This is a genomic window from Streptomyces sp. NPDC055966 (genome assembly GCF_042269865.1).
Taxonomy (GTDB): Bacteria; Actinomycetota; Actinomycetes; order Streptomycetales; family Streptomycetaceae; genus Streptomyces.
In genome coordinates this window covers 57,672-115,342 of record NZ_JBHJYK010000018.1, presented here as the reverse complement: position 1 = coordinate 115,342, position 57,671 = coordinate 57,672, and the positions used below count along the sequence as shown (strand labels likewise).

44 protein-coding genes and 6 pseudogenes (1 of these 50 only partly in view) are annotated in these 57,671 nt (G+C 72.6%); 23 read left to right on the top strand and 27 right to left on the bottom strand.

Going from position 1 to position 57,671, the window contains the following annotated elements; translation table 11 throughout:
• On the bottom strand, positions 1-375 hold the 5' portion of the coding sequence (fae, locus tag ACFC8N_RS32890) for a formaldehyde-activating enzyme (protein WP_376292177.1). It extends 189 nt beyond the left edge of the window; 375 of the gene's 564 nt are visible here — the first part of the coding sequence; it begins with the start codon at positions 373-375; its stop codon lies beyond the left edge, outside the window.
• A 236-nt stretch (positions 376-611) separates the two neighbouring features.
• Between fae and ACFC8N_RS32885 the strand changes: the two genes are divergently transcribed.
• The 3 genes from ACFC8N_RS32885 to ACFC8N_RS32875 all read left to right on the top strand — a co-directional run bounded on the left by ACFC8N_RS32885 (position 612) and on the right by ACFC8N_RS32875 (position 4,460).
• Complete coding sequence (locus ACFC8N_RS32885) at positions 612-1,400, top strand: IclR family transcriptional regulator (RefSeq protein WP_356034042.1); 789 nt, start codon at positions 612-614, stop codon at positions 1,398-1,400.
• A 129-nt stretch (positions 1,401-1,529) separates the two neighbouring features.
• Positions 1,530-3,008 carry an NAD-dependent succinate-semialdehyde dehydrogenase gene (locus tag ACFC8N_RS32880; protein ID WP_376292174.1) on the top strand — a complete coding sequence of 493 codons (1,479 nt, stop codon included), beginning with the start codon at positions 1,530-1,532 and terminating at the stop codon, positions 3,006-3,008.
• A gap of 48 nt (positions 3,009-3,056) precedes the next feature.
• Positions 3,057-4,460 carry an MFS transporter gene (locus ACFC8N_RS32875; RefSeq protein ID WP_362823007.1) on the top strand — a complete coding sequence of 468 codons (1,404 nt, stop codon included), beginning with the start codon at positions 3,057-3,059 and terminating at the stop codon, positions 4,458-4,460.
• Between the two features lie 46 nt (positions 4,461-4,506).
• Here ACFC8N_RS32875 and ACFC8N_RS32870 read toward each other — a convergent pair whose 3' ends face one another.
• The 4 genes and pseudogenes from ACFC8N_RS32870 to ACFC8N_RS32855 all read right to left on the bottom strand — a co-directional run bounded on the left by ACFC8N_RS32870 (position 4,507) and on the right by ACFC8N_RS32855 (position 6,597).
• Positions 4,507-5,496, bottom strand: coding sequence for an aldo/keto reductase (locus ACFC8N_RS32870; protein WP_376292172.1), 990 nt, complete (start codon positions 5,494-5,496; stop codon positions 4,507-4,509).
• Between the two features lie 150 nt (positions 5,497-5,646).
• Positions 5,647-5,868: pseudogene (locus ACFC8N_RS32865) on the bottom strand (cytochrome P450); the annotation flags it as partial.
• A 139-nt stretch (positions 5,869-6,007) separates the two neighbouring features.
• A pseudogene (locus tag ACFC8N_RS32860) lies at positions 6,008-6,232 on the bottom strand (cytochrome P450); the annotation flags it as partial.
• Positions 6,157-6,597, bottom strand: coding sequence for a hypothetical protein (locus ACFC8N_RS32855; RefSeq protein WP_376292359.1), 441 nt, complete (start codon positions 6,595-6,597; stop codon positions 6,157-6,159). The gene ACFC8N_RS32855 and the pseudogene ACFC8N_RS32860, both read right to left, overlap by 76 nt.
• 630 nt (positions 6,598-7,227) lie before the next feature.
• On the opposite strand from ACFC8N_RS32855, the gene ACFC8N_RS32850 reads away from it, so the two are divergent.
• Together ACFC8N_RS32850 and ACFC8N_RS32845 are read left to right on the top strand one after the other, a co-directional pair.
• Complete coding sequence (locus ACFC8N_RS32850; RefSeq protein ID WP_356034050.1) at positions 7,228-8,151, top strand: hypothetical protein; 924 nt, start codon at positions 7,228-7,230, stop codon at positions 8,149-8,151.
• 156 nt (positions 8,152-8,307) lie between these two features.
• Complete coding sequence (locus ACFC8N_RS32845) at positions 8,308-11,682, top strand: pyruvate carboxylase (RefSeq protein ID WP_376292170.1); 3,375 nt, start codon at positions 8,308-8,310, stop codon at positions 11,680-11,682.
• Between the two features lie 66 nt (positions 11,683-11,748).
• Here ACFC8N_RS32845 and ACFC8N_RS32840 read toward each other — a convergent pair whose 3' ends face one another.
• From ACFC8N_RS32840 to ACFC8N_RS32800, 9 genes and pseudogenes are all read right to left on the bottom strand, one after another.
• Positions 11,749-12,726: a hypothetical protein gene (locus ACFC8N_RS32840; RefSeq protein ID WP_356034054.1), complete on the bottom strand. Its 978-nt coding sequence runs from the start codon at positions 12,724-12,726 to the stop codon at positions 11,749-11,751.
• Positions 12,727-12,926: 200 nt separating this feature from the next.
• Complete coding sequence (locus tag ACFC8N_RS32835; RefSeq protein WP_376292168.1) at positions 12,927-13,388, bottom strand: hypothetical protein; 462 nt, start codon at positions 13,386-13,388, stop codon at positions 12,927-12,929.
• 103 nt (positions 13,389-13,491) lie between these two features.
• Positions 13,492-14,268: a polysaccharide lyase family 7 protein gene (locus ACFC8N_RS32830; RefSeq protein WP_356034058.1), complete on the bottom strand. Its 777-nt coding sequence runs from the start codon at positions 14,266-14,268 to the stop codon at positions 13,492-13,494.
• 116 nt (positions 14,269-14,384) lie between these two features.
• On the bottom strand, positions 14,385-15,593 hold the full coding sequence (locus tag ACFC8N_RS32825) for a carbohydrate-binding protein (RefSeq protein WP_376292166.1): 1,209 nt from the start codon (positions 15,591-15,593) through the stop codon (positions 14,385-14,387).
• Positions 15,594-15,722: 129 nt separating this feature from the next.
• A complete protein-coding gene (locus ACFC8N_RS32820) occupies positions 15,723-18,344 on the bottom strand; it encodes a TIM-barrel domain-containing protein (protein ID WP_376292164.1) in 2,622 nt (873 codons plus the stop codon).
• Positions 18,345-18,628: 284 nt separating this feature from the next.
• Entirely contained in the window at positions 18,629-19,045 is a 417-nt protein-coding gene (locus ACFC8N_RS32815) for a PaaI family thioesterase (protein WP_376292161.1), read from the bottom strand.
• A 41-nt stretch (positions 19,046-19,086) separates the two neighbouring features.
• Positions 19,087-19,302 carry a tautomerase family protein gene (locus ACFC8N_RS32810; RefSeq protein ID WP_356034064.1) on the bottom strand — a complete coding sequence of 72 codons (216 nt, stop codon included), beginning with the start codon at positions 19,300-19,302 and terminating at the stop codon, positions 19,087-19,089.
• 26 nt (positions 19,303-19,328) lie between these two features.
• Positions 19,329-20,236: pseudogene (locus ACFC8N_RS32805) on the bottom strand (SDR family oxidoreductase).
• Between the two features lie 72 nt (positions 20,237-20,308).
• Complete coding sequence (locus ACFC8N_RS32800) at positions 20,309-21,079, bottom strand: SDR family oxidoreductase (RefSeq protein ID WP_376292158.1); 771 nt, start codon at positions 21,077-21,079, stop codon at positions 20,309-20,311.
• A gap of 168 nt (positions 21,080-21,247) precedes the next feature.
• Here ACFC8N_RS32800 and ACFC8N_RS32795 point away from each other — a divergent pair, with 168 nt between their 5' ends.
• The 3 genes from ACFC8N_RS32795 to ACFC8N_RS32785 all read left to right on the top strand — a co-directional run bounded on the left by ACFC8N_RS32795 (position 21,248) and on the right by ACFC8N_RS32785 (position 26,130).
• Positions 21,248-22,102 carry a helix-turn-helix transcriptional regulator gene (locus ACFC8N_RS32795; protein ID WP_356034073.1) on the top strand — a complete coding sequence of 285 codons (855 nt, stop codon included), beginning with the start codon at positions 21,248-21,250 and terminating at the stop codon, positions 22,100-22,102.
• Between the two features lie 193 nt (positions 22,103-22,295).
• A complete protein-coding gene (locus ACFC8N_RS32790) occupies positions 22,296-23,387 on the top strand; it encodes a GNAT family N-acetyltransferase (RefSeq protein ID WP_376292339.1) in 1,092 nt (363 codons plus the stop codon).
• A 109-nt stretch (positions 23,388-23,496) separates the two neighbouring features.
• Positions 23,497-26,130, top strand: a complete 2,634-nt coding sequence (locus tag ACFC8N_RS32785) for a WD40/YVTN/BNR-like repeat-containing protein (protein ID WP_376292155.1) — start codon at positions 23,497-23,499, stop codon at positions 26,128-26,130.
• Between the two features lie 43 nt (positions 26,131-26,173).
• Here ACFC8N_RS32785 and ACFC8N_RS32780 read toward each other — a convergent pair whose 3' ends face one another.
• The 5 genes from ACFC8N_RS32780 to ACFC8N_RS32760 all read right to left on the bottom strand — a co-directional run bounded on the left by ACFC8N_RS32780 (position 26,174) and on the right by ACFC8N_RS32760 (position 32,192).
• A complete protein-coding gene (locus ACFC8N_RS32780) occupies positions 26,174-26,944 on the bottom strand; it encodes an ABC transporter ATP-binding protein (protein WP_376292153.1) in 771 nt (256 codons plus the stop codon).
• A gap of 4 nt (positions 26,945-26,948) precedes the next feature.
• Entirely contained in the window at positions 26,949-28,556 is a 1,608-nt protein-coding gene (gene mdlC / locus ACFC8N_RS32775) for a benzoylformate decarboxylase (protein ID WP_376292151.1), read from the bottom strand.
• A complete protein-coding gene (locus ACFC8N_RS32770) occupies positions 28,553-30,133 on the bottom strand; it encodes an ABC transporter permease (RefSeq protein ID WP_376292149.1) in 1,581 nt (526 codons plus the stop codon). The genes mdlC and ACFC8N_RS32770 overlap by 4 nt, the downstream gene beginning before the upstream one ends.
• Positions 30,130-31,098, bottom strand: a complete 969-nt coding sequence (locus ACFC8N_RS32765) for an ABC transporter substrate-binding protein (RefSeq protein ID WP_356034089.1) — start codon at positions 31,096-31,098, stop codon at positions 30,130-30,132. The genes ACFC8N_RS32770 and ACFC8N_RS32765 overlap by 4 nt, the downstream gene beginning before the upstream one ends.
• A gap of 86 nt (positions 31,099-31,184) precedes the next feature.
• Complete coding sequence (locus tag ACFC8N_RS32760; RefSeq protein WP_376292147.1) at positions 31,185-32,192, bottom strand: Ppx/GppA family phosphatase; 1,008 nt, start codon at positions 32,190-32,192, stop codon at positions 31,185-31,187.
• 264 nt (positions 32,193-32,456) lie between these two features.
• Here ACFC8N_RS32760 and ACFC8N_RS32755 point away from each other — a divergent pair, with 264 nt between their 5' ends.
• The 6 genes from ACFC8N_RS32755 (at position 32,457) to ACFC8N_RS32730 (ending at position 40,568) form a co-directional block, all read left to right on the top strand.
• A complete protein-coding gene (locus ACFC8N_RS32755) occupies positions 32,457-33,638 on the top strand; it encodes an FAD-dependent oxidoreductase (RefSeq protein WP_376292145.1) in 1,182 nt (393 codons plus the stop codon).
• A 122-nt stretch (positions 33,639-33,760) separates the two neighbouring features.
• On the top strand, positions 33,761-35,557 hold the full coding sequence (locus ACFC8N_RS32750) for an RICIN domain-containing protein (protein ID WP_376292142.1): 1,797 nt from the start codon (positions 33,761-33,763) through the stop codon (positions 35,555-35,557).
• Positions 35,558-35,613: 56 nt separating this feature from the next.
• The gene (locus ACFC8N_RS32745; protein ID WP_376292139.1) at positions 35,614-36,429 is read left to right on the top strand and encodes an inositol monophosphatase family protein; all 816 of its coding nucleotides are present in this window, start codon (positions 35,614-35,616) and stop codon (positions 36,427-36,429) included.
• Positions 36,430-36,473: 44 nt separating this feature from the next.
• Complete coding sequence (locus ACFC8N_RS32740) at positions 36,474-37,829, top strand: FAD-binding protein (protein ID WP_356034103.1); 1,356 nt, start codon at positions 36,474-36,476, stop codon at positions 37,827-37,829.
• A gap of 144 nt (positions 37,830-37,973) precedes the next feature.
• Positions 37,974-40,157: a discoidin domain-containing protein gene (locus ACFC8N_RS32735; protein WP_376292137.1), complete on the top strand. Its 2,184-nt coding sequence runs from the start codon at positions 37,974-37,976 to the stop codon at positions 40,155-40,157.
• A 108-nt stretch (positions 40,158-40,265) separates the two neighbouring features.
• Positions 40,266-40,568 carry a chaplin gene (locus ACFC8N_RS32730; protein ID WP_356034108.1) on the top strand — a complete coding sequence of 101 codons (303 nt, stop codon included), beginning with the start codon at positions 40,266-40,268 and terminating at the stop codon, positions 40,566-40,568.
• Positions 40,569-40,679: 111 nt separating this feature from the next.
• On the opposite strand, the gene ACFC8N_RS32725 is transcribed toward ACFC8N_RS32730, so the two are convergent.
• From ACFC8N_RS32725 to ACFC8N_RS32715, 3 genes and pseudogenes are all read right to left on the bottom strand, one after another.
• On the bottom strand, positions 40,680-41,846 hold the full coding sequence (locus ACFC8N_RS32725; RefSeq protein WP_356036988.1) for an acyltransferase: 1,167 nt from the start codon (positions 41,844-41,846) through the stop codon (positions 40,680-40,682).
• Between the two features lie 328 nt (positions 41,847-42,174).
• Positions 42,175-42,824 (bottom strand): annotated as a pseudogene (locus ACFC8N_RS32720) (sugar phosphate isomerase/epimerase family protein).
• 110 nt (positions 42,825-42,934) lie between these two features.
• Positions 42,935-43,540, bottom strand: a pseudogene (locus tag ACFC8N_RS32715) (Gfo/Idh/MocA family oxidoreductase); the annotation flags it as partial.
• 16 nt (positions 43,541-43,556) lie between these two features.
• On the opposite strand from ACFC8N_RS32715, the pseudogene ACFC8N_RS32710 reads away from it, so the two are divergent.
• From ACFC8N_RS32710 to katG, 4 genes and pseudogenes are all read left to right on the top strand, one after another.
• Positions 43,557-43,724, top strand: a pseudogene (locus ACFC8N_RS32710) (LacI family transcriptional regulator); the annotation flags it as partial.
• 161 nt (positions 43,725-43,885) lie between these two features.
• Positions 43,886-45,046, top strand: coding sequence for an abortive phage infection protein (locus tag ACFC8N_RS32705; RefSeq protein ID WP_376292134.1), 1,161 nt, complete (start codon positions 43,886-43,888; stop codon positions 45,044-45,046).
• A gap of 433 nt (positions 45,047-45,479) precedes the next feature.
• Entirely contained in the window at positions 45,480-45,917 is a 438-nt protein-coding gene (locus ACFC8N_RS32700) for a Fur family transcriptional regulator (protein WP_071371518.1), read from the top strand.
• A 33-nt stretch (positions 45,918-45,950) separates the two neighbouring features.
• Entirely contained in the window at positions 45,951-48,161 is a 2,211-nt protein-coding gene (gene katG / locus ACFC8N_RS32695; RefSeq protein ID WP_376292132.1) for a catalase/peroxidase HPI, read from the top strand.
• Between the two features lie 89 nt (positions 48,162-48,250).
• On the opposite strand, the gene ACFC8N_RS32690 is transcribed toward katG, so the two are convergent.
• Entirely contained in the window at positions 48,251-48,826 is a 576-nt protein-coding gene (locus tag ACFC8N_RS32690) for a heme-binding protein (protein WP_376292129.1), read from the bottom strand.
• A 285-nt stretch (positions 48,827-49,111) separates the two neighbouring features.
• Between ACFC8N_RS32690 and ACFC8N_RS32685 the strand changes: the two genes are divergently transcribed.
• Positions 49,112-50,254: a sensor histidine kinase gene (locus ACFC8N_RS32685; protein WP_376292336.1), complete on the top strand. Its 1,143-nt coding sequence runs from the start codon at positions 49,112-49,114 to the stop codon at positions 50,252-50,254.
• A complete protein-coding gene (locus tag ACFC8N_RS32680; RefSeq protein WP_356036999.1) occupies positions 50,251-50,904 on the top strand; it encodes a response regulator transcription factor in 654 nt (217 codons plus the stop codon). The genes ACFC8N_RS32685 and ACFC8N_RS32680 overlap by 4 nt, the downstream gene beginning before the upstream one ends.
• A gap of 60 nt (positions 50,905-50,964) precedes the next feature.
• Here the strand turns inward: ACFC8N_RS32680 and ACFC8N_RS32675 are convergent, their stop codons facing one another.
• Positions 50,965-51,888, bottom strand: coding sequence for a serine hydrolase (locus ACFC8N_RS32675; RefSeq protein WP_376292127.1), 924 nt, complete (start codon positions 51,886-51,888; stop codon positions 50,965-50,967).
• Entirely contained in the window at positions 51,885-52,865 is a 981-nt protein-coding gene (locus ACFC8N_RS32670; RefSeq protein WP_376292126.1) for a LysR family transcriptional regulator, read from the bottom strand. The genes ACFC8N_RS32675 and ACFC8N_RS32670 overlap by 4 nt, the downstream gene beginning before the upstream one ends.
• A gap of 130 nt (positions 52,866-52,995) precedes the next feature.
• On the opposite strand from ACFC8N_RS32670, the gene bla reads away from it, so the two are divergent.
• Both bla and ACFC8N_RS32660 read left to right on the top strand, forming a co-directional pair.
• The gene (bla, locus tag ACFC8N_RS32665; RefSeq protein ID WP_376292124.1) at positions 52,996-53,934 is read left to right on the top strand and encodes a class A beta-lactamase; all 939 of its coding nucleotides are present in this window, start codon (positions 52,996-52,998) and stop codon (positions 53,932-53,934) included.
• A gap of 219 nt (positions 53,935-54,153) precedes the next feature.
• Entirely contained in the window at positions 54,154-55,350 is a 1,197-nt protein-coding gene (locus ACFC8N_RS32660) for a right-handed parallel beta-helix repeat-containing protein (RefSeq protein ID WP_376292122.1), read from the top strand.
• Between the two features lie 5 nt (positions 55,351-55,355).
• On the opposite strand, the gene sigJ is transcribed toward ACFC8N_RS32660, so the two are convergent.
• Positions 55,356-56,324, bottom strand: a complete 969-nt coding sequence (sigJ, locus tag ACFC8N_RS32655; RefSeq protein WP_376292119.1) for an RNA polymerase sigma factor SigJ — start codon at positions 56,322-56,324, stop codon at positions 55,356-55,358.
• A gap of 195 nt (positions 56,325-56,519) precedes the next feature.
• Here sigJ and ACFC8N_RS32650 point away from each other — a divergent pair, with 195 nt between their 5' ends.
• Entirely contained in the window at positions 56,520-57,212 is a 693-nt protein-coding gene (locus ACFC8N_RS32650; RefSeq protein WP_356037014.1) for an SDR family oxidoreductase, read from the top strand.
• A 12-nt stretch (positions 57,213-57,224) separates the two neighbouring features.
• Here ACFC8N_RS32650 and ACFC8N_RS32645 read toward each other — a convergent pair whose 3' ends face one another.
• On the bottom strand, positions 57,225-57,617 hold the full coding sequence (locus ACFC8N_RS32645) for a VOC family protein (RefSeq protein ID WP_376292334.1): 393 nt from the start codon (positions 57,615-57,617) through the stop codon (positions 57,225-57,227).
• Positions 57,618-57,671 lie beyond the last annotated feature (54 nt).

The following is a 57,671-nucleotide window of genomic DNA, read 5'->3' as shown; positions in this document are numbered from 1 at the left end:
GATGACCAGCAGCTCTGCGGCCTCCTCGGCCGGGAGCAGGCCCTCGGTGACGGCGTCCAGCACACCCTGTGCCAGGCCCGCCTGGGCGCTGCCCCAGGTGGCCCGCTCGTGCAACTCGCCCACGGCAGCGGCCTTGGTGACGAACAGCGTCGCCGGCTTGACCGGGACCGAGGGCCGTACGACGGCCAGGAACGGCACATGCCCGGCGCTCGGCGTGGCCAGCGCGGTCGCCCACGCCGTCTCGACCGGGCCGCCCTTGCGGCCGATCACGACGTTGGTGTGCGCGGCGTTCACGCCGTCGCCGGTGAACGACTCGCCGATCAGCGCGGTCGCGGCGAAGGACTGCGTCGCGGCGGATGAATCCGGGGAAGGCATCGAGACTCCAGGACCTTCGGTGGCGGGGTTCGACGGGCGAACCAGGACGCGATGACGGCCGGAGAAGGATGAACCTCGCATTCAGGGCAAGTCCCTCCGGTCCGATGCGGTGAATCTAGGTCCGTCACCTGCCGTCGGCAAGACGGTCCCGGGAATCGAAATGCCGGTTGCTGTCCTGACAACTGCGTCCCTGACCTGGTGGTTCTCTCCGGGTTCGGCGTGCCTAGGATGACGCCGTGACGGACACCCCCTCCGCGGTGCGCGGGCACGGCCTGCGCCGGGACATCGATCTGCTGGAGGCCCTCGCCTCCGACGAGGCACAGCACGCCGGAGGCCTCGGCGTGGTCCGCCTCGCCCAGCTCGTCGGCCGCGAGAAGTCCCAGATCTCCCGCGCCCTGAAGGCGCTGGCCGCCGAGGGGATCGTCGAACGGGACCCGGACACCCTGGAGTACCGCCTCGGCTGGCGGCTGTTCTCGCTGGTCGCCCGCACCTCCGAGAGCCGTCTGGTGCGCGTCGCCGAACCGGTCATGCACGCCCTGTCGGCGGACCTGGAGGAGACCAGTCATCTGTGCGTCCTCAGCGACCGCGAGGTGCTCACCCTGCTGTCCGTCTCCGGCCACTCCTTCCGCGTGCACGGCTGGGAGGGCCGCGGCGTGGCCGCCTGGCGGCTCTCCGCCGGCCGGGTGCTGCTGGCCGACGCCACCCCGGACGAGCTGTACGTCCGCTTCGGCACCGCGAGCGAGATGCCCGTGCCCGAGCTGTGGTCGCTGATCCAGGAGGCCCGACGGCGCGGATACGCCCAGGTCAGCGAGGAGTTCGAGGAAGGCCTGGTCGGAGTGTCCGCGCCGGTGCGGGACTTCCGCGGCCGGGTCGTCGCCGCGCTCAACATCTCGGCGCCCGCGTCCCGCCTCGGCGAGCGGCTCGACGAGGCCGGACGGACCACCGCGCGGGCGGCGGCGCGGGTGTCCGTGCTGCTCGGCTGGGAGCCGCGTTCCGCACCGCCCGGCCGGAACATGCCCGTGTGATCGGCGAGTTGCCCTCACAGCAACCCCGATTGCGATCCGGCTGAGTGGCCTTGTCCGCCGTGTGACGCGCTCGTAAATTCACCGCGCATCGGACGGAACCCCGTCCGGGACGGAGGAAAAGAGCAGCTCATGAACCTCGCCGGCATCGACACCCTCGCGGTGGCCCCGCTCGCCGACGGTGATGTGTTCCTCGGCGGCCGCTGGCTCCCGGCCGCCGACGGCAGGACGTACCCCGTCTACGACCCGGCCACCGGAGAGCCGGTGCGCTGGGTGTCCGACGCCGGTGCACAGGACGCCCGCGCCGCTCTCGCCGCCGCCGAACAGGCCGCGGCCGGCTGGCGGGCCACCCCGGCCCGGCGCCGCTCGGAGATCCTGTACGACACCTTCCGGCTGATGACCGGACACCGCGACGCGTTCGCCGACCTGATCGTCCGGGAGAACGGCAAGGCCCGCCGGGACGCGCTCGCCGAGGTCGGCTACGCGGCCGAGTTCTTCCGCTGGTTCGCCGAGGAGGCCGTCCGCATCGGCTCCTCCTTCGCCGACGCGCCCGGCGGCGGCTTCCGCCACGTCGTACGCCGGCACCCGGTCGGCGTCACCGCGTTCGTCACCCCGTGGAACTTCCCGGCCGCCATGGCCACCCGCAAGATCGCCCCGGCCCTCGCCGCGGGCTGCCCGGTCCTGCTCAAGCCGGCCCCCGAGACCCCGCTCACCGCGCTCGCGGTCGCCGCCCTGCTGGCCCGGGCCGGACTCCCCGACGGCCTGCTGAACGTGCTGCCCACCGACCGCGCCCCCGAGGTCGTCTCCGCCTGGCTCGGCGACGAACGGGTCCGCAAGTTCTCGTTCACCGGCTCCACCGCCACCGGCAAGGTCCTGCTGGGCCAGGCCGCCGCGCACGTCGTCAACGTGACCATGGAACTCGGCGGCAACGCGCCCTTCGTCGTGTGCGCGGACGCCGACGTCGACGCGGCCGTGCGCGGGGCGATGGACGCCAAGATGCGCGGCGGCGGCGAGGTCTGCATCGCCGCCAACCGGTTCTACGTCCACGAGGCCGTCGCCGCGGAGTTCACGGCGAAGTTCGGCGCCGCCATGGCCGCCGTACGCACCGGACCGGGCGGGGAGGAGGGCGTCACCCTCGGCCCGCTGATCAACCGCGCCGCCGTCGACAAGGTCCGCTCCCTCGTCGACGACGCCCTCGGCCGCGGCGCCCGGATCGCCGCCCAGGGCACCGTCTCGCGCGGCCCTGGCTTCTACCACCCCGCGACCGTCCTCACCGACGTCCCCGACGACGCCCGCATCCTCCACGAGGAGGTCTTCGGGCCGGTCGCCCCGCTCACCACCTTCACCGACGAGGACGAGGTCGTGGCCCGGGCCAACGCCACCGTCCACGGCCTCGCCGCCTACGTCTACTCCCGCGACGTCGCCCGGGCCCTGCGGCTGGCCGAGCGCCTGGAGGCGGGCATGGTCGGCCTGAACCGGGGCCTGCTGTCCGACCCGGCCGCGCCCTTCGGCGGCGTCAAGCAGTCCGGCCTCGGCCGCGAAGGCGGCCGCGAGGGCATCGAGGCGTTCCTGGAGACGCAGTACATCGCGCTGGACTGGCCCGCCGACTGATCCCTCTCCGTCCCGCTGGACTCCGTCCCCCTGGAGCAAGGACCGCTCATGGCAACGACACCAACGACTGAACACCAGTTCGACACACCTGACGTCCCGTCCCCGGACCTGCTGCGCGAACGCCGCCGCCTGCACACCAAGCTCAAGCTCGCCACCCAGATCGGCGAGGGCATCGACGGCTACATCATCGGCGGCATCGGCATGGCGATGGGCGCCCTCACCACCGATCTGCATCTGTCCACCGTGATGGAGGGCCTGGTCGGCGCCTCCCCGCTCATCGGCATCTTCGTCGGCGGTCCCCTGTTCGGCCGGCTCGCCGACCGCTACGGCAGACGCCCGGTGTTCCTCGTCGACATGCTGATCTTCCTGATCGGCTCGGTGCTCCAGTTCTTCGTCACCGACGGCCTCCAGCTCTTCCTCATCCGGCTGGTGATGGGCATCGCCATCGGCGGCGAGTACGCCATCGGCGCCCCGCTGCTGTCCGAGTACGCGCCCACCAAGGGCCGCGGCCGGCTGCTGGCCAGCCTGGAGATCAGCTGGTACGTCGGCTACGCCCTCGCCACCGTCGTCGGCGCCGCGTTCCAGGGCGTGCACGGCGGCTGGCGTTACACACTGGCCAGCAGCGCGGTCATCGCCCTGGTGTGCGTGGCGCTGCGCGGCGGCATCCCCGAGTCGGCGCGCTGGCTGCTCAGCAGGGGCCGCCGCGAGGAGGCCGAGCGACTCATCGCGCGCTACGGCATGGACATCGACGTCACCGCCGAACTGGCGGAGACGGCCGAACCCCAACAGCAGGGCCTGCGCGCCCTGTTCAGCCGCCGACACCTGCGCAGCACGGTCTTCGCGAGCGTGTTCTGGGCCGCGCTGGTGCTGCCGTACTTCGCCATCGGCACCTTCTGGACCCAGGTCTTCGACGCCCTCAACATGGGCGACAACGCCGTTGCCGCGCTGCTCGTCTACTCCTTCACCGCGGTCGCCGGCGTCACCGTCGGCTGCCTGGTGGTGGACCGCATCGGCCGGCGCAGGCTGCTGATCCCGCCGTTCTGGATCACCGCCGCCGCGCTCGCCACGGTCGCGGTGTGGCCGACGTCCACGCCGGTCATCGTCGGCGGCTTCCTCTTCTTCATCTTCCTCAACGCCGCCTCCAGCGCGCTGACCGCCGTCTACCCGCTGGAAGTCTTCCCGACCTCCCTGCGCTCCACCGGCGTCGGCTTCGCCAGCGCCATGAGCCGGGTCGGTGCGGCCATTGGCACCTTCCTCCTCCCGATGGGCCTCGACCGCTTCGGCGCCCGCTTCGTCCTGCTGGTGGGCGCGGTGGTCCTGGCCCTGGGCGGCCTGGTCTCCCATGTCCTGGCCCCGGAGACGACGGACCTCGACCTGGCGGAGGCGGCCCGCGCCCCGAAGGGACGCGGTGCCGCGCCCGATGTGCGGCTGCCGCCGCGCGGGCGCGACTAGCCGCGGCGAACTCGTGGGCGCCGGACGGCAGTTACCCCGGCGGCGCCTACCGGTTGACCGACCGCATCCCCGCCTCGTCGTACCGCTCACCCGACACCGGCGGCAGCTCGGCGTCGATGCGGGCCAGGTCCTCCTTGGTCAGCTCGATGCCGACCGCACCCGCGTTCTGCTCCAGGTAGGTGCGCCGCTTCGTGCCCGGGATCGGCACCACGTCCTCGCCCTGGGCCAGCACCCAGGCGATGGCCAGCTGCGCCGGGGTGACGTCCTTCTCGGCCGCGATCTCCTTGACCTTCGCCGCGAGGCGCTGGTTCGCGTCGAGGTTGGTGTCCGTGAAACGCGGGTTGTTGCGCCGGAAGTCGTTCGCGTCCAGCTCGTCCGGCGAGCTGAAGCGGCCGGCGAGGAAGCCGCGGCCGAGCGGGGAGTACGGCACGAAGCCGATGCCCAGCTCCCGGCAGGCCGGCAGCACCTCGGCCTCGACGTCCCGCGTCCACAGCGAGTACTCGCTCTGCACGGCGGTGATCGGGTGCACGGCGTTCGCGCGCCGGATGGTCTCCGCGCTCGCCTCGCTCAGCCCGATGCAGCGCACCTTGCCCTCCTCGACCAGCTCCTTCAGCGCGCCCACCGTCTCCTCGATCGGCACGTTCGGGTCGACGCGGTGCTGGTAGTACAGGTCGATGCGGTCGGTGCCCAGCCGCTGCAGCGAGCCGTGGACCGACGCGCGCACGTGCGCGGCGGAACCGTCCTGCGGGCCGATCGTGCTCATGTCTCCCGGTACGGCGTTGTCCATCCGGTAGTTGAACTTCGTCGCGAGCACGTACTCGTCCCGGTGTCCCCGGATCGCCTCGCCGACCAGCGACTCGTTGGTGAGCGGGCCGTAGAGCTGCGCGGTGTCGAGGAAGTCGATGCCGAGTTCGAGGGCGCGCCGGATGGTCAGGACGCCCTCGTCCTGGTCGGCGGAGCCGTAGAAGGCGGACATGCCCATGCATCCGAGGCCGATGGCCGATACCTGGAGGTCCCGCAGACTGCGCTTCTGCATGTGATGTCCCAGCCTTTCCCGTACACGCGGTCGTCGTCCCGTACGGCACGCGGGCGTGTGCCCCGGTGCGCCGTACGTCTGCGACGCTACGAGTTGGAGCGCTCTCCAAGTCAAGCAACGCTCCGCTCCGGGTCAGGAATCCAGCCGCACCGGCAGCGCCACGCCCGCCTCCAGCCCGGACGGGGCGGCGCCCGGGCACACGTGCGGGCCGTGGCCGAAGGAGATGTGCCGGTTTCTCGTCTCCCGGGTGACGTCGAACTCCCCGGCGCTCGGGCCGTGCGCCCGCTCGTCGCGGCCGATCGCCCCGTACGACACGATCAGCGCGTTCCCGGCCGGGATCACCCGGTCGCCGACCGGCAGTTCGACGGCGGCGAGCAGACCGGCCGCCCGCAGCGCCGCGCTCTCGGCGTCCAGGGTGATCCGGGATGCTTCGGTACCGGTCGTCATCGTGACGTGCCTGCCAGGGCGGGGGTGGCGGGGCAGGGCGAGAGGAGTGCGGCCGCGGCCGGGATCACAGGGCCGGTACGGGGGTGAACCGGACCGGCCGTTCGGTCAGGCCCCGCAGCCACGGCGAGGGGCGGCGGGTGAGGGACTCGGCGGGCACCGCCAGGTCGATGTCCGGCAGCCGGTCCAGTACGACCTCGACGCCGGTCCGGGCGATCACCTCGGCGGTCTCCTGCGCGGGGAACGGACAGCGGTGCTCGCCGTGGCCGAAGGAGAAGTGCGCCGCTCGGCCTCGAACGTCTCGGTGAACTCGGCGCCCTGCCGGGCGAGTTCGTCGATGAGCCGCTGGTGCTCCTGGCGGGTCTCGTCGCTGGTGCGGGCCTGCTGGTGCAGGAGCCGGCCGAGATCCCGGGTCACGGAGTCCAGCCGGTGCCGCAGACCACGCGCGGCGCGCACGCTGGGCGCGGCCGTGGCGACCACCGCGCCCAGCACGGCCGCCGCCGTGCCCGCACCCCAGGCCAGCGGGATGCGCACCGGGTCCGGCGCCGCCGCCACCGCCGCACGGACCACGAGCGCCGACAGGGCGCCGGTCGCGGCGAGGACGGAGAAGAAGGTACGGAGAGAGGGTCGGTCGCCGGTGTGCCTGGGCGGCGTCATCGTTCCGGTCCGGTCCTCGCGGCAGGGGCGGGCAGGTGGAGGAGAACGGAAACAATCGGGTGGTGAGACGTGACGCAGGGTGGTGAACTGGCGGTCACTATACGAGAGTTCGTAACCGGAAATGGAAGGTTCCGCATTCGATCCATGAAGTGGGCGGTCAGAGTCGCGCGTTGGACGCAAGTGGACGAACCGGGCGATCCGGACCCGTGCGAGCGGCGCGGAGTGCCGGGGCGGCGCGCCGGTGCGGGTGCAGGGGAGCCTGCACAGGAGGACGGAAACGGGGCCCCTCGGGTTGCCTCGGCGGGCCGGATTTCCGCGCCCGTGACCTGTGGGTCTTTTCATACCCCCGGGCATCCGCAACGGATCTTGACGACCGCCTCCCGGATCGCTGAACTGTCACCGACCGGGCCTCACCACCACAGAGGCCCACACCGGGGGAGGGACCGGGCATGCACGGCGTGACCCGCACGGAGGGGGTAGGCCGACCGGGCGAGAACCGCACATCTATACGATGGCGCCTGAAAAGCGGAGATGTTGGAAAAACGCCAGCCATGGTTCGTATGCCGGAAGCGTGGCGAAGGGGGCGATGCGCATGACCGGGGAGCAGAAGGCGACGGGCTGCCGTGTCTCATGACGACTGAGACGACGCAGGGGCGCGTCGAGACCTGCCGCTCCCTGATCGCCCGGCTCGCGCGGTTCGCCGGGCGCACGCTGCGCGGCGAGTGGCACGCGATCGTCGTCGAGCCGGTGCAGCGCCTCGCGCGCCGCGGGCTGTCCGGACTGCTGCTGGCCTTCGTCGCCGCCTTCGGCGTCATCTTCTTCCAGGGCATCGCCCAGCACCCCCTCGGCCGGCTCTGGGTGACCCGGCTCGGCGGCGTCAAGGCCGACCTGCCGCTGTGGCTGTCGTTACTGCGCACCCCCGTGTCGCTGTACGTACCGGCGCTCGACCTGCCGGTGTGGGCCGGCATCACCCAGTTGTTCCTCGCCTTCGCCTGGGCCGAGCTGACCCTGGGCCGGGCCCGGACCCTGGCGATCTCCTACATCACCACGCTGGCCGGCACGCTCACCGCCCGCCTGATGATCGCGATGGGCCCCGGCTGGGGCGGTCTCGGGCTGCCGCCCGCGGCGGCCCACGTGCTCGACACCGGACCCTCCGCCGCCGTCGTCGGCCTGTTCACCTATCTCGCGGTGATCAAGCGGGCGCCGGTGGTGTTCACACTGACGGGCGGCTCGATGGTCGTCGAGTCCATCGCCATCCCCAACCTGGCGGGCCGCGAGCATGTGATCGCGGTGGGCTCGGCGCTCGTCCTCGGCCTGCTGCACGGCCGCCGCGCGTGGCTGCGGGCACGGGTGCGCTCCCTGTTCCCGACGGGCCGTCGAGCCCCGGTGACCGCCCCGACGGCGCCGGCCGCCACGCCGCCCGCCTCCGCGCCCTCTGCACCTTCCGCACCCTCCGCCCCCGCACCCCCCGCTCCCGCGCAGTCCCGGACGGTGCCCGCGCCGGCGCGGGCCGACCGGCGCGGGGACGCCGCGATGACCTCCGCGGAACGCTGACCGGCCGACGCCCGACTGTGGCGTCGGCCACCCCGGTGGTGTGATGGTTTTCGCACGTCCGTGCCGGTGGGAACCCCTAGGGTTGCCGCGAGGAACGGCAGGCGTGGCAGACACCGTGGTGTTCGTCGCCCGACAGGCAGCCGAAGGGATTCCAGGATGTTCCGCAAGGTGCTGGTCGCCAACCGTGGAGAGATCGCGATCCGCGCGTTCCGGGCGGGCTACGAACTCGGGGCGCGCACCGTCGCCGTGTTCCCGCACGAGGACCGCAACTCGCTGCACCGGCTGAAGGCCGACGAGGCGTACGAGATCGGGGAGCCCGGGCACCCGGTGCGGGCCTATCTCTCCGTCGAGGAGATCGTGGGCGCGGCCCGCCGGGCGGGCGCCGACGCCGTCTATCCGGGGTACGGCTTCCTGTCCGAGAACCCCGAACTGGCCCGCGCCTGCGAGGAGGCGGGCATCACCTTCGTCGGCCCGAACGCCGCCACCCTGGAGCTGACCGGCAACAAGGCCCGCGCGGTCGCCGCCGCCCGGGCGGCGGGCGTGCCCGTGCTCGGTTCCTCCCAGCCCACCACCGACGTGGACGAACTGGTGCGGGCCGCCGAGGAGGTCGGCTTCCCCGTCTTCGTCAAGGCGGTGGCGGGCGGCGGCGGTCGCGGCATGCGCCGGGTGGAGGACCGCGCCCAGCTGCGCGAGTCCATCGAGGCCGCCTCCCGCGAGGCCGCCTCCGCCTTCGGCGACCCGACCGTCTTCCTGGAGAAGGCCGTCGTGGACCCGCGCCACATCGAGGTGCAGATCCTTGCCGACGGCACGGGCAACGTCATCCACCTGTACGAGCGCGACTGTTCGCTCCAGCGCCGCCACCAGAAGGTCATCGAACTGGCCCCGGCGCCGAACCTCGACCCGGCCCTGCGCGACCGCATCTGCGCCGACGCCGTCCGCTTCGCCCGCGAGATCGGCTACCGCAACGCGGGCACCGTGGAGTTCCTCCTCGACCCCGACGGCAACCACGTCTTCATCGAGATGAACCCGCGCATCCAGGTCGAGCACACCGTGACCGAGGAGGTCACCGACGTCGACCTGGTCCAGACCCAGATGCGCATCGCCGCCGGCGAGACCCTCGCCGACCTCGGCCTCGCCCAGGACACCATCACCCTGCGCGGCGCCGCCCTGCAGTGCCGTATCACCACCGAGGACCCCGCCAACGGCTTCCGCCCGGACACCGGCCGGATCAGCGCCTACCGCTCCCCGGGCGGCTCCGGCATCCGCCTCGACGGCGGAACCACCCACGCCGGCACGGAGATCAGCGCGCACTTCGACTCGATGCTGGTCAAACTGACCTGCCGGGGCCGGGACTTCAAGGCGGCCGTGGGCCGCGCCCGGCGTGCCGTCGCCGAGTTCCGCATCCGGGGCGTGGCCACGAACATCCCCTTCCTCCAGGCCGTCCTGGACGACCCGGACTTCCAGGCGGGCCGGGTCACCACGTCCTTCATCGAGCAGCGCCCGCACCTGCTCACCGCGCGTTCCTCGGCCGACCGCGGCACCAAGCTGCTCACCTACCTCGCCGACGTGACGGTCAACAGGCCGCACGGCGAACGCCCCGACCTGTTCGACCCCGTCACCAAGCTGCCCGCGCTCCCGGCCGGCGAGCCCCCGGCCGGCTCCCGACAGCTCCTGGTCGACCTCGGCCCCGAGGGCTTCGCCCGGCAGCTGCGGGAGTCGCCGACCCTCGGCGTCACCGACACCACGTTCCGCGACGCCCACCAGTCGCTGCTCGCCACCCGCGTGCGCACCAAGGACCTCCTCGCGGTCGCCCCGGTCGTCGCCCGCACCCTGCCGCAGTTGCTCTCCCTGGAGTGCTGGGGCGGCGCGACGTACGACGTGGCGCTGCGCTTCCTCGCCGAGGACCCCTGGGAGCGGCTGGCCGCGCTGCGCGAGGCCGTACCCAACATCTGTCTGCAGATGCTGCTGCGCGGCCGCAACACCGTCGGCTACACCCCGTACCCGACCGAGGTGACCGACGCCTTCGTGCAGGAGGCCGCCGCCACCGGCATCGACATCTTCCGCATCTTCGACGCCCTCAACGACGTCGGCCAGATGCGGCCCGCCATCGAGGCCGTCCGCGAGACCGGCACCGCGATCGCCGAGGTCGCCCTCTGCTACACCGCCGACCTGGGCGACCCGTCCGAGCGCCTCTACACGCTCGACTACTACCTGCGCCTCGCGGAGCAGATCGTCGAGGCCGGCGCGCACGTCCTCGCGGTCAAGGACATGGCCGGACTGCTGCGCGCCCCGGCCGCCGCGAAGCTCGTCTCGGCGCTGCGCCGCGAGTTCGACCTGCCGGTGCATCTGCACACCCACGACACGGCGGGCGGCCAGCTCGCCACGTATCTCGCCGCGATCCAGGCGGGCGCCGACGCGGTCGACGGAGCGGTGGCCTCGATGGCCGGGACCACCTCGCAGCCGTCGCTGTCCGCGCTCGTCGCCGCCACCGACCACTCCGAGCGCCCCACCGGCCTCGACCTCCAGGCCGTCGGCGACCTGGAGCCGTACTGGGAGGGCGTGCGCAAGATCTACGCCCCGTTCGAGGCGGGCCTCGCCTCCCCGACCGGCCGCGTCTACCACCACGAGATCCCCGGCGGCCAGCTGTCCAACCTGCGCACCCAGGCCGTCGCGCTCGGCCTCGGCGACCGCTTCGAGGACATCGAGGCGATGTACGCCGCCGCCGACCGCATCCTCGGCCGCCTGGTGAAGGTCACCCCGTCGTCCAAGGTGGTCGGCGACCTCGCCCTGCACCTGGTCGGCGCCGGGGTCTCCCCGGACGCCTTCGAGGAGACGCCCGACCGGTTCGACATCCCCGACTCGGTCATCGGCTTCCTCCGCGGCGAGCTGGGCACCCCGCCCGGCGGCTGGCCCGAGCCGTTCCGCACCAAGGCCCTCAAGGGCCGCGGCGAGCCCAAGCCCGCGCCCGAGCTGTCCGCCGACGACCGCGAGGGGCTCGCGAAGGACACCCGGGCGACGCTCAACCGGCTGCTTTTCCCCGGCCCGACGCGCGAGTTCGACGCCCACCGGCAGTCCTTCGGCGACACCAGCGTGCTGGACAGCAAGGCCTTCTTCTACGGCCTGCGCCCCGCCAAGGAGTACGCCGTCGACCTGGAGCCCGGCGTCCGGCTGCTCATCGAACTGCAGGCGGTCGGCGAGGCCGACGAGCGCGGCATGCGCACCGTGATGTCCTCGCTCAACGGCCAGTTGCGCCCGATCCAGGTCCGCGACCGCGCGGCCGCCTCGGACGTGCCGGTGACGGAGAAGGCCGACCGCGCCAATGCCGGCCACGTGGCGGCGCCGTTCGCCGGTGTGGTGACCCTCGCGGTGGCCGAGGGCGACGAGGTCGCCGCCGGTGCCACGGTCGCCACGATCGAGGCGATGAAGATGGAGGCCACCATCACCGCGCCGAAGGCGGGCCGCGTCTCCCGGCTGGCCATCAACCGCATCCAGCAGGTGGAGGGCGGGGACCTGCTCGTCGAACTCGGCTGACCCGTACACGGATGCGCCGCGACCGGATGCCCTGCCGGTCGCGGCGCAGGTGTGTCTCCGGCGCGGCTACAGCCGGTCGCCGCGCTCCCGGAGCCGTGCGAGGAGCAGGTTCGGGTCCTTGCGTGTGAAGTACGCGGCGTTGGGCACGTAGACGATCCGGCCGAGTACGGCGACCGAGGCCGGGTTGGACAGCCCGTCCCGCTGCCCGAGGGCGTCCGTGCGCGATCCGTCGCGGCGCACCAGGACCACCTGGTTGGCCTTGTTGAGCGCGGCCACCACCGTGCGTCCGGAGCCCGTGAAGGCGAAGTCGTCGATGCCGTCGAGCCCATGGGCCAGGGTCTCGGCCCGGCCCGCGGAACCGCCCTGGCCGACGGGGATGCGCAGCAGCGTGCCGCGGTCGGTGTTCGACACCCACACGGCACCGCGGTGCACCTTGAGGCCGTTGACGCCGCAGCCGCTCGCCGAGGGGCCGGTCAGCGGCTTGAGCGCCGTGTCCCGGGCCCACGCGGTGGCCGGGCCGCCCTGCTGCGGGACGCGCCAGACGGTGCCGAGCACCGAGTCGGCGGCGTACAGCACGCCCTGGCGTTCGTCGAGGGCCAGGCCGTTGGGATAGCCGTTCGCCGGCAACTGGGCGATCTGCTCGGGTTCCTCGCCGGGGGCGAGGCGCCAGATGCCCGTTCTGCTCGTGCCGGTCGCGTAGTTGACGTACAGCGTGCCGTCGTGGGCGCGGGCGATGCCGGTCACGACGGCCTGGTGCACGAGCGGGGTGTCCGGGTGGGTGACGGCCGGCAGGGTCGCGCTGATCCGGGTCGTGCCCTCGGGCGTGACATGGGCGATCTGCCGGGCGTAGGCGAGGGTCAGGTCGGCGGAGCCGTCGGGTTCGAGCGCGATGTTGTCGGGCGTCTGTCCGGCGGCCAGGCCGAAGTGGGCGGTGATGCGGGCGTCGGTGACGACCGGCTCGGTGCCGGTCGCGGGCGCCGCCGCGATCACGCCGGACGCGAGCGCGGCCGTGGCGGCACCGGCCAGGCGGGGGAGTCGGGGCATGTGACCTCTCTCGGAACGGCGCGCGGGCGCCGGCGTGCGGGGTCACACCACCATGCGGCTGCGCCGGTCGCCGGGGCGGCCGCCGGGCCGCGGGATCGCCCGCGCGGCTCAGCACCCGCCGCGCCGAGCGGCGCGCCCGGGTGACGGCCGCTGCGGTCGCCGGGCTGTGCGGCCGTCACCCGGGCATCGGTCCCGGAGTGTCAGTCCCAGAGCGGGTAGTTCATCACCGGCTTGAACGTGTCCGGCCGGGCGCCGGGGTAGGTCAGGCTGAGGTTCGCGTAGCGCAGGAAGTACGGGTGCTTCTTCCAGGCCTGCTCGCCGTTGAGCCGGATGACGACCGGGTACGCGCGGAAGGTGCCGGCCGCGCAGTACGGCTTGCAGTCGTTGACCATGTTGACGCCGACGGCCTTCGCCCCGTCCGGACCCCACTGGGTCCAGTGGAGTCCGGTCAGCCGGCTGTTGCCGTCGCCGCAGGCCAGGATGAAGTCGTTCGGGCGGACGTTCCGGTGGAAGAAGCAGTCCACGAGTACGGGCTGCCCGGGCCTCGCCCTGACCGGTGTCGTGGCCGTGGTCGGCACGCTGGCCGACGCCGTCGTCATCGCCGCTGTCAGCAGGGTTCCTGCCGCCAGGGTCACCGCCGTTCCCACCACTGATCCGCGCATGGCCGCTCCCACCGTTGTGCTGTGTCCGACCGCGTCCACTCGACGCTACGACCGTACGGCCATTTGCACCAGTCGCGCAGGTCGGACGGCGTGGCGGCGGTGTTCAGCCGTGCTTCACGGTCAGTGCGTAGAACGCCACACGGGCGCCGTCGGTGGTGCTGTCGGAGGAGGACTGGTTGTAGGAACCGGCCTTGAAGTACTGCTTGTACTGCTGGAACGACGACGCGACGGGGTAATGGGTGGTCGTCCCGTTGACGGTCAGGTCGATCGTGTTCCCACCGGAGACCGCGATCGTATAGCTCCAGGTCTTCCCGATCGCAACATGTCCGACGGCGTGCGAGGTCTGGCCGCCGGAGGGCGAGTTCTCGGTGCCGAGCACGATGTCGCCGTTCGCGCGGTAGTACAGCTCCAGCAGCGGCTTGGTGGACGAGCCGCCGCTGCCGAGGTGGATCTGGCCCACGCAGACGTTCTTCGTCACCGACACCACGCGCAGCGTCGCGCTCATCCTGTGCGCGCCGGACAACGCCCAGTCGGCGGCGCTGCCGTCGCGGTTCATCTCGCGCAACTCGGAGCGGGCGTAGTTCGAGTTGGGGGTGGTGACGCCCTTCTCGGGCGCCCAGAAGGTCATCGCGCCGTCGCGGGTGTCGGTGTAGAAGTACGCGTCCTGGTAGCCGTTCGCGCCCTGGAGCCGGGACGAGGGGATGGTGGTCGGGCTGCCCGGGGAGCCGACGGGTTCCTGAAGCTGCCACACGGACAGGTCGAAGTTGCCGCCGGGGGCGACATGCGGATCGGCGGCGAGCGCGCTGGGGCTGCCGAGGAGGGCGAGCGCGAGGGCGAGACCCGCGGCGGCCGGTACCGCGAGGAGTCGTGCTCGGGTCATGGGGGGGTCCCTTCGGGCCGGAATGCGGCCACTGTTCATGTGTATGAACAGCGGCCGCATACTTGGTCGCTGGTGACCCGAGAAGCTAGAGGTCCGGACCAGACCCGTCAAGAGGTTCAGCAGGCGCCCTCGTCCTGCCACGGCCCCCACTGCGAGGCGCCGGGCACCTCGTTCTGGGTCCACCACTTGGCCTTCCAGTCGTGCTGGCCGTACGACACCTCGTCCCCGCCCGTGTACGCCGTCGACGCGTTCCACGCCGGCTTGCAGGAGCCGGGCGTCGGGGTCGGCGTGGGGGTCGGTGTGGTGGTCGGCGGGGTGACGCCCGCGAACTTCACCGAGTACTTCGCGAAGTCCCAGTCGCCCTGCGCCACGCTGGAGCAGGTGCCGGACGTGCGGCCCCCGTTGTCCGGCGGGCTGCACTGCCGGTCGCGGTTCAGGGACCAGAACGTGAAGCGGTCCATGTTGTGGCTCGTGGCGTAGTCCAGCACGGTCTGGAAGTCCGCCTGGCTGAAGATCTCGCCGGTGTCGCTGCGGCCGTTCATGCCGGAGAAGCCCTCGTGGGCGTACGCGGTCGCCTGGTCCCAGCCGAAGGTCGACTGGAGGATCGCGTTGAAGTTGGTCAGCGCGCTGGTCTGGCTCGCCGCGCCGTTGAAGCCGCCGTCGAACGGCATGATGGAGAAGTTGTTCGGCGTGAACCCCTGGGACTTGGCCTCCAGCAGCATCTGCTTGCCGAACCAGCCGGTGCCGTCCGCGGTGCCGGCCGTCGTCACGGAGACGTACAGTCCCGGGTTGTCCTGCTGGAGGATCTTGGCCGCGCCGATCTCGTTGTGGATCGCCGCCGTGTTCTCGTACTCCGGCTCCTCCAGGTCGAAGTCGATGGCGTGCAGGCCGTACTTGGTGATGACCTGCTGGTAGGCGGCCGCCGTGGCGGCGGGGTCGGCGCAGGCCTGGCCGAGCTTCGTGCCGCCGTAGCCGCCGATGGAGACCGACACGTCCCCGCCCTTGCCGCGGATGGTGTTGATCATCGACTGCACGGCCGTGTCCGAGGAGACCGGGGCGGTGCCGCCCCACGTCGGCGAGCAGCCGCCGCCGTTGGGGGCGAGGACGAACGCCAGCTGGAAGGCCTTCAGGCCGGTCGCGTCCATGATGGCGGACGGGTCCGGCGGGTCGTTGTCCAGCGGCATCAGATACGGGGCCGCGGCGTACCAGCGGTTGCTCAGCGCGGTGGTCGCGCCCGAGGCGTTGCCCGCGACGAGTGCGGTCGTGCCGGCGGCGGCGAGGGTGACGGCCGCCGCCGCGCCCAGACATGCGCGAAGCCGTTTCACTGCGTGCCTCCAGAGGGTGGGGGTGGGGAGTCCCCGATGCGGGGAGCCCCACCCTCCGGGAGCTGTTGCGGCCACGTCAATAAGCTGGACTAGACCAGCGCGCTCTTTGGACTAGACCATACGATTCTTTTACCTGCCGTCGACCAGTCGCACCGTGAACCCGCGGTCGAGCGGCAGGCTCGCCGTGCTGATCGTCGTGACGTGCGTGTCCGGGTCGAACGACCAGGCGGACGCGGGCAGTTGACGGCCGTCGAGCAGGACGCGTGCGGGCGCCGCGGCGCCGTGCACGGTGAACCGGTACGCACGGGCGTCCACCTTGCCCGCGTAGTCGCCCTCGCTCGCGCCCACCGAGACGGTCGTGCCCCTGCCGTCGGCGTGCAGGGACACCCGCTGGGCGGCCGCGGCGCCCTTGGCGAAGTCACGGGTCACGCCGTCGTCCTCGTACAGCGTGTAGTGGCTCGTGCCGCGGGCCGCCGGGTACAGGTCCCAGTCCAGTTCGTGCCGGTCCCGGGTCTGCCAACTCGTCGTTCCCTTCGGCCACATGGGCACGACCGCGCCCTCGCGCACGAACAGCGGGAGCGTGTCGAGCGGCGCGTGGTAGCCGTTGACCGTGGTCGGACCCTGGTAGGTGCGGCCCGTCCAGTAGTCGGTCCAGGTGCCCTTCGGCAGATAGATGCCGTCGCGGGTGTCCGAGTCCTGGTAGACCGGCGCGACGAGGAAGTCGGGGCCGGACAGGAACTCGTACTTCGCCTGATCCGAAAGGGTATTGGGGTCGTCCGGGTACTCCAGCCACAGCGGGCGGATCGCCCCCACCCCGGTCTTCGCCGCCTCGGCGGACAGGGTGTACATGTACGGCAGCAGCCGCTCCTTGAGCTGGAGGTACTTCCGGTTGATCGAGGTGTACGGCTCCCCGTCCAGCCAGGGCTGCTGGTCGGCGGGCTTCTTGGTGGTGAGGTCGGTGGCCCAGCCGTCCATGGTCATGATGGCCGGCAGGAACGCCTTCCATTGGAGGTCGCGGGCGTACATCGTGGGGTCGTGGCGGTAGATGCTGCCCACGTCGCCGGTGTCGTACGCGATGCCGGACATCGTCGCCCCGGCGTAGGCCGGGATCTGCCAGCGGATGTAGTCCCACGACAGCTTCTGGTCGCCGCTCCACAGCACCCCGCAGCGCTGCGCGCCCGCCCAGGACACCGGCAGCCACACGAATCCGCGGGCGTCGCTGTTGTCCTCGATGCCCTTCTTCGCCGCGTCGCACGCGTCGAGGGCGAACTTGTAGCCGTTGCCGACCCAGGCCACGTCCAGCTTGGCCACCCGCTGACCGGCCTTGACCTGGTCGGCGAGCTTGTCGATGCCGTCCTGGGTCCACAGGCCGAGCTGGGCGTGGTGGTCCTGGAGGCCCTTCGCGGTCTGCTCCAGGTTCTCGTACCCGCAGCCGTAGCCGTCGTTGACCAGCATCCAGCCGAGCGGCATCCGGTGCTGCGTGTACCCGTCGGCGACCTTCAACGCGTCCAGGGTGTGCCGCTCGCCCCGGTTGGCGTTGTGCAGGTAGCAGTCGGAGTCGCCGGGTTCGAGGCCGTAGACCGGCGGCATGAACGGCCTGCCGACCAACGCCGTGTACTTTCCGATCACTTGCTTGGCGTCACCGAGGAAGTAGTAGGCGTCCAGGCGCCGTTCCTGCTGACCGGTGGTGACCGGCTGGCCGAAGGTGTACACGCCGGGCGCGAAGGTGTTGCGGAGGACGCCGTAGCCCGCGCTGGAGAGGTAGAACGGCTGGGAGTTGTTGTAGCCGCCCTCGTCCCAGTCGAAGCTGTTGGCCACGTACATCGTCCGGCCCCGGTGCGAGAAACTGCCGTTCTGCTCGCCGCCGCCGAAGAACTGCTCGTCCGCCCCGCGCGTGAGACTCTGCCGCATCCCGCCGGTGGACCAGCGCAGCGGCTTGTCCTCCTGCCAGATCCGGGTGCGGTTGTCCGGCCTGTACAGACCGAAGCGCAACGGCTTCTTGTACACACGCAGTACGGCCTGCGGCGAGCGGACGCCGTAGTAGTCGCCCGCGTCGAAGGACGAGGTGTGCCGCTGGAGCGCGGGCTCCTTGCGCACGATCGCGGTGCCCGCCGGGTCGCTCAGCGAGCCGGACGGATCGGCCTGGAGCCGGAGTTGACCGTTCGTCAGGAAGTCCGCCCGCGCCGTCAGCCGCCCGGCCCGCACCGTGTAGCTGCCGTCGCCGCCCGAGAAGGAGGTCAGGTCGCCGGCGTCCGTGGTCGCGGGCAGATACGCCGTGCCCGTGAAGGAGTTGTCGTGCACGTCGTACGGCACGACCAGCACGTGGTACGTCCCCGACGCCCGCGGGATCACCGTGGCCTCCGGGTCGGCGGTGCCCGCGCTGGACGCCACCTGCTTGCCCTGGTCGTCGTAGACGTACAGGTCGAAGTCGTCGGAGGGCTTGGCCCACGTGATCGACAGCGGAACGCCGCCCTCGGGGTTGTCGTCCCAGTAGCCGGCCGGCACCGAGACGGTCAGGTCGAAGCGGTCGCAGACCTTGTCGTCCGGGTCGCTGCCCGCGGCCGGGCAGCTCTCGGTGCCGCCGCCGGTGCCCTTGGCGTAGACCGGGCTCTGCCAGCTGACGCTGCTGTGGGCGGTGTCCAGCAGGGCGCCGGAGGCGGAGGCGGCGGCCTGGGCGGGCGCCGGGCCGGTGAGCACGGTCGCCGCCAGGGCGGTCGCCAGCCCCAGCGGTACCCAGGCCGGCCAGGGCACACGGTGACGCGGTCTTTCCGGTCCTCGCGGTCTTTGCGGTCTGTGCACGGCGGAACAGCTCCCCTCGCAGCACTGCGGACTGACTGTTCGTGCGGATGACGCGCCGAATGGTGCTCGGAAACGCTTGAAATGAGCTCCAATCGAGCAACTTCAAGCACGAAGCCTCAGGGGTGGCACAGGTTCATGTCAAGAGCGCGGGTACGGAACGCGGGGCGGGCATGACGAAGGCCGGCCCCCTCGTGGACGGGGGCCGGCCTTCGCGGCGGGGTCGTTCGTGGGCCGCCTCAGGCGGTGTTCTTCCGGAGCACGATCTGGGTCTGCGTCGTCTGGCCGACCAGCCGGTCCCGGTCGTCGCGCAGATCGGTCTGCACCACCAGCAGCGTGCCGCCGAGGTGCAGGGGCCGGGCCGTGGCGTGCACGTGCCCGGAGGCCACCGCCCGCAGGAAGTTGGTCTTGGACTCCACCGTCGACGTACCGGACGCCCCCTCGGGCAGATTCAGATACGCGCACACCGCCCCGACGCTGTCGGCCAGCGCCATCAGCGCCCCGCCGTGCAGCACACCACCCGCCGTGCACAGCTGCGGGGACCAGGCCAGAGCGCCGACGACCCGCTCGGCCGTGGCCTCGCGCAGTCCGATGCCCAGGCCGGCCGCGAAGGGCATCGCGGCCAGCAGGTCGGCGGGCTGGGGGACGGGTGACATGGCATACCGCCTTTCGCGCAACGGATCACATCGGCCGGTCGTCAATCCTGCGCCGTCTCCTGGAGCTTGGCCAGGGTCAGTACGCCGCCCCCGATGCCCCAGCCGCCGTCGGCGACCTCCTCCACCAGGACCATCGTGGCGGCGCGGGCCCGCTCTCCGTAGATCTCGACGTACAGCTCGGTGGCGCGGGTGACGATCAGCTCCTTCTGCTGCTCGTCCAGGCTTCCGGCGGGCACCTTGAAATTCGCGAACGGCATGGTGTTTCTCCTTCGATGACGATGTGTCAGAGGGAACTTCCGGTGGTGAGCAGGTCGTCGAGGCCCACGCGGCGGAAGAAGTCGGCGCGGACACGGTCGGCGACCGCGGAGACGACCTCGCTGCCGTCCCGGGCGGGGTCGACATGCGTGCGCAGCGGGCGCCGGCCGGCGGGCAGGGCCACCAGCCGACGACGGCCCGGGCGACCTCCGCCACGTCCGCGTCCGGCGGCACCAGCGCCGCGAGGCGCTCGTCCAGCCCCGCCAGGAGGGCGCCGTAGCGTTCGTCGTAGGCGTTCGCGCGGCCGGTGTCGGCGGGGGTGCCGGCGTGCAGGAAGTGGTTGGTGCCGGAGGTGAAGGCGCCCGGTACGACGATCGCGGTGTCGATGCCGAACCGGACCAGCTCGCCGGCGTAAGAGACCGCCAGCGCGTCCATCGCCGCCTTCGCCGCGAAGTACGGCCCGAGGAACGGCGGGCAGCCGCCGCGCGTGCTGGAACTGCCGATCCACACCAGCAGTCCCGCCCCCTGCTCCCGCAGTGCGGGCAGGGCGGCCCGGTTCACGCGCTGGGCGCCCAGCACGTTGACGTCGTACAGGTCCGCCAGCTGCTCGGGAGTGAAGGCCTCGGCGGGACCGGTGACCATGTGGCCCGCGTTGTGCACCACCACGTCCAGGCGGCCCTGCTCGGCCAGCACCCGGGCCACGGCCGTGTCGGCGCCGTCCTGGGAGGTGACGTCCAGGTCGACCGCGTGCAGGGACACGCCGTGTCCGGCCGCGTACCGTTCCAGGGCGGCCACGGCGGGCGCGTTGCGGCCGGCCGTGTGGCGCATGCCCGCGTAGACGGTGTGACCGGCGTCGGCGAGCGCGCGCACGGTGAGCGCGCCGAAGCCGCTGGAGGCGCCGGTGACCAGGATCGTCCGGGGGGTGTCGGTCGTCATGATGCCTCGCTGGGAGTGGGAGTGGGAGTGGGGGTGGGGGAGACAGGGGGATGGGCCGGGAGTGAGGGGGGATCAGATGATGCCGCCGTTGGCGCGGACCACCTGGCCGTTGACCCAGTGGCCGGCCGGGGAGGCGAGGAAGGACACCACCCCGGCGATGTCCTCGGGCGTGCCGAGGCGCTCCAGCGGGGACTGGGCGGCCAGGGCGGCGACGGTCGCCTCGTCCTTGCCGTCCAGGAACAGATCGGTGGCCGTCGGGCCCGGCGCGACGGTGTTGGCGGTGACGTCCCGGCCGCGCAGCTCGCGCGCCAGCACCAGGGTCAGCGCCTCGACCGCGCCCTTGCTCGCGCTGTAGGCGCCGTAGGACGGGAACGCCAGGCCCACCACGGAGCTGGAGAACCCGACGAACGCGCCGCCCCGGCGCAGCGTGCGGGCCGCCTCCCGGGCGACCACGAACGTGCCGCGCACGTTGGTGCGGTGCAGCGCGTCCAGCTCCGCGAGGTCCAGCTCGGCGATCGGCGCCAGATACATCCGGCCCGCCGCGTGGACCACGACGTCCACCCCGCCGAACTCCTCGGCGGCGGCCTCGAACACCGCGGCGACCTGCCGCTCGTCGGCGACATCGGCGCGGACGGCGAGCGCGCGGCCGCCGGCCGCGGTGATCTCCGCGACAGCGGCCTCGGCCGACTCGCGGTTGCCGGCGTACCCGACCACCACGGCGTGTCCGTCGGCGGCGAGCCGGAGCGCGGTCGCCCGGCCGATGCCGCGCGAGCCTCCGGTGACGACGGCGACGCGGGGCGTCGAGGCGGCGGCGGTCGAGGGGGCGGTGGCTTCGGTGGACATGAGATCTCCAGTCGTTGAGGGCGTCAGTCGCTGAGGGCGTCGCCCCCGGTCGGTGACCTGCTCGGTGACTCCACCGTGCGCCGTCGTGCCCGGAGCAGCCACGGCTGCGCTCACCCTGGGGTCGGCAACCCCTGGATACGCGGGGCGGCGGGCGCGACCATGGAGGGCGTGAACCACGCAGAGCTGGCCGCCTTCCTCAAGTCCCGGCGCGACCGGGTCCGCCCCGCCGACGTCGGCCTGCCCGCGGGACCCCGCCGCCGGGTGCCGGGCCTGCGCCGCGAGGAGGTCGCCCAGCTGGCCGGACTGTCCGCCGACTACTACACGGAGCTGGAGCGCGGCCGGGGCGCACAGCCCTCCGCGCAGGTCCTGGCCGCCCTCGCCCGCGCCCTGCGGCTCAGCGGCGACGAACGCGACCACCTCTTCCATCTCGCCGACCGCCCGCCGGCGCTCGCCGCCGGCGGCCCCACCGCACTCGTCCAGCCCGCCCTGCTCGGCCTGCTGGACCGGCTCACCACGACCCCCGCCCAGGTCATCACCGATCTGCACGAGCCCCTCGCGCAGAACCCGCTCGCCGTGGCGCTGCTCGGCGCGATGCCCGCCGGACGCGGGCCCGAGCGGAGTTTCGTCTACCGCTGGTTCACCGACCCCGCCGCCCGCGGCCTGTATCCGGCCGAGGACCATCCGCACCACTCCCGCGTCTTCACCGCCGACCTCCAGGCCGTCGCCGCCCGGCGCGCGAAGGACGCCGACGTGACCCGGATGGTGGCGGCGCTGCGCCGGCGCAGCACGGAGTTCGCCGAGCTGTGGGAGCGGCGGGAGGTGGCCCTGCGCCGCACCGACCACAAGCGCATCGTCCACCCCGCGCTCGGCGTCATCGAGCTGGACTGCCACAACCTCTTCAGCGAGGACGGCCGGCAGCGGCTGCTGTGGTTCAGCGCTCCGCCCGGCACCGAGGGACACGCCCAGCTGGAACTGCTCTCGGTCATCGGCACGCAGGACCTGAGTACCGGGGTGGAGTCCTGACCGATGTCCGCAGACCCATGGCGGACCGTCCGTCGCCTGGGGCACCCTTGAGGGCGTGCGTACTGTTTCGCGCGGTTTGGGCAGTCGCACGCGGTGGGGACGCAGACAACGGTACGAATGGCAGGACGCGCCCGGCGCGTCATGGGGGGAGCGGTCGCGCATGCGATCCATCAGCCGTGCTTCACGATCCGTCATGGAGATCACCAACCACAGACCCGGCGAGCTGACGCCCGAGCTGCGGGCCGCCTGGCACCGCGCGATGGACGAGTCGCCCGAGTACGCCAATCCCTTTCTGGCACCGGAGTTCGCGGCCGGTGTCGGCCTCTTCCGGGGCGGCGCGCGGATCGCGGTGCTGCGCGAGGGCGGGGAGCCGGCCGGCTTCCTCCCCTACGAGCGCGGGCCGCTGGGCACCGGCCGTGCCATCGGGCTCGGCCTGTCCGACTGCCAGGCTCTCGTGCACCGGCCCGGGGTCACCTGGGACACGGACGAGCTGCTGCGGGCCTGCGGGCTCAGCATCTTCGAGTTCGACCATCTCGTGCAGGAACAGCGGCCGTTCGCGCCGCACGTCACGGGCACCTTCGCCTCGCCCGTGATCGACGTGAAACCCGGCGACGGCGGCTATCCGGAGTGGCTGCGGGCCACCTATCCGGGGCTGGCCAAGACGACGCTGAAGAAGGAGCGGCGGCTCGGCCGCGACATCGGCGAGGTGCGGTTCGAGTTCGACGAGCGCGACCCCGAGATCCTGCGCGCCCTGATGCGCTGGAAGTCCGCGCAGTACCGCAGGACCGGCCGCATGGACCGGTTCTCGCGGCCCTGGATCGTCGGCCTCGTCGACCATCTCTTCCACGTCCGCGAGGAGCACTTCACCGGGGTGCTGTCCGTCCTGTACGCGGGCGACCGCCCGGTGGCCGCGCACTTCGGCCCCCGGTCGAGCACCGTACTGGCCGCCTGGTTCACCGCCTACGACCCCGAACTGCACTACTACTCCCCGGGGTTGATGATGCACCTGCGCACCGCCGAGGCGGCCGCGCGGGCGGGGGTGACCCTGGTCGACCTGGGCCGGGGCGACAAGGAGTACAAGGAGTGGCTCAAGACCCGGGACCTGCGCGTCGGGGAGGGCTTCGCGGCCCGCGCCCATCCGGTGGCCATGGCCCAGCGGCTGTGGCGCAGGCCGGTCAGGGGCCTGCGCAACACGGTGCTGGCCCACCCCGGGCTGCGCGATCCGGCGGACCAGTTCCTCAAGACGGTCGGCAGGCTGCGTACCCGCCGGAACGGCAGCCACTGACAGCTACTGACAGGTTCTCGCCAAAACTTTGCCAAGCGGCGGATGTTTCCGTGTCCGCGTGATCGGGTCTCCAGCGTCGGTCAGTGTCGATCGCTCCTGGAGGTCCCTGGTGTCCGTGCCGACCCGCAGAAGACGGTGGTTCACCGTCTGCGCGCTCACGGCGTCCGCCGCGCTCGTCGCCATCCCCCCGTCCGCCGCGTCCGGGCGCTCACCGAGCCCCTTCGGCGCCCGCGTCCTCGCCCAACTGGCCAAGGAACGCGTGCAGTCGGTGGGCGCCATGTCCCCGCACGAGGCGGGGGACGGCGGCAACGAGGCGGACGAGATCGCCGAGGGCGCGGACCAGTACGCCGAGGCGCGCACCTCGCCCGGTGTCGTCGCACCGGGCGCGTACGGCGCGGCCTGGAACAGCCTCGCCAACCTCCCCAGCGCGGGCGGCCGTTGGCACAACATCACGAACCTGCCCTACAACTCCGACGACCCGCGCTACCGCGACGTCGACTCCAACTCCAGCGGCGGATCCGGGAACGTGACCGGCCGGATGGCCGCGGTGGCCGCGGACGACGACGGCTACGTCTACGCGGGCAGCGCCGGCGGCGGCGTGTGGCGTTCTGGCAGCGGAGGCGGGCACTGGCAGCCCATCAGCGACCGACTGCCCGCCCAGTCCACCGGCGCCCTGGCCCTCGACGGCGCGGGCCGGCTGTGGCTGGGCACCGGCGAGGCCACCACCAACTCCGACGCCTACCTCGGCAGCGGCGTCTACGTCCTGACCCACCCCCACCACGGCGCCTTCTCCGTCCGCAGCCGGGTCGGCGGCAGCGAGCTGGAGAGCACCACCATCCACGAGCTGCGCTTCGGCGGCGGCCGGGTGTGGGCGGCCACCAGCGAGGGCGTGTGGAGCCACTCCACCGGTGACCTGCGCGGCCCATGGAAGCTGGAGTTCGCGCCCAACCCCGACTACCTGCCGAAGGGGTCCAAGGCCCACGACGCCGCGGCCCCGTACAAGAACATCGCCAACGACATCGCCATCGACCCCAAGGACCCCTCCAAGGTGGTCCTGGCCGTCGGCTGGCGCAGCGGCGACGACTACAACGGCTTCTACACCAGGGTGAACGGCGCCTGGACCCGCATCACCAGCGGCCTCGGTGACCTGCCGGCCGACGCCGCGAACGTCGGCAACGTCACCTTCGCCCGCTCCGCCGACGGCTCCCGCTACTACGCCATCGACCAGTCGCCGCAGCAGCTCAGCACCAACCCCGACAGCGGTCTGGAGGGCATCTACGTCGCCCCGTCCGGTTCCCCGACCGGCCCCTGGACGAAGATCGCCGACTACAAGGGCCTCGCCGCCGACAACTCCGCGCTGACGACGGCCGGTTACATGCCCGGCGTCCAGGCCTGGTACAACCAGTTCCTCGCCGTCGACCCGGCCGACCCGCAGCACCTGTACGCGGGCCTGGAGGAGGTCTACGAGACCAAGGACGGCGGCACCACCTGGTCGACCGTCGGCCCGTACTGGAACTTCCCGTTCTCCTGCTGGAGCATCGACCCCTCCCGGCAGACCGGGTCCTGCAGCCAGACCACCCACTCCGACCAGCACGGCGTCGCCATCGGCAGCTACCACGGAAAGCCCTACGTCTACGTCGGCAACGACGGCGGCATCTACAAACGCCCGGTCGACGGCGCCCAGGACGCCTCCGGCCACGCCACCGACTGGACCTCCCTCAACGACGGCACCATCGACACCCTCCAGTACTACTCGGTCGGCATCGGCAAGGACCTCGACCACGGCGGGGTGTCCGTCACCGGCGGCCTCCAGGACAACGGCCAGTCCATCCTCCGTGGCAACGACACGGTCATGGGCTCCGACTTCGGCGGCGACGGCGGCGACACGCTCACCGATCCGGCCAACGGGTGCGACATCGCCCAGGAGTACGTCTACCTCGCCGTGCAGGTCACCCAGAACTGCGCGGTGAACGACGGCAGTTGGTCCACCGACCCGACCAAGGCCACCTCGTACTCCGTCGCCCCGCCCGACAACGCCACCAGCGAGGCCCGCTTCATCGCCCCGCTCACCACGGACCTGAAGAACGGCAGCACCTGGGTCGCGGGCGGCCGCCACATCTGGGTCCAGACCCACGGCTACGCCATCCGCAGCGGCTCCGAGTGGACCAGCGTCCACGACCTCGGCAAGGGCCGCACCGCGACCGCCGTCGCCGCCTCCGGCGGGAAGGTCTACGCCGCCTGGTGCGGCCCCTGCAACAACCAGGGCTTCGCCCGCGGCATCGCCGTCGGCAACGCGGACGGCACCGGCTGGCACGACATCGGCCTGCCCGTCGACGGAACCGTACCGAACCGCTACCTCAGCGGCTTCGCCGTCGACCCGCACAACGCCGACCACGTCTTCCTCACGGTCAGCGGCTTCTCCCGGGCCTGGACCGAGGGCCCCGGCGCGGGCGTGGGCCACGTCTTCGAGTCCACCGACGGCGGCACCACCTGGAAGGACGTCTCGGCGAACCTGCCCGACGTGCCCAGCGACTCCGCGCTGCTGACGGCCGACGGCGGCCTCGCCGTCGCCACCGACCTGGGCGTCGTCTACCGCGCACCGGGACGCACCACCTGGCAGCGCGTCGGCAGCCTGCCGGCCGTCGCCGTCCTCCAGCTCAAGGCGAGCCCGGACGGCGGCACGCTGTACGCCGCGACGCACGGCCGCGGGATCTACACCGTCCAGCTGCGCGACCTGCGCTGAGCATCCGGTGAAGGAGAAAGGGGTGATCCCGGCGGGCCCGGGGTCACCCCTTTCGGCCGTCTTGGCCGTGGCCGCGCACCGCCCGGCCCACCTCCGTGCGCAGTGCGACGAAAGCGGGCAGGCCGCGCGTCGTGATCTGGTCGCGGTCGGCGGGCAGTCCGACGGGCAGGTCGAGGACGACACGGGAGCCGGGGCCGGGGGAGAGGACGACGACGCGGTCGCCGAGGTACACGCTCTCGTCGATGTCGTGGGTGACGAACACGATCGTCGTGCCGTCGGCCCGGTGCACCTCCAGCAGCAGGTCCTCCAGATCCTCCCGGGTGCGGGCGTCGAGCGAGCCGAACGGCTCGTCCATGAGGAGCAGCGAGGGGCGGCAGACCAGGGCCCGGGCGATGGCGACGCGCTGTTGCATCCCGCCCGACAGCTCGGGCGGACGGCGCCGCCCGGCCCCGGCCAGACCGACGCGGTCGAGGATCGCCTCGGCCGCGGCGCGGCGCGCGGCCCGGCGAAGGCCGAGCCGGCGCAGCGGCAGCGCCACGTTGTCGCGCACGGTGAGCCACGGCAGCAGCGAGCGGCCGTACTCCTGGAAGACGACCGCGAGCCGGTCCGGCACCCCGGCCACCGCTGTGCCGTCCACCGTGACCGTGCCGTCCTGCACGGGCAGCAGCCCGGCGATGGTGCGCAGCAGCGTGGACTTGCCGCAGCCGGACGGCCCGACGACGCACAGGAGTTGTCCGTCCGGCACGGTGAGGGTGATGCCGTCGAGGACGCGCTGGTCGCCGAAGTGCCGGCTGACCGCGTCGAGGCGCAGCATCCCCTCACCCGGCCCACGGCTCGTACAGGGTGCCCGCGCTGCCGGTGACCCGCAGGTGCAGCAGGAAGGGGCCCGCGTCGTCGCCCCGGCCCAGCGCGCGGTCCAGGGCGGCCGGCAGTTCGCCGGGGTCCTCGGCGCGGGCCGCCGGGCAGCCGAAGGACTGGGCGAGGGCCGCGAAGTCGATGCCGGTGATGTCCGTGCCGGGGACGCCCCCGATGCCGATCCGGCGGCCCAGCGCGCGGACGGCCGCGTAACCGCCGTTGTCCAGCAGCACATAGGTGACCGGGGCCGCGTGCCGGGCCGCGCTCCACAGCGCCTGCACGGAGTACAGCGCCGAGCCGTCGCCGACCACGCACACCACCCGGCGCCGGTCGGCGAGGGCCCGGCCGACCGCGAGCGGCAGTCCCCAGCCGAGCGCCCCGCTGCCCGTGGTGAGAAAGCCGCCGCCCGCATCGACGGGCACGCGCGCGTGCAGCGCGTCCCGGTGGCCCGGCGCCTCCTCGACGAGCACCCGGTCGCGCGGCAGCCGGTCCCGCAGGAGGTCGAACAGGAACTCCGGGGTGATGTGCGCGTCCGCCGCTGCCGGGGCGGGGGCCGGCCGGGGCAGCGGGGGTTCCCGGTCCGACTCCTTCAGCAGCTCCGTGAGCCGGGCCAGGGCGGGCCGCAGGGTGGTGACGACGCTCGTGCCGACGGGCAGCCACGCGGCCTGGCCGGCGTCGCAGTCCAGGTGGAACAGCTCGGTGCCGGGCGCGAGCGGCGGACCGTCGTCGGCCACGTGGTAGGTGAACACCGGCGCGCCGAGGGCCACGACGACGTCGTACGGCGCGAGGCGCGCGGCCAGCCGGCGGGCCACCGGCGGCAGGAAGCCCTGGAACAGCGGATGCGACTCGGGGAACCCGGAGCGGCCGGAGAGCGGGCTGATCCACACCCCGGCCCGGAGCCGCTCGGCCAGCACCCGCACCTCGTCCAGCGCGTCCTCGTCGTCCACCCCGGGGCCGACCACGAGCGCCGGGCGGGCGCAGGAGTCCAGCCGGCCGGCGAGCGCGGCGAGGGCGTCCGGGGCGGCCGTGAACGCCGTGTGCAGCGTGCGGGGCGGGACGGGCTCGGCGGGGCGGTCCCAGTCGTCCTCGGGCACGGACACGAACACCGGCCCGCGCGGGTGGGTCATCGCGGTCCGGTACGCCTCGGCCAGCACGGCGGGCACGTCCTCGGCCCGCTCCGGCTGGCGGGCGGACTTCACGTACGGACGCGGGAACAGGGCCGGTTCGTCGGCGCCGAGGAACGGCCGCAGCTGGAGCAGCGAGCGCGCCTGCTGGCCCGCCACGATCACCAGGGGTACCCGGTCCCGGTAGGCGTTGAACACCGCGCCGAGGGCGTGGCCCACCCCGCCGGCCGAGTGCAGACTGACGAACGCGGCCCGCCGGGTGCCCAGCGCGTGTCCGGCCGCCATACCGACGGCGACGGATTCCTGGAGGCCGAGCACATACGTGAAGTCGTCCGGCCAGTCGCGGAACATCCGCAGTTCCGTGGAGCCCGGATTGCCGAAGACCGTGGTCATACCGGTGTCGCGCAGAAACCGTACGACCGCCTCGCGGACCGTGGTCGTCGTCATGCCGTCCTCCCTGGGCCGACGAGCCGCTTCTCGACCGCCAGCAGACCGGAGTTGAGGAGAAAGCCGAGCGCGCCCAGCAGGACCAGCGCCGCCCACACGGTGAGCAGGTCGGAGCGGGTCTGCGCGTCGGTGAGGGTGAAGCCGATGCCGTTGTCGCTGCCCGGCAGCAGTTCCGAGAACACCATGAGGATCAGGGACAGCGACAGGCTGAGCCGCAGCCCCGCGAAGATCCGGGGCAGCGCCGAGGGCAGGATCAGGAACCAGAGCCGCTCGGGCGCCGTCAGCCGCAGCACGGCCGCCGCCTGGAGCCGCAGCGGGTCGGTCGCGCGGGCGCCCTCGGCCGAGTTGACCAGCACCGGCCAGACGGCACTGAACGCGATCGACGCCACCTGCATGGGCGTGCCGAGGGCGAAGACCACGACGAACACCGGTACCAGCGCGGGCGGCGGCACGGCCCGCGCGAACTGGAGCACCGGATCGCACAGCGCGTACGCCCGCCGCGAGCGGCCCACCGTGAGCCCGAGGGCGATTCCGGCGACCGCCGCGAGCGTGAACCCGGCCGCCATCCGGCAAAGGCTCGGCAGGATCGTGTCCTCGGCGGCCGAGGTGAGGAAGAGATGCCGGGCCGGTCCCGAGAACCACAGGTCGCGGGCGTGCCGGACGATGCGCAGCGGCGGCGGGAAGTAGACGCTGCCCCGCGCGCGGGCGGCCGGCTCCCAGCAGGCGACGCCGCCGAGGAGCACCGACCAGCGCAACAGCACGGGGACGGCGGCGTGCCGGGCTCCCTCCTTGGCGAACTGCCCCTCCGCGCCCCGGCGTTCACGCGCCCAGGCGAACAACCGCCGTTCCGCGGCGACCAGTACGCCGTTGACGACCAGGCCGAGGCTGCCCGCCCACACCACCGCGGCCAGGACGTCCAGGGTGCCGTCCGTCGCGGTCTGGGCCTGGGCGATGAAGATGCCGAGGCCTTGCCCGAAGCCGGAGAGGATCTCGGTGGCCACGGCCAGGATCAGGGCGACGGCGGCGGAGATCCGCAGCCCCGCGGCGATGAACGGGGCGGTGCTCGGCAGCTCCACCCGCCACAGCACCGCGAACCGTCCGAAACCGAAGGCCCGCAGCGTGTCCCTGGCCAACGGGTCGGTCTCGCCGAGGCCGTAGAGGGTGTTGAACAGCACGGGCCAGAGCGAGGCGTACGCGATCAGCGTCACCTCGGTCCGCGTGCCCGACCCGAGCAGCAGCGACACCAGCGGGATCAGCGCGACCGAGGGCAGCGGCCGCAGGAACTCGACGACCGCGCGCACGGCCGCCTCCGCCCCCGGCACCGCGCCCAGCAGCAGCCCGAGCGGTACGGCGATCGCGCAGGCGAGGGCCAGGCCCAGCGCCCAGGCCCGCAGGGTCGCCCCGACCCCGTCGAGGAACGTCCCGTCACCCGCCAACCGCACGGCCCGGACGAGGACTTCGGAGGCGGGCGGCAGATAGTCGCGCCGGACGATACCGGCCCGGGACACCGCCTCGCACACCCCGAAGGCGAGCGCCGCGCCGAGCAGACCGAGCGCCAGGTCCTGACGCCGGGTCATGCCACCAGCAGCGGCGCCGGATCGATGTCCTTCGTCAGCATTCCCTGTTGTCGCATGAGGTGGATCAGCCGGCGCAGCTGTGCCGCGTCGGCGGTCGCCGGATAGGCGGGCAGATGGAGGGACTTGGCCTCCTGCGCCGTCACCTTGGCGTACTTCGGCAGTTCCGCGCGCACCGCGTCCGGGTCGGCGGCGGCGAGCTTCGAGGCCGCCTCGATCGCCCGCCGGAAACCCGCGGCGGCCTTCGGGTGCTCGCGGACGAAGGCACGTGTGGTGACGTACCCACTGGCGGGCAGGCCCGCCGCCGGCCCCGAGCCGCCGTCCAGCAGCACCCGGGCGCCCACCTGGTCCTGGATCGCGGAGTCGAAGGGCTCGACCGCGTGGACGGCGGCCACCTGGTTGCGCTCCAGCGCGGGGCCCATCTGCGGGAACAGGATCTGCCGGTAGACGGGCCGCCCCGCGCCCCGGGCGGCGAGGATCGCGTTCAGGGTGAGGGACTGGATGTTGTTGAGGACGGCGACGGCGACCTTCTTGCCGGCCAGGTCCCCCGGCGACGTCAGGTGCGAGTCCCTGGGCACGAGGACGTCCATCATGTGCGGGGCGATCCGCACGCCCTCGGCGAGGATCCGCAGGTCCAGGGTGCCCTTCTCGTACGCCTGGAAGTAGGTGACGTAGTTCGCGCTCGCGATCGCGTCGACCTGGCCCTTGAGCAGCGCGGGCAGCGCCTGGATGCTCTGCTGCACGGGCTGGACCCGCACGTCCAGGCCCTCCTTGGCGAACAGCCCCCGGTCCCGGGCGAGATAGAGTGCGGCCGAGTCGGTGAGCGGCAGCGCCGCCACGGTCAGCTGCTCGCGCCCGTCCCCGGCGGACGACGTGCCGCCGCTGTCGCAGCCCACCAGGACCAGTGCCGCCGCGGCGACGAGGGCGGCGAGGCGTTTCGTTCCCGATCGTGATCGACGTAATGCCATACGGGCATGCCTACCCCTCATTTGTCATGATCGCTACAGGGTGGCGCGATTCGTTGCCGTCGGGTGACGTGGGCGGCGGGCCCCGGCTACGCCGACGGGCCCGCGACGCGCAGGGTCGCCGCCGGGGGCAGGAGGGCGGCGTCGGCGGCCCCGGTGACCTCCGTCCACCAGTCGGCGCCGTCCTCGACGTAGCGCAGCAGCACACCCTCGCGGATCGCCCACGGCAGCACGACGACCCGGCGCAGCCCCATGAGCTTCAGCGCGGTGTGGCCCACGACCGCCCCCGCCAGGCTCTGCTCGGCCCGCGGCGCGGAGATGCCGGGCAGCTGGGCCCGCTCGGCGGCGGGCAGCGCGGCGAGCGTCCGCACCGCCTCGCTCAGGTCCCGGCAGCGCATCTCCCGCCGTGCGAACGGCCCGTGGCGCCCGGGTGCCGCCCCGCACAGCCGGGCCAGCTGCTGGAACGTACGGGAACTGACGGCCGCCGTGCGCGGCGCCTCCCAGCGGATCCGCGTGGCCACGTCCCGCAGATCGTGCCGGATGCGGCGGCGCAGCTCCTTCAACTCGGCCGGGCCCGGCGGATCCTGGAGACCGAGGTGCTCCCGGGTGAGCCGCCTGGCACCGAGCGGGAGCGAGGCGGCGAAGTCGGGCAGCCGGCCCCGGCCGAAGGCCACCTCCAGCGACCCGCCGCCGATGTCGAGCAGCGCCAGGGGGCCCGCGCGCAGGCCGAGCCAGCGCCGCGCCGCGAGGAAGGTCAGCTCGGCCTCGGTCTCACCCGGCAGGGTGCACATCCGGATTCCGGTTCCGGCGGCCACCCGCCGCAGCACCTCCAGCCGGTTCGGGGCACCGCGGACCACCGCCGTAGCGAAGGCCAGCGGCCCCGTCGCATGCCAGCGCCGGGCCGTGGCCCCCGCCGCGGCCACCGCCTGCACCAGACTCTCCACCGCCTCGTCGGCGATGGCGCCGTCCGGACCGACGTGTTCGGACAGGCGCAGCTTCCACTTGACCGTGTGCACCGGCAGCGGAACACCTCCCTCCACATCCGCGATCACCAACCGGACGGTGTTCGACCCCGCATCCACCACGCTCAACCGCATGGCCGGGACGTACCCACTTCCCCGTCAAAAACCCGTCACGGCACGGGCGCACCGGGTGACGCCTGTGCACAGCTCCCCGCAGCGTGCCCCCCGGGTGCGGCGCGCGGGACGGAGGCGCGGCGCGTGCGCGGAGGGGCGGCGGGCCCTCGGCGCCGCCGGTCGCGCGCTGTCCGGATCTCGACCGTTTCGGCCCCGCGGCCCCCGGCACTGCCCTTGTAGGGTGACCGACATCGAACGGGGCACGGTCGAGACGGGGAGCGGCACGTGAGCGGGACGCACACGACGACAACAGCGGTGATCGGCGGCGGCATCGCGGGGACCGCCACCGCGCTCGGGCTGCACAAGGCCGGGTACGACGTCACCGTGTACGAGGCCCACCCCGACACGGCGCAGGACATCGGCGCCTTCCTGACCCTGGGCAGCAACGGCATGCGCGCCCTGGCCGAGCTCGACGCCACGGACGCGGTCACGGCCATCGGGTTCCCGCTGACGTCGCTCCGGCTGCTCGACAGCCGCGGCACCGAGCAGGCACACGCGCCGCTCGGCGAGGTGACCGATCCCGACCTGCACTACCGGTGCCTGCGCCGCGGCGAGCTGAACGCCGCCCTCCAGCGCGAGGCGGCCCGGCGCGGCGTCCCGGTGCGCCACGGCGTCCGCCTGACCGGCGTGAGCGAAGGGCCGGGCGGCGTCACCGCGTACTTCGCCGACGGCACCAGCGCCGACGCGGACCTCCTCGTCGGCGCCGACGGACTGGGCTCCACCGTGCGCGCGCTCATCGCCCCCGAGGCGCAGCCCGGTTACGCGGGCCAGCGGATCTACTACGGCTACACCGAAACCGCCCCCAGCGCCGATCCGACCGGCCTCATCACCTTCGTCCGCGGCGCCGGGACCACCTTCGGGTACGCGGTGTCACCGGCGGGGCAGACGTACTGGTTCGCCCGTGTCGACACCGAGGCCCTGCCCGCCGACGGCTCCGCCCACGAGGTCGACCCGCGCGCGGAGCTGCTGCCGCTGCTGGCCGAGGACGCCACACCGGCCGCGGACATCGTCGCCGCCTCCGTCGGCCCGGTCCTCGCCACCAACGCCACCGACCTGCCGCTCGGCTCCGTGTGGCACACCGGACGCGTGCTGCTCGTCGGTGACGCGGCCCACGCCGCCTCCCCGGCCACCGGCCAGGGCGCCTCGATGGCCCTGGAGGACGCCGTCGTCCTCGCCAAGGCGCTGCGCGACCGGCCCGGCGTGCCCGCCGCGCTCGCCGCCTACGAGGCGCACCGCCGCCCGCGCGCGGAGCGCAACGTCGCCGTCAGCGGCGGTATCTCCCGCGCCGGGCACCAGTCGGCCCGCCCGGGCGCGGTCGTGGCCCGGCCCGCCGATCCGGACGCGGCGCTCATCCGCCAACTGGCCTGGGACACACCGCTGTCCGCGACCCCGCCCGAGGAGTCCTGAGCGGCACCACCGCGCGGCCGCGCGCGAAAGTGCAAGAGGCGCAGCACTGGAGTCCATTGCCGGACAGAGCGGCGGGGCCGGATCGTTCCGTGCAACCGGCCCTTCGGCAACAAGGAGCACAGGTGCGACTCTTGAACAGAGCGGGCGGCACCCTGGCAGTGACCTCGGCGGCCGTCGCCCTGGTCCTCGGCGGCGCCCTCACGTCCCCGGCGGCCACCGCGGCACCCGCCGACGCCGCCTACCGCGTGACCGTGGGCAGCCCGGTGCCGTTCACCCACCCCACGGACACCCCCGCCACCCCGTACCTGGACCGGGACGGCACCTTCCACTACCAGCAGTCCGCCGCCCTCTACGGCGCCAAGGACCCGCGCACCTGGGACTTCTACACCGGCAAGGACTTCGACACCGCCGGCTTCGACAACAAGCTCAGCAAGGCCGTGAACCCGGCCAACCCGGCCGACCGCAACGACGACACCACCTGGCGCTGCAACAACAGCCCCACCGGCCGCGAGGCCACCTACGCACCCAGCGGCTCCGGCTACGCCCAGAAGAACTACTGCGACCTGTCCGGGATGTGGGTCGACCCCGACACCGGCGACTGGTACGGCCTGGTGCACAACGAGTTCACCCCGCAGCCCTTCGGTGACGGACTGCACTACGACGCCGTCGACTACGCCGTCTCCACCGACCACGGCCGCACCTGGACCGTCAAGGACCACGTCATCACCTCGCCGTACAGCACCGAGCGCGGCGACACCACGGCCTTCCCGAACCAGACGTACTCCTACGGCGACGGCGACCAGCGTCTCTTCGTCGACACCGCCTCCGGCTACTTCTACGTCTATTACGGCTCCCGGATCATCGACAAGAGCGGTGGCTGGAAGGCGTTCTACGAACACGTCGCCCGCGCCCCGATCTCGGCCAAGATGGCCCCCGGCTCGTGGCGCAAGTGGTACGACGGCGCCTGGTCCCAGCCCGGCACCGGCGGCAAGGAGAGCGACATCGTCCCCGTCGACGCCGACCACCCCACCGGCTACACCCCGGCAGCCGCCGAGTACGACCCGGCCAACACCGGCACGGCGGCCCAGCAGATCGCGGCCGGGAAGATGCCTTCGACCTCGCCGCTGTTCGTCATGAACATCGCCTACGACGCCTACCTCGGCCTCTACCTCGGCGAACCCCAGGCCGTTGACCAGAGCGGCAACGCGCCCCAGTACCTGTACGCCACCTCCGACTTGACGACCCAGAGGTGGCACCTCATCGGGGACACCGGGAGCTACACGAACGCCTCCTGGTACCGCTGGTTCCTCGACAGCGCCAACCGCACCAGCTCCATGGTCGTCGGCAGGTCCTTCCGCTCCTACTGCGCCTTCGGCTGCTCGCACGACGCCTCCGGCGAGTACGTCGACCTCACCGTCGACTCCGCGAAGCCCGCCGCCGCGCCCGTGGACACCAGCCGCCGCTACCGCATCCGCGGCGGCACGGGCCGGTTCCTCGCCCAGGCGGCAGGCGGCTCCGGCACCACCTCGCTGGCCCGGCCCACCGGATCCGGCCGGGACACCTGGGTCTTCACCCCGACCGGCGACGGCGCCTTCACCCTCACCAACGCCGCGAGCGGCCGGCTGCTCGGCGTCGACTCCGCCGCCACCGCGGGCCGTGCCTGGGGCGCCCGGCCCACCGTCACCCGGGCCCCGGCCGGCGGTCCGGCCGTCGGACAGCAGTGGTTCGTGATCCCGGACGCGAGCGGCCGCACCTACCGGCTGGTCAACCGCTACAGCGGCCTCGTGCTCGGTCTGTCCGGCACGTCCGGGCGGCTCGCCGAGACCACGCCGGTGCGCACCTGGACGGACCGCACCCACAGCGCCGTCGGCGGGAGCCGCACCGCAGCCGAGCAGACCCTGTCCCTCACCGCGAGCTGAGCGCCCGAAGACCCAACCCCTCCAGCCGGCACGGGACTTCTGGCTATCCTGCACCCATGATCACCAACGGGGAAACCGACGCCCACCTGGCCGTGCGAGCGGCCCAGGCGGGCGCCGCCGTGGTCCGCGACCTCTACGGCAGCCGGCTCGCACGCTACGACAAGTCCGCCGGCGACTTCGCCACCGAGGCCGACGTGGCCGCCGAGCGGGCCATCCTGGACGTGCTGCGCGCCGCCCGCCCCGACGACGCCGTGACCGGCGAGGAGAGCGGGCGCCGCGGCGCCGCCGACGCCCGCCGCCGCTGGCTCGTCGACCCCCTGTGCGGCACCCTCAACTACGCCGTGCGCAGCATGCTCGTCGGCGTGAACGTCGCCCTGCGCGACGGCGACCGGGTCACGGCCGCCGCGACCGCCGACCCGTTCGGCGCCGAGGTGTTCTGGACCGACGGCACCGCGGCCCGGGTGCGCGCCGCCGACGGCACCGACGAGCCGCTGACGCCGACGGCCGGTTCCGCGCTGGTGGACGTCAACCTCGACCCGCCGTTCCCGGGCGCCCCCGGCTTCCGGGCGGTGCGCCTCCTGGCCGACCCCGGGTTCGCCGAGCGGTTCCGGCCCCGGGTGATCTCCAGCACCCTCGCCGTGGCCTGGGTCGCCGCCGGGCGCCGGGCCGCCTATGTCACCGACGGCGACCTGCGCGACAGCGTGCACTTCGCGGCCGGCATCGCGCTGTGCCGCGCGGCGGGCTGCACGGTGACCGGCCTGCGCGGCGAGCCCGTGCTCACCGGCGCCGACGGACTCGTCGCGGCGGCCGACGCGCGGACCCACGCCGCCCTGCTGGAACTCGTCAAGAACCAGCCGACGGGCGGACGTTGACGGCGATCTCGACGCCCGCCGCCTCCGTCTGATGTGATTCCGGCATGACGCAGGCCCATGACCTCGCCGCCCGCTTCGGCCGCGCGCTGGACACCCGCCCCGAGGCGCTCGGCGCGTCCGCGCGGGACTTCGGCCACCTCGTGCGGGAGACACCGCTCGGTGTGCTCCGCCCGGAGTCCGTCGCCGGGATCACGGACCTGCTGCGGTTCACCGGCCCCCGCGACATCCCCGTGAGCGTGTACGGCGGCGGCCACTCGATGTACGGCCAGGGGCAGGCGGGCGGCGGGGTCGTACTGGACCTGCGCCCGATGAGCCGGATCGCAGACGTCGCCGACGGCCGGATCACCGTGGGCGCCGGGGTGTTGTGGCGGGAGGTACTGGCCGCCACCCTGCCGCACGGGCTCACGCCCCCGGTCCTCACGGACTACCTCGGCGCGAGTGTCGGCGGGGTCCTGTCGGCGGGCGGGCTCGGCGGCGCCACCCATCGGCACGGACTGGTCGCGGACCAGGTCCTGGAGCTGGAGGTGGTGACCGGCGCCGGGGAGCACCACGTCTGCTCGCCCGACCGGGACCCGGCGCTCTTCCACGCCGTGCTCGCGGGCCTCGGCCAGTGCGCCGTCATCGTCACCGCCACCCTGCGCCTCGTCCCCGCGCCCGCCCGGGTCCGCCGCTACTGCCTCTTCCACACCGATCTCGCCCGCTACCTCGCCGACCAGCGGATGCTCGCCGAGGAGCCGCGCTTCGCCTACCTGGAGGGCCAGGCCCGCCCGGCCGAGCAGGGCGGCTGGCAGTACATGATCGAGGCGGTGGCCCCGCACGCGGACGGACTCGCGCCCGACGACCGGGCGCTCCTCGACGGCCTGGGCCACGACCCCGCCACCGTGGAGACGACCGATCTCGACTACGCCGAGTTCGTTCACAGGGTGGACACGGACGAGGCGGTCCTCACCGGGACGGGGGAGTGGCTGCACCCGCACCCCTGGCTCAACCTGCTGCTCCCGCACGACCGCGCCGCATCCGTCGTGCGTGCCGTACTCGCCGACCCGGCCTTCCACGACCTGCGCGACACCGGCCTCGTCCTGGTCTACCCGCTGCTCTCCGGCCCGCTGCGCGCACCGCTCTTCCGCCGCCCGTCCGGCGCGGTCCTGCACCTGTTCGCCCTGTTGCGCACCGCCCCGCCCGACCACCCCGGGACGGCCGAGGCGATGGTGGCCGCCAACCGCAGGGCCTACGACCTCGCCCGGTCCGAGGGCGGCGTCGCCTATCCCGTCAACGCCCTGGCGATGACCGCCGCCGACTGGCGCGAGCACTACGGGAGCGACTGGCAGACCCTCGCCGAGGCCAAGAAGCGCCACGATCCGCATCACGTCCTGGCCCGGGGACACGGTCTGCGGTTCTGAGCGCTCCTGCGGCTCCGAGAGTTCGCCTTCCGAAGGTTTTGGCTCCCGAAGGCTTGCCGCCCGCTTGCCTCATCACTTAAATCAAAACATGAACTAAGCCGTGGGATCGGCTGATTGACGTCCCTCACCCTTCGGAGCCGCCAGATGAGAAGCCGCACAGGACCGACCCGCCCGGCAGTCGCGCTCGCCGCCCTGGCCGCGCTGCTCACCCTTCCCCTCGCCCACGCCCCGGCCGCCGCCGCGACCCCGGCCTCCGCCACGCCCCGCGCGGCCACCTGCGATCCGGCCGACGCCGCCCGCGGCAGACCGGCCACGGCCTCCTCCACCGAGAACGCCGGCACCCCCGCCTCCGCCGCCTTCGACGGCGACCCCTCGACCCGCTGGTCCAGCCGGTTCTCCGACCCGCAGTGGCTCCAGGTCGACCTCGGCACCGCCCGGGACCTGTGCGCGATCGACCTGAACTGGGAGGCCGCCTACGGCAAGGACTTCCAGCTCCAGGCCTCCACCGACGGGCAGAACTGGACCACCCTCAGGACCGTGACCGGCGCGAGCGGCGGCACGACGTCGTACGACGTCAGCGGCTCCGGCCGGTACCTCCGCGTCTACGGCACCGCACGCGGCACCGGCTACGGCTACTCGCTGTGGGAGATGTCCGTGCACACCACGGCGACCGGGACGACGGGCCCGGTCCAGGGCGGCGGCGACCTCGGCCCGAACGTCATCGTGGCCGACCCCTCCACCCCGAACCTCCAGCAGAAGTTCGACGACGTCTTCAAGCAGCAGGAGTCGGCACAGTTCGGCACCGGCCGCTACCAGTTCCTGCTCAAGCCGGGCACCTACAACGGCCTCAACGCCCAACTCGGCTTCTACACCTCGGTCTCCGGACTCGGCCTGAACCCCGACGACACCCAGATCAACGGTGACGTGACGGTCGACGCCGGCTGGTCGGGCGGCAACGCCACCCAGAACTTCTGGCGTTCGGCGGAGAACCTCGCCATCACTCCCTCCAACGGCACCGACCGCTGGGCCGTCGCCCAGGCCTCTCCCTTCCGCCGCATCCACGTCAAGGGCGGCATGAACCTGGCACCGACCGGCTACGGCTGGGCCTCCGGCGGCTACATCGCCGACTCCAGGATCGACGGCACGGTGGGCCCGTACTCCCAGCAGCAGTGGTACACCCGGGACAGCTCGGTCGGCGGCTGGACCAACGGCGTCTGGAACATGACCTTCTCCGGAGTCCAGGGCGCACCCGCGACCAACTTCGACAACGGCCCCTACACCACGCTGGACACCACCCCCGTCTCGCGCGAGAAGCCGTACCTCTACCTCGACGGCAACGACTACAAGGTGTTCGTCCCGAGCGAGCGCACCGGCGCCCCGGGCGTCTCCTGGCCGAACACCCCCGGCACGTCCATCCCGCTCGACCAGTTCTACGTCGTGAAGCCGGGCGCCACGGCGGCCACGATCAACGCCGCCCTGGCCCAGGGCCTCAACCTCCTGTTCACGCCCGGCATTTACCACCTCGACCAGACGATCGACGTCACCCGCCCCGACACCGTCGTCCTCGGACTCGGTCTCGCCACGCTGGTCCCCGACAACGGCATCGACGCGATGCATGTGGCCGACGTCGACGGTGTACGGCTCGCGGGGCTCCTCATCGACGCGGGCCCCGTCAACTCCGGCACCCTGCTGCGGATCGGCACCCCCGGCTCCACCGCCGACCACTCCGCCGACCCGACCACCATGCAGGACGTCTTCGTCCGTATCGGCGGCGCGGGCCCCGGCCTCGCCACCAACTCCGTCGTGGTGAACAGCAACGACGTGATCATCGACCACACCTGGCTCTGGCGCGCCGACCACGGCAGCGGCGTCGGCTGGGACACCAACCGCGCCGACTACGGCCTCACCGTCAACGGTGACGACGTACTCGCCACGGGCCTGTTCGTCGAGCACTTCAACAAGTACGACGTGTACTGGCACGGGGAACGCGGCCGGACGATCTTCTTCCAGAACGAGAAGGCGTACGACGCCCCGAACGCGGCCGCCGTCACCCACGACGGCATCGTCGGCTACGCGGCCTACAAGGTCGCCGACTCCGTCACCCGTCACGAGGCCTGGGGCCTGGGCAGCTACTGCAACTACACGGCCGATCCCTCGATCGTCCAGGCCGACGGCTTCGAGGCCCCGGCGACCGGCGGCATCAGGATGCACGACCTGCTGGTCATCTCGCTGGGAGGCAACGGCCAGTACGCCCACGTCGTGAACGGCACCGGCGCACCGACCTCGGGGACCGGCACCGTCCCGTCGAAGGTGACGTCCTTTCCCTGACCCGCACTCCATGATCGCGCGGCCCCCCGAACGGCGTAGCCCGAGAGGCGCACGGGACGGGGTGCGGGTGTGATGGAAGCACCCCTTCGTCAACCAGTGAGGCAGATCATGCGTCTTCGCAGTTTTGCGACAACGGCCGTGCTCGCAGGCTTCCTTGCCGTGGGAGGCTCGGCGACGGCCTTCGCGGCCGGCCCGGGCCCGACGACCGGTACCGCCGACAACCCGGGCCCGACGACGGGTACCGCCGACAACCCGGGCCCGACGACGGGTACCGCCGGCAACAGCCCGGGTGTCATCTCCGGCGACGTCATCCAGGTCCCGATCGGCATCGACGCCAACGTGTGCGGCGACACCATCGACCTGATCGGTCTGCTGAACCCGGCCTCCGGGAACACCTGCTCCATCAAGTGACGCCGCCCGTGCGCCGGCTCCCGTCCCGCGGGAGCCGGCGCACGGCTGTTCAGAACCGCTCGGCGAGGCGCGGCGCGCCCCGGCCGGGACCGCACGGATCGCAGCGGTGGCTCAGCCTCTCGACGCCGGCTGCGTCTCGCGGGGGGCCGGTGCCTTGGCCGGGTGGCGGCGGCGCAGCAGCAGACGTCGCGCCGGGAGCTCCACCATCTCGTAGAGAAGCCAGGACAGCCCGAGCGAGAGGGCGAACACGATCGCGGTGACCGCCGTCCCCGCCAGGGCACCGAAGTGCGGCTTGATGCCCAGCAGGTGCGTCCCGGCGCGCAGCACCAGCAGATGAACCATGTAGAAGGCGAAGGACAGCTCACCGAGCCGCACCATCCGCGGACCGCGCCACATCGACGGCAGGCCCTTCAGGTCCGCGTTCGCCGCCGCCGGGATCAGCAGGGTGAAGCCGATGATCGTGCACATGGTCGCCGAGTAGCCGAGCGGGGCCTGCGGGACCATGAAGTAGCCCACGATCGCCAGCGCGAGCGAGGCCTCCAGGCCGGGTCCGCGCCAGCGGCCGAGCAGGACCAGCCGCGCGGTGACCGCGCCGAGGACGAACTCGGGCAGCCGGGCGGCCGGGAACGAGTACAGCGCGTAGGTCCACCAGTGGTGGGCGTCCGCCCGGGAGATCACCACGATCGCCACCAGCGACAGCCCGCCCAGCGCGACCGAGCCGCGCACGCCGAGCCGGCGCAGCAGCAGGATCAGCAGCGGGAAGGAGGCGTAGAAGAAGGCCTCGCAGGCCAGCGACCAGCTGACCGGGTTGAGCGTCTGCCACCAGGGGCGCCACCAGGAGTGCAGCAGGAGGACATTGGCCACCGCCTGTTTCGGCGTCGGCTGTGCGTTGCTCTCCAGCGTGAGCGCCAGCAGGAACGCGAGGCCGACGGTGACGAGGTGGACCGGATAGATCCTGGCGACGCGCCGCCGCCAGAAGCCGAGCGCTCGGTCGTGCGGTCTTGCCGACCAGGTCAGCACGAAACCGGACAACACGAAGAAGAACGACACTCCGGTGGCGCCGGAGCTGAAAGCCCAGTACACCAGGCTGCCGCCGGTGCCACCGAAGTAGCCGAAGTTGTTCACGTGCAGTCCGAACACGAGCAGCGCCGCCATCCACCGCAGTCCCGTCAGGGACGGCAGTGAGGTGTTGGCGGCGCGAGGGGAGTCCCTGGCGGCGCTCTCGCCGTCAGGGGAGTGCGGCGTCGTCCGGATCGTCCGGGTCGTCGCCGTGGTCATCGAATCACCTGCCGCAGAGGATTGGCGTGGGGCATGAAGGGGAACGTTGCCCGTTCACCTCCGATCATGTGCGTCACATGGCAAACATCACACCGTTGCCGAACGACGCACCCCTCTGTATGCCACGGACGGCCGGACCCGTGCATCCCTACGGGTGACGACACGCCGTACTGTATTGATCGTCACAATTGGTATATACGAGTTGATACCGGGTGCCCGAAATCTCCGCATAATCAATGCAATGATCGGTAACGGGAAAGCGGCCCGTGTCGTCCCGCGGGCCGCTTTACAGGAAGGTAATTTCTAGGAAGGAATTACGCAGGAGAAACTACACGCGCAGTTCCTTTCTGATTCGCTCAAGCATGAACGCCGAGGACTCACGGGCCCGCTCCTCCCCGGCGAACACGCAGGCCGTGGCCACACCGTCGAACTTCAGCTCGCGCAGGCTGGAGCCCTCGTGGTGGAAGGAGTCCGCGATGTGCACGTGCTCCAGCCGGTCGCCCGCGAAGCGCACCATCGCCGCGATGTCCGCCGTCGGGTCCGCCCCCGGCAGATGGAAGGAGTGCGGGGCGCAGTACAGATGGTTCACCCACGGCTTGTTGATCGCACGGACCAGGTCGACCGCCGGGGCGTTCTCCTCGCGGAAGTCGTCCGGGTGAGCCTCCAGGTTCAGCGCGATCCCCTCACGCTCGAACAGCGGCAGCAGCTCCTCCGGCGAGCGCCGAACGCCGCCTCGCTCTCCGCGGCCCGGTCGGGACGGCCGTTGAACTCCGGGTTCATCAGCGGGCAGCCGAGGTCCGCGGTGATCTCGATCATCCGCTTCCAGTGGCGGACCGCCGCCTGCCGCTCCGTCTCCTCCGGCGAGGACCATCTGTACAGCGGCAGCACCGAGGACAGCTCGACGCCGTGCGTGCGCAGGGCCGTCCTCAGCTCCGCGATCCGCTCGGCGTCCGCCCGCGGATGCAGGAAGAACAGCATGAAGTCGGCACGCGGGGACAACTCGATGGACTCGTAGCCGAGTTCGGCCACCGTGCGCACCATGTCGTCGATCGGCAGGGCGCGGAACATGTACGGGTCGATGGCGATCTTCACGCGGCACCTCCGTAGAACGCGGGACGGTGCCTGAGATCCGTGGCGACGACACGGCCCGACCGGAGGGCCTCGACGGTCGCCGGGGTGATCGCGGTGGCGGCGTAGCCGTCCCAGGCCGAGGGCCCGGTGCGCTCGTCGCCCGCGGCCACGCCCGCGATCCACGCGCGGAACTCGGTGTCGAACGCGTCCACGAACCGCCCGACCCAGTCCGTCAGCACCTCGGTGCTGTGCTGTCCGGCCGTGCGCACCCCGACCGCGGCCGGGTCGGGCAGCCGCATCAGACCCTCCTCACCGACCGCCTCGCACTGCATGTCGTATCCGTACCGGCAGCTGACGAAGACCTCCAGATCGATACGAACGCCCTTGACGGTCTCGAACAACATGATCTGCGGGTCCTTCAGGTGCTCGAACCGCTTGCTCGTGGCGCGCGGGGTGACCACCTGAGCGGAGACGATCTCGTCGTCCAGCGGCCGGCGCAGCACGTCCACCTCGTGCACCGCCGTGTCCAGGGCGGCCATGCCGGAGGTGTAGGACTGCGGAACGGTCGGATTGCGGTGGGCGCAGTGCACGATCAGCGGCTGCCCGATCCGGCCCGCGTCGATGTCATGGTCATTCCTTCTGATGCCGATCGGCCTGACGACCGTACGACAGGGCGCCGGTCTGATGGTCGAACACGCGGTCCGGTTCGCCGTGGAGCGGCTGGAGAGGACGGAACTGCCCGGCCGGGAGGCCGAGTTGGATGCCAAGCTCGTCGTGCGGGGGACCAGCGGGCCGCCATCCGCGTGATCGTCTTCTGTGTCGCCGTCTCGCCCGTGCAGATCATGCGCAGTGCGGAGTGAGCCAGGCCGCCGCCTGCGACTTTCGGTGTCGGACCACCATCCTTGGACCCCGTGCCGTAGACCGTCGGCGGACGGTGCCGACGGGGTGTCGCCCGGCAGGGTGGCCGTATGCAGAGGACCAAGGGGATCAAGCGCGCACAGTTCCTGGCCGGTATGGCGTCCGCGGGGCTGGCCGCGGCCGCGCTGCCGTCGGCTCCGGCCCGGGCCGCCGAGGACCGCCCGGCCCGCGACGCGCGGCGCGGACTGCGCCACCGGGGCGTCGTGTACACCGTGGGGGAGAGCGAGACGCCGGGTACGGCGTTCAGTGCGGCCCGTATGCGCAAGGACATCCGGGCGATCAGGGACGAGCTGCACGCCGACACCGTGGACGTCACCGGGGACGGAGTGGAGCGCCTGACGGCCACGGCCGCCGAGGCGGCGGAACGGGGTCTGCGGGTCTGGCTCCAGCCGACCCTCGGTGACGTGCCCGAGCGGGACATCCTGGAACACCTGGCCGAGACCGGCCGGTTCGCGGAGCGGCTGCGCCGGCAGGGCGCCGCCGTCGACCTCAGTGTGGGCTGCGAGTTCTGGCTGTTCGTGCCCGGCATCGTCCCGGGCGCCGACGTCTACGAACGCATCCGCAACCTGCTCGACGGCACGGTGGACCCCGTGGCGATGCAGCGCCGTCTGGACCGCTTCACGGCGCGGGCGGCCGAGGTCGGCCGGTCCGTGTTCCGCGGCCGGCTCGCCTACGCCGCCGCACAGGACGACCAGGTCGACTGGCGCCTCTTCGACGTCGTGGGCATCGACTACTACTCGTACTTCCCCCACCGGGCCGACTACGTGCGGGAGTTGAGCCGCTATACGCGGTGGGGCAAGCCGGTGGCCGTCACCGAGTTCGGGACCTGTGCGTACGTCGGGGCGCCGAAGGCCGGTGGCATGGGGTGGGACATCGTGGACCGCGCCAAGGTGCCGCCGGAGATCAAGGGCGACCTGGTCCGCAGCGAGCGAACCCAGGCCGCCTACCTCACCCAACTCCTCGACGTCTTCGAGTCGTTGGGCCTGTACGCGGCGATGGCCTTCGAGTTCGTGACTCCCGACCTGCCGCACCGTCCGGGCGATCCGCGTCATGACCTGGACCTGGCGAGTTACGCGATCACCAGGACCGTCAAGGACCGCCCGGACGACCCCGCCTCCGGCTGGCACTGGGAACCGAAGGAGGCCTTCCACGCCCTGGCCCGCCGCTACGGGTACGCCGGGGCAGGGCACCGCCGTACCGCCGGGGCCTGACCTCGCACCGGCGGCACCTGACCTCGCGCGGGTGGCGGTGGACCTCGTACCGGCAGCGGCGGGCCACGTACCGGCCCGTCCGGGCGTCGACCCGCGCGGTCCCGGCTCACCCGTTCGGGCGATGTCCCGGCTTGCCGTCCGGCCCTGGGTGATCCGGGGCCGGATGATGCGGGCATGCCCCCGACCGGCCCCCGGACCGCCCCAGCCCGCCGCGCCGGGCGGCGTCATGTGCATGTTCGCGCCACCCTCCTTCGCGCCTGTGTCGGTGCACATGCCGGCCCGAAGAGCGACGCGAAAGCAAACGCGAGAAGGACCGCGAAGGCAGGCGCGACGGCGGCTGACGCCCAGGTGACCGGCGGTCTGCGGAGCGCAACCAAAATTGCACTGCTCGTTTTCTTGAACCCTTCGTGTTTTTGAGGGTAGGTTCGGCCTCATGACCGCCTCCCCGACCCCGACCACCGCCGAGGAGCTCCGCGGTGCCGGCCTGCGCGTGACGGCAGCCCGCGTCGCGCTGCTGGAGACCGTCCGGGACGGCGACCACCTCGGCGTCGAGGCGATCGCCTCCGGGGTCCGTGCCCGCGTTGGCCACATCTCCCTGCAAGCCGTCTACGAGGCTCTTCACGCCCTGACCGCGGCGGGTCTGGTCCGCCGTATCGAGCCGGCCGGACACCCGGCCCGGTTCGAGGGGCGTGTGGGTGACAACCACCATCACATCGTGTGCCGGTCGTGCGGTGCCGTCGTCGACGTCGACTGCGCCGTCGGCGACGCGCCCTGTCTGACCGCCGCCGACGACAGCGGCTTCGCCATCGAGGAGGCCGAGGTCGTCTACTGGGGCACCTGCCCCGACTGTTCCACCGGCCGCAGTTCCTGAGCACCGAGTTCCGCACAGTTCGGAAGGAATGCCATGACTGAGAACATCGACGCCAACGTCGCAGACGCGAAGGCGGAGGGCGGCTGCCCGGTCGCCCATGGCCGCGCCGCGCACCCGACCCAGGGCGGTGGCAACCGCCAGTGGTGGCCGGAGCGGCTCAACCTGAAGATCCTTGCCAAGAACCCGGCCGTGGCCAACCCGCTCGGCGAGGACTTCGACTACCGCGAGGCCTTCAACTCCCTGGACCTCGCCGCGGTGAAGCGTGACATCGCGGAGGTGCTCACCACCTCGCAGGACTGGTGGCCCGCCGACTTCGGCAACTACGGCCCGCTCATGATCCGTATGGCCTGGCACAGCGCCGGTACGTACCGCATCAGCGACGGCCGCGGCGGTGCCGGCGGCGGCCAGCAGCGCTTCGCCCCGATCAACAGCTGGCCGGACAACGCGAGCCTGGACAAGGCCCGCCGTCTGCTGTGGCCGGTCAAGAAGAAGTACGGCAAGTCCATTTCCTGGGCCGACCTGATGATCCTCACGGGCAATGTGGCGCTGGAGACGATGGGCTTCAAGACCTTCGGCTTCGCCGGCGGCCGCGTCGACGAGTGGGAGCCCGACGAGGACGTCTACTGGGGTCCCGAGACCGTCTGGCTGGACGACAAGCGCTACAGCGGCGACCGCGAGCTGGAGAACCCGCTCGCCGCCGTCCAGATGGGCCTGATCTACGTCAACCCCGAGGGCCCGAACGGCAACCCGGACCCGATCGCCGCGGCCCGCGACATCCGTGAGACCTTCCGCCGGATGGCGATGAACGACGAGGAGACCGTCGCCCTCATCGCCGGTGGCCACACCTTCGGCAAGACTCACGGAGCCGGCCCGGCGGACAACGTCGGCGCCGACCCCGAGGCCGCCCCGCTGGAGCAGATGGGCCTCGGCTGGAAGTCCAGCTACGGCACGGGCGTCGGCAAGGACGCGATCACCAGTGGCCTGGAGGTCACCTGGACCGAGACGCCGACCCAGTGGAGCAACAACTTCTTCAAGAACCTCTTCGAGTACGAGTACGAGCTGACGCAGAGCCCGGCCGGCGCCAACCAGTGGGTGGCCAAGGACGCCGAGGCGATCGTCCCGAACGCGTTCGACGCGTCGAAGAAGCAGCGTCCGACGATGCTCACCACCGACCTGTCGCTGCGCTTCGACCCGATCTACGAGCCGATCTCGCGCCGCTTCTACGAGAACCCCGAGGAGTTCGCGGACGCCTTCGCCCGCGCCTGGTACAAGCTGACGCACCGCGACATGGGCCCGATCGTCCGCTACCTCGGCCCGGAGGTGCCCGGCGAGGAGCTGCTGTGGCAGGACCCGCTGCCGCAGCGCACCGGTGAGCCGATCGACGCCGCGGACGTCGCCTCCCTCAAGGAGGAGATCCTCGGCTCGGACCTCACGGTCTCGCAGCTGGTCTCCGCCGCCTGGGCGGCTGCCTCCTCCTTCCGCGGCAGCGACAAGCGCGGCGGCGCCAACGGCGGCCGCATCCGCCTGGAGCCGCAGCGGAACTGGGAGGTCAACAACCCGGACGAGCTGGCCCACGTGCTGCGCGTCCTGGAGGGCGTCCAGGAGTCCTTCAACACCAAGGGCGGCAAGCAGGTCTCGCTGGCCGACCTGGTCGTGCTCGCGGGCTCCGCGGCCGTCGAGAAGGCGGCCAAGGACGGCGGTGTCGAGATCGAGGTGCCGTTCACGGCGGGCCGTGTCGACGCCTCGCAGGAGCAGACGGACGTCGAGTCGTTCGCCGCGCTGGAGCCGGCCGCCGACGGCTTCCGCAACTACGTCGGCAAGGGCAACCGCCTGCCGGCCGAGTTCCTGCTGGTGGACAAGGCGAACCTGCTCCGGCTGAGCGCGCCCGAGCTGACCGTCCTCGTCGGCGGTCTGCGCGTCCTCGGCGCCAACCACAACGGCTCCAAGCACGGTGTCTTCACCGACCGGCCGGGCACGCTGACGAACGACTTCTTCGTCAACCTGCTCGACCTGGACACCGAGTGGAAGTCGACCTCCTCCGCGCAGGACGAGTTCGAGGGCCGCGACGCCTCCGGCGCCGTCAAGTGGACCGGCACCCGCGCCGACCTGGTCTTCGGCTCGAACTCCGAGCTGCGGGCCGTCGCCGAGGTGTACGCCAGCGACGACGCGAAGGAGAAGTTCGTCAAGGACTTCGTCGCCGCGTGGGTCAAGGTCATGAACGCGGACCGGTACGACCTCGTCTGAGGCTGATCCGGCTCGCCTGAACAGCGCGACGGGACGTCCGGGCCCGCCCATCAGGGCGGACCCGGACGTCCCGTCCGTTTCCCGGTGCGTCAGCGGCCGAGGACCGCCACGCCCGCCTGCGCGTACCGCTCGTCCAGATCACCGGACGGCGCCCCCGCGACCCCGATGCCCGCGACCGGGACACCCTCGGCGGTCACCGGGGCGCCGCCCGCGAGGAACAGCGTGCCCGGGATGTCCTTCAGCGTCGGCGCCTGCTCCAGCCGCCTGGCCAGCTCCGAGGTGGGCGCGTTCCAGGACACGGCGGTGTACGCCTTGCGCTCGGCGGACTCGTACGACTGCGGGCCCGCCCCGTCCCCGCGCAGGGTGACCAGGGCGTTGCCGTTGCGGTCGACGACGGCCACGGAGACCTGCCGGCCCTCCTTCGCTGCGGCGTCCAGCGCGGCCCGCGCCGCCTTCTCGGCCGCGGCCAGCGTCAGATGCGTGCTCCGGGTGAGGTCCCCGCCGCGGACCGCCACCGGAGCGGCGGCGGAGGCGGCGGAGGCGGTGCCGGTGGAGTCGGCGGCGTTGGCGGCGACCGTACCGACGACGCCCGCGCCGATCACGGCGAGAGCGGTACCGCCGACGAGGACACGGGTACGGCGGGAGGGCTTCCTGCGGCTGGACATGACGAGCAACCTTCCTGTGCGGGTGAGTCGGGGGAACCGGGTCCGGACCAGGTCCGCAACCGCTTCCGCCATCGATCCTCGGCCCGGAGCCGCCCGCACCCCGTCGCCGGACCGGTCGTCCCCGGGGTCATCCGATCGGATGACCCCGCATGCGCAGGACCAGGGAACAATGGAAGGTGTTTGCCCAGTTCAGAGCGGTGTCCAGGGAGGTGTCGGCAGGTGACCGGAGAGGCATCGGCAGCCCCCGTACCCGAGCGGGACGACACCCGTGCCCTCACCGTCGTCATGCACACGGCGTTCTTCGTGCTGCTGGCCGCCTCCCTCGCCCGGTACCTGGCCCGGCACGCCGAAGGGCCCCACACCCCCTGGATCATCGCCCTGTCCGTGCTGCTGGCGGTGCTCTACGTCCTCGGTCCCGCCCTCGGCACCCGCCCCACCCCGCGCCGGCTGACCTGGCTCGCGCTCGTCGTCGCGACGTGGGCCCTCCTCGTCGTCCTGGCGCCGAGCTTCGCCTGGTGCGCGGTCCCGCTGTTCTACACCGGCCTGCGCACCCTCCCGCCGCGCGCCGCGCTCTCGCTGGTGGCGCTGCTGACGGCCCTCGCGGTGGCCGCCCAGCTCAGCCTGGCCGGCTGGCCCGACCCGAACGTGCTGCTCGCACCGCCGGCCGTGGCGGCCATCGCCGCGACCGTGTTCGTCGTCATGCAGCGCCAGGCCGCCCGCCGGGACGCCCTGATCGACGACCTGGTCCGCACCCGGCGCGACCTCGCCGCCACCGAGCGGCGCGAGGGCACCCTCGCCGAACGCGAACGGCTCGCCCGCGAGATCCACGACACCCTCGCCCAGGGCCTGTCCAGCCAGCGGATGCTGCTCCAGGCCGCCGACCGGCTGTGGGACACCGCGCCCGGCACCGCCCGGGACCACGTCCGTACGGCGGCGGCGATCGCCGAACGCAGCCTCGCCGAGGCGCGCCGCTTCGTCCACGACCTCACCCCGGCCGACCTCGCGGAGGGCGGCGGCCTGCTCCAGGCCCTGCGCGCCGTCGCCGAGCGCGAGACGACCCGCGCGCTCACCGTCCGTGTCCAGAGCGAGGGCACCCCGCCCGACCCGCTCCCCGCCCCCGTCGAGTCGGCCCTGCTGCGCATCGCCCAGGGCGCCCTCGCCAACGTCCGCGAACACGCGCACGCCACGACCGCCACCCTCACGCTGACCTGCCTGGACGACGAGATCGTCCTGGACGTCACGGACGACGGCCAGGGCTTCGACCCGCACGGGCGGGCGATCCGCGAAGCCACGACGGACGAACAGCGCGGCCACGGCCTGCCCGCCATCCGCGCCCGCCTGCGCCAGCTGGGCGGCACCCTCACCATCGAGTCGGCACCGGGCGAGGGCACCGTCCTGTCGGCGGCGATCCCCCTGGAGCCCCGATGACCACCCGCCCGCAGCCGGCCGCCCCGGCGCCGGTCCGCATCCTCGTCTGCGACGACCACGCCGTCGTACGCGCCGGGCTGCTGGCCCTGCTGCACAGCGCCCCCGGCATCGAGGTCGTGGGCGAGGCGGGCAGCGGCGAGGAAGCCCTCGCCCTGGCCCGCAGGACCACTCCCGACGTCGTCCTGATGGACCTGCAACTCGGCGCGGGCATCGACGGCGTGGAGACCACCCGCCGCCTGCGCACCCTCACCCCCGCCCCGCACGTGCTGGTCCTCACCACCTACGACACCGACGCCGACGTCACCCGCGCCGTCGAGGCGGGCGCCACCGGCTACCTCCTCAAGGCGGAACGCGCCGAGGACCTCTTCACAGCGATCCACGCGGCGGCCCAGGGCCGCCCGGCCCTCTCCCCGCCCGTGGCCGACCGCGTCATGTCCCGCCTGCGCAACCCCCGCCCCGCGCTCACCCCGCGCGAACGCGACATCCTCGCCCACCTCTCCCAGGGTCTGCCCAACCACGCCATCGCCAAGGCCCTCTACATCAGCGAGGCCACGGTCAAGACCCACCTGCGCCGCATCTACGACAAGCTGGGCGTGGACACGAGGGCGGGGGCGGTGGCCGTGGCGAAGGAACAACGACTGCTGTCGTGAACGGTCCCCGGCGCACCGACGGCGCTGTCGCGGACCGCACCCCTCACCCGCCTTGCCCTCTCACCCCCGCAGCGCCTCGAACGCCGTCCTGCCCGCGACACCGATCGCCCAGTCGACGTCCGCGGCGACACCCGCCCGACGCCCGGCGCGCGAGAGGGCCGCGATCGCCACCCGGTCCCCCGACGCCGCCTCCACCACCCCGATCTCGTGCCGCAGATGGAGAAACGTCCCGGTCTTCCCGCTCCACCGCAACGTGTCCGCCCGCAACTCGCTCGCCAGCCGCTGGGTGAAGACCTGCAACCCCATCAGCCGCCGCAACTCCGCCGTCGCCGCGGGAGCGGAGATCTCGTCGCACCAGACGCGCCGCAGCAGCTCCACGAGCGCCGCCGCGGAGCCGGCGTTGGCACGGGCCGGGTCCAGGGTCTCGATGGTCTGCCGGTCCGTGCCGTCGTCCCGGACCGCCAGCTCCAGCGCGAGGGAGAAGTCGTTGCCGGCGGCGCCCGCCGCGCACTCGTACATGTGGTTCATCCGGTGCCGCATCCGCAGCTCCCCGCACCCCCAGGCGCGCAGCCGCGCGTCCACCTCCGCCACCGGCACCAGATCGAGCAGGGCGTCCGCGGCGGCGTTGTCGCTCACCGACAGCATCGACAACAGCAGGTCGCCGACGGCCACCGTCGCCGGGTACCGGAACGCCGCCAGCCCGGTGGGGCCGACGCTGGTGCGGGCCGGGTCGAGAGTCACCGGGTGTCCGGGGTCGAGGTCCCCGGCCGCGATCCGGTCCAGCACGACGAGCGCGAGCGGGACCTTCACCACGGACGCCAGCGGCGTCAACTCCTGTACGTCGAAACCGAGTTGGTCGCCTGTGTCGAGATTGCGGGCGAGGAACGAACCCCGTACACCGAGCGCCGCCCAGTCCGCGGCGATGGCCTCGGCCACGTCCGTCAGCGCGCCGCCGTCGCCCACGTACACCACCGCCGCGCTCATCCGCGTGCCGCCAGCCGCACCGGGAGGTCATCCGCCGTGGCGAGCCCGGACCGCGGCCCGCCCGCCCCGTCACCGGTGGCCCCCACGGCCGCTGCCAGCAGCCCCGCCAGCCAGCCCGGCACCGCCGCCGAACCGCCCCGCTCCGCGGCCGCGGCCATCTCGTAGCCCCGGTGCAGCGACCGGTCGGCCAGCGGCATCCAGTCGGCCCCGTTCTGCCGCGCGAACGGCTCGGCGCACAGCAGCAGCGCCCGGTCCGCCAGGGTCTCGGCGAGCGCGGCGGCCGCGGACCCGGCCGGCCGCAACCGGCCCGGAGGCAGGCCAGCCCGGGCCACGGCACGCTCCAACCGGTCCTCGTGGTACGGCACTTGGTCCTCCGGCAGGGTCAGCACCGGCGACGCGGCGACAGGCCGGCCGCCGCGGGCACGGCGCGGCCGCAGCTCCTCCAGATGGAGCACGCGCCGGGAGCCCCCGAGGGGCAGATCCGCGGCGTCCGGCGCCGCGGCCACCCCCAGCGGCACCCGCAGCGCGCCCTGTTCCGGCGGCACCCGCACCAGCGCGTAGGCGAGCGAACCGTCGGACAGGCCCGACAGCCTTTCCTGAGGCGGCAGTTCACGTACGCCGAAGGTCACTCCGCGCTCGGCGCCGGCCCGGATGGCGCGGGCCAGTGCCGCCGGGGCGCAGTGCGCGGGCACCCCGACGGCGCGCACCCGGCCCCGCCCGGCCGTCTCGGCGACCTGCCGCAGCCGCTGGGCCCGGTCCAGTACGTCACGCGCGTACGGCAGCAGCAGCACCCCCAGCTCGGTGGTGGTGATCTGGCGCCGGGAGCGGTCGAACAGCAGGCCGCCGAAGTGGTCCTCCAGCGTCTTGATACGGCGGCTGAGCAGGGGCTGGGCGATGCCGAGCCGGTCGGCCGCCCGGGAGAAGCTCGCCTCGTCCGCCGTCGCGACGTACGCGTCCAGATGCGCCAGGAGATCCATCCCGCACTCATATCAATAAGGCATGAGGTGTTCAAAGTTCCCTCTTGGACATGAGTGCTGTCCGGCTGTTTCGCTGTCCCCGTCGAAGATCCAGGAAGCCGGCGACGGCTCGACCGGGAGGACTGTTCCCATGACCCGCCCCGACCACCCCGACCACCTGCACACCCTGGCCCGGCGCGGCCTGTTCAGGGCGGGCGTCGCCGTCACCACTGCCGCCGTGACGGCCGGCGCCCTCTCCGCCCCCGCCGCGTCGGCGGCGCCCCGTGCCCAACAAGTCGATCGTCAGGCCGAGTTGAGCGAACTGGAACAACGGCACGGTGCCCGGCTCGGGGTGTTCGCCCGCAACCTGCGCACCGGTCGGACGGTGTCGTACCGGGCGGGGGAGCGGTTCGCGATGTGTTCCACGTTCAAGGCGTTCGCCGCCGCGGCCGTCCTGCGCGACCACGGCGACTGCGCCCCGCCGGACAAGGTGGTCCACTATCCCCCGCACGACATCCTGCCCAACTCGCCGCGCACCGCCGAGCACGTGGACACGGGCATGACGGTCGCGGACCTGTGCGCGGCGGCGATCCAGTACAGCGACAACGCGGCGGGCAACCTGCTGCTGCGCGAGATCGGCGGTCCGGCCGGACTCACCCGCTTCTTCCGCTCGCTCGGCGACGAGGTGAGCCGGCTCGACCGGTGGGAGACGGACCTGGGTAGCGCGATCCCCGGCGACCTGCGCGACACCACGACCGCCGAGGCGCTCTGCGGCAGCTTCGCACGGCTGACGCTCGGCCGCGCGCTCGCGCGGGCCGACCGGGCGCGGCTCGTCGGCTGGCTGAAGGGCAACACCACCAGCGGCGCGCGGTTCGGCGCGGGGCTCCCGCGCGACTGGGTCCTCGCGGACAAGACCGGCACCGGTGACTACGGCACCGCCAACGACATCGGCGTGGCCTGGACGACCCGCGGGACCCCGCTGCTGCTGACCGTACTGTCGGCCAAGAGCGCTCAGGACGCTCCGGCGGACGACGCGCTCGTCGCCGAGGCGGCACGCATCCTGGCCGGCGCGCTCGCCCCGGGCGAGTAGCCGCGGCGGCCGCCGCTCCTCGCACATGCCGTTCTGTCATGTGAATTTAAATCATGTACATGACCGTCGACGCATGCATGGCTGCTCTCTGGCGTCGTGAAGGCGGGACGGGGAAAGCGCTTTCCCCCCTGCCTTCACGATGCCAGCCCGGCAGCGGAGTTCACCCCCTCGGTTCGCCCGAATCCCGTACTGCCTAGGCAGACTTGAGGAGACAAGCCGATGCAACTCAGGCCAGCCGCCGCGTGCGCCGGTCTGCTCGCCGGCACGCTCGCCGCGTTCTCCGGTACCACGCCACAGGCAGCGACCACCGGTGCGCAAGCCGCCGGTGCCGCCACCGTGCTCTACGTGTCGCCGAGCGGCACCGACAGCGCGGCCGGCACCCAGTCGGCGCCGACCACGCTCACCTCGGCCATGGGCCGGATCGCCGCCGGTGGCACGATCTACCTGCGCGGGGGCACGTACAGCTACTCCTCCACGGTCACGATCCCGGCCGGGAGCAACGGCACCTCCGGTGCCCGCACCACGCTGTCCGCCTACCCGGGGGAGACCCCGGTGCTCAACTTCTCGGGCCAGAGCGCGAGTTCGTCGAACCGCGGGATCCAGCTCAACGCGAACTACTGGCACCTCTACGGCCTCACGGTCGAGCACGCCGGGGACAACGGGATCTACGTCGGCGGCAGCAACAACGTCATCGAGCGGGTGGTGACCGCCTACAACCGGGACACGGGCCTTCAGCTCGGCCGGATCGGCTCAAGCACACCGAGCAGCCAGTGGCCGTCGAACAACCTGGTCGTCAGCTCGGAGTCGCACGACAACATGGACTCCACCGGCGAGAACGCCGACGGCTTCGCCTCCAAGCTCACCACCGGCACCGGGAACGTCTTCCGCTACGACGTCTCCCACAACAACATCGACGACGGCCGGGACCTCTACACCAAGAACGACACCGGTGCCATCGGCCCGGTGACCATCGAGTACTCCCTGTCGTACGGCAACGGGACGCTCACCGACGGCACCACGAACCCCAACGGCGACCGCAACGGCTACAAGCTCGGCGGCGGCATCGCGGTCGATCACGTCGTGCGGCACGACATCGCCTACCGGAACGGCCACCACGGGTTCACCTACAACGGCAACCCGGGCACGATGGCGATTTCCGGCAATGCGAGCATCGACAACACCGAGCGCAACTTCTCCTTCGACAAGGGGACTTCGGTGTTCCGGAGCAACACCTCGTGCCGCTTCGCCGTCAGCGGCTCGAACGACGAGATCTCCGGCGACTCCGACAGCTCCAACCAGTTCTACAGCGGGACGAACGGCTCCCGCTGCTCCTCGTACTCCGGGTCCCTCGGCTGGTCCTTCGCCTCGGACGGCCACCTCGTGGTGACCTTCGGCGGCAAGGTCGTGACGCCGTAACGGCGCTACGGCCGCAGAGGTGTCCCGTCCGGCGGCACGGCCGGCAGCTTGTCCGGGTTGGTGACGAGGTAGACCGCGCGGACCCGTTCGCCGTCCGGGTCGAGGTCCATGACCATGACCGCGTGCGGGGAGCCGTCCTCGAACACCACCACGGCCGCGTCGCCGTTGACGTCCCGGTGACGGAACTCCAGTCCCGCCGCCGAGCGCGCGGCATAGCCGGTCAGGGCGCGGGCCACCTTGTCCCGGCCGCGGATCGGGCGGGGTGCCGCCTGCGCCTTGCCGCCGCCGTCCGTCCACAGGGTGGCCTCGGGCGCGAGGATCTCCAGCAGCGCTCCCAGATCACCGCCGAGCGCCGCGGCGACGAACCGCTGCGCTGCCTGCCGCCGGACCCGGGGACGGACCTCGTAGCGGGGGCGCCGGGCGCGCACCCGGGTACGGGCGCGGTGCGCGAGCTGCCGTACGGCCGCGGGGCTGCGGCCGAGGATGTCCGCGATCTCGGGGTGCGGGTAGCCGAACACCTCGTGCAGGACGAACACGGCGCGTTCCAGCGGGGTCAGGGTCTCCAGCACGACCAGCATCGCCAGCGAGACCGACTCGGTGCGCACGGCCTCTTCGGCGGCGTCCGCACCGGCCGCCGGGCTGCCGGGGCCGTCCGTGAGCAGGGGTTCGGGCAGCCACGGGCCGACGTAGGCCTCGCGCCGCCGGGCGATCCGGGCCCGCCGCGCGAGCGCGTGCCGCACGGCGATCCGCACCAGATAGGCGCGCGGATGCGTGATCTCCGCTGTCTGCCCGCCCTCCCCGCTGTCCCTGCCGCCCGTCCGGCCCGCCCAGGACAGCCAGGTCTCCTGGAGCACGTCCTCGGTGTCGGCGACGGTGCCCAGCATGTTGTACGCCACCGCGAACAGCAGCTCACGGTGGTCGAGGAAGGCCTGCGTGGCGGTGTCCGTCCCCGCGGGCGTCCGCCGGTCGGCCATGGCGTCCCCCTCTCCTCACGTCCTCACGTCGCCCTCGCGACGACTCTCCCCACCCAGAGGGCCGCGGTCCCCGGAGTGTGACATCGCGGGGCGGTCGTGTGCCGTAGGTCTCATCCCGCGCCGGGGCTGTCACACCCGCCGCCGTCCGGGCCCTCTCGGTCCACGGCAGCAGCACCCCGCAGCGAGGAGAAGCCCATGAAAATCGTCGTCTTCGGCGCGAACGGGCCGACCGGGAGGCAGGTCACCGCGCAGGCGACCGCCGCAGGTCACACCGTCACCGCCGTGACCCGGCACCCCGACGCCTTCCCGCCCGGCGGGCCCCGGCTGCGGATCGAGGCCGCCGACGTCCTGGACGCAACGGCGGTGGAGCGCGTCGTCGCGGGGCAGGACGGAGTGATCTCCGCCCTCGGCGTCCCGTACGGCCGGGCACCGGTCACCGTGTACTCGGCGGGCCTCACGCACATCACCCGGGCCATGACCCTGCACGGCGTCCGCCGTCTGGTGTGCGTCTCCTCCACCATCATGTTCGACGTGCCGGCGCCCGGTGAGGGAGTCTTCTTCCGGAAGGTGCTGGAGCCCTTCTTCGCCCGGGTCGTCGGGCGCACGGTCTACGACGACATGCGCCGGATGGAGAAGATCGTCGGGGCGAGCGACCGCGACTGGACGGTGCTGCGGCCCGCTGGTCTCTTCGACACCGACGCGGTGAGCGACTACCGGCTGGCGCCCGCCCGGCTGCCCGGACGGTTCACCTCCCGGGCGGACCTCGCGCACGCGCTGGTGCGCGAGGCCGTCGCCGGGGAGCATGTGCGGGCGTTTCTCGACGTCCGCACCACCGAGGGCACCCCGCGCCTCCTCGACATGATCAGGAAGGAGGCGTTCGGCGGGTGACGGTGGGCCCGGTCACGCCTTCGGCCAGCCCCCGTAGGGGACGGTGATCAGCTCCATGGCGTGACCGGCGGGATCCATGAAGTAGACGCCGCGGCCGCCGTCGTTGTGGTTGATCGCGTTCGGCTTCTGCCGGTGCGGGTCGGCGTAGTGCTCGATGCCGCGTTCCCTGATCTTCTGGTACGCGGCCTCGAACTCCTCCTCCGAGACGAGGAAGGCGTAGTGCTGCGTGGCGATCTGGCCCTCGGGGACGCTGGCGAAGTCCAGCGTGACGCCGTTGCTCAGGGCCACCGCGACGAACGGGCCCCACTCTCCCGCGATCTCCAGGCCGAGCAGCTCGGTGAAGAACTCGGCGGACTCCCGGTTGTCCCAGGCGTGGACGATGGTGTGGTTCAACTCGACGGACAAGGAATGCCTCCAGGGCATGTCCTGACACCTCCATGCCTCACCCGGTCGGTGACC

Coding starts and splice junctions, on each gene's coding strand:
- ACFC8N_RS32840 (WP_356034054.1), bottom strand. CDS start 12,726: ATGCCCCGACTCCCCCGCCTGGCCGGTGCCGCCACGGCCGCGCTCGCG.
- ACFC8N_RS32870 (WP_376292172.1), bottom strand. CDS start 5,496: ATGCAGAAGCGCAGTCTGCGGGACCTCCAGGTATCGGCCATCGGCCTC.
- ACFC8N_RS32835 (WP_376292168.1), bottom strand. CDS start 13,388: ATGCGCGGATCAGTGGTGGGAACGGCGGTGACCCTGGCGGCAGGAACC.
- ACFC8N_RS32815 (WP_376292161.1), bottom strand. CDS start 19,045: ATGTCACCCGTCCCCCAGCCCGCCGACCTGCTGGCCGCGATGCCCTTC.
- ACFC8N_RS32875 (WP_362823007.1), top strand. CDS start 3,057: ATGGCAACGACACCAACGACTGAACACCAGTTCGACACACCTGACGTC.
- ACFC8N_RS32685 (WP_376292336.1), top strand. CDS start 49,112: ATGCACACGGCGTTCTTCGTGCTGCTGGCCGCCTCCCTCGCCCGGTAC.
- ACFC8N_RS32680 (WP_356036999.1), top strand. CDS start 50,251: ATGACCACCCGCCCGCAGCCGGCCGCCCCGGCGCCGGTCCGCATCCTC.
- ACFC8N_RS32700 (WP_071371518.1), top strand. CDS start 45,480: ATGACCGCCTCCCCGACCCCGACCACCGCCGAGGAGCTCCGCGGTGCC.
- katG (WP_376292132.1), top strand. CDS start 45,951: ATGACTGAGAACATCGACGCCAACGTCGCAGACGCGAAGGCGGAGGGC.
- ACFC8N_RS32690 (WP_376292129.1), bottom strand. CDS start 48,826: ATGTCCAGCCGCAGGAAGCCCTCCCGCCGTACCCGTGTCCTCGTCGGC.
- ACFC8N_RS32760 (WP_376292147.1), bottom strand. CDS start 32,192: ATGCGGTTGAGCGTGGTGGATGCGGGGTCGAACACCGTCCGGTTGGTG.
- ACFC8N_RS32765 (WP_356034089.1), bottom strand. CDS start 31,098: ATGGCATTACGTCGATCACGATCGGGAACGAAACGCCTCGCCGCCCTC.
- ACFC8N_RS32670 (WP_376292126.1), bottom strand. CDS start 52,865: ATGGATCTCCTGGCGCATCTGGACGCGTACGTCGCGACGGCGGACGAG.
- ACFC8N_RS32800 (WP_376292158.1), bottom strand. CDS start 21,079: ATGTCCACCGAAGCCACCGCCCCCTCGACCGCCGCCGCCTCGACGCCC.
- ACFC8N_RS32660 (WP_376292122.1), top strand. CDS start 54,154: ATGCAACTCAGGCCAGCCGCCGCGTGCGCCGGTCTGCTCGCCGGCACG.
- ACFC8N_RS32735 (WP_376292137.1), top strand. CDS start 37,974: ATGAGAAGCCGCACAGGACCGACCCGCCCGGCAGTCGCGCTCGCCGCC.
- ACFC8N_RS32780 (WP_376292153.1), bottom strand. CDS start 26,944: ATGCTGCGCCTCGACGCGGTCAGCCGGCACTTCGGCGACCAGCGCGTC.
- sigJ (WP_376292119.1), bottom strand. CDS start 56,324: ATGGCCGACCGGCGGACGCCCGCGGGGACGGACACCGCCACGCAGGCC.
- ACFC8N_RS32675 (WP_376292127.1), bottom strand. CDS start 51,888: ATGAGCGCGGCGGTGGTGTACGTGGGCGACGGCGGCGCGCTGACGGAC.
- ACFC8N_RS32730 (WP_356034108.1), top strand. CDS start 40,266: ATGCGTCTTCGCAGTTTTGCGACAACGGCCGTGCTCGCAGGCTTCCTT.
- ACFC8N_RS32650 (WP_356037014.1), top strand. CDS start 56,520: ATGAAAATCGTCGTCTTCGGCGCGAACGGGCCGACCGGGAGGCAGGTC.
- ACFC8N_RS32855 (WP_376292359.1), bottom strand. CDS start 6,597: ATGACGCCGCCCAGGCACACCGGCGACCGACCCTCTCTCCGTACCTTC.
- ACFC8N_RS32830 (WP_356034058.1), bottom strand. CDS start 14,268: ATGACCCGAGCACGACTCCTCGCGGTACCGGCCGCCGCGGGTCTCGCC.
- ACFC8N_RS32745 (WP_376292139.1), top strand. CDS start 35,614: ATGATCACCAACGGGGAAACCGACGCCCACCTGGCCGTGCGAGCGGCC.
- mdlC (WP_376292151.1), bottom strand. CDS start 28,556: ATGACGACGACCACGGTCCGCGAGGCGGTCGTACGGTTTCTGCGCGAC.
- ACFC8N_RS32740 (WP_356034103.1), top strand. CDS start 36,474: ATGACGCAGGCCCATGACCTCGCCGCCCGCTTCGGCCGCGCGCTGGAC.
- ACFC8N_RS32845 (WP_376292170.1), top strand. CDS start 8,308: ATGTTCCGCAAGGTGCTGGTCGCCAACCGTGGAGAGATCGCGATCCGC.
- ACFC8N_RS32880 (WP_376292174.1), top strand. CDS start 1,530: ATGAACCTCGCCGGCATCGACACCCTCGCGGTGGCCCCGCTCGCCGAC.
- bla (WP_376292124.1), top strand. CDS start 52,996: ATGACCCGCCCCGACCACCCCGACCACCTGCACACCCTGGCCCGGCGC.
- ACFC8N_RS32770 (WP_376292149.1), bottom strand. CDS start 30,133: ATGACCCGGCGTCAGGACCTGGCGCTCGGTCTGCTCGGCGCGGCGCTC.
- ACFC8N_RS32725 (WP_356036988.1), bottom strand. CDS start 41,846: ATGACCACGGCGACGACCCGGACGATCCGGACGACGCCGCACTCCCCT.
- ACFC8N_RS32790 (WP_376292339.1), top strand. CDS start 22,296: ATGGAGATCACCAACCACAGACCCGGCGAGCTGACGCCCGAGCTGCGG.
- ACFC8N_RS32810 (WP_356034064.1), bottom strand. CDS start 19,302: ATGCCGTTCGCGAATTTCAAGGTGCCCGCCGGAAGCCTGGACGAGCAG.
- ACFC8N_RS32850 (WP_356034050.1), top strand. CDS start 7,228: ATGACGACTGAGACGACGCAGGGGCGCGTCGAGACCTGCCGCTCCCTG.
- ACFC8N_RS32705 (WP_376292134.1), top strand. CDS start 43,886: ATGCAGAGGACCAAGGGGATCAAGCGCGCACAGTTCCTGGCCGGTATG.